59 protein-coding genes (2 of these 59 running past the window's edge) are annotated in these 55856 nt (G+C 71.2%); 25 read left to right on the top strand and 34 right to left on the bottom strand.

The genetic code is table 11. The features are described 5' to 3' along the window. On the bottom strand, nt 1-267 hold the 5' portion of the coding sequence (locus tag ACPPVT_RS20495) for a L,D-transpeptidase family protein (protein ID WP_426563556.1). Its footprint begins 246 nt before the window's first position; 267 of the gene's 513 nt are visible here — the first part of the coding sequence; it begins with the start codon at nt 265-267; the stop codon falls past the left edge of the window. A 19-nt stretch (nt 268-286) separates the two neighbouring features. Here ACPPVT_RS20495 and ACPPVT_RS20500 point away from each other — a divergent pair, with 19 nt between their 5' ends. Next, nucleotides 287-694: a hypothetical protein gene (locus ACPPVT_RS20500; RefSeq protein ID WP_426563557.1), complete on the top strand. Its 408-nt coding sequence runs from the start codon at nt 287-289 to the stop codon at nt 692-694. Here ACPPVT_RS20500 and ACPPVT_RS20505 read toward each other — a convergent pair. The 6 genes from ACPPVT_RS20505 to ACPPVT_RS20530 all read right to left on the bottom strand — a co-directional run bounded on the left by ACPPVT_RS20505 (nt 627) and on the right by ACPPVT_RS20530 (nt 5691). Further along, complete coding sequence (locus ACPPVT_RS20505; protein ID WP_426563559.1) at nt 627-1559, bottom strand: M15 family metallopeptidase; 933 nt, start codon at nt 1557-1559, stop codon at nt 627-629. The two genes, ACPPVT_RS20500 and ACPPVT_RS20505, sit on opposite strands and share 68 nt — an antisense overlap. Beyond that, nucleotides 1556-2680 (bottom strand): lysophospholipid acyltransferase family protein, encoded by a 1125-nt coding sequence (locus ACPPVT_RS20510; protein ID WP_426563561.1) that lies wholly within the window; start codon nt 2678-2680, stop codon nt 1556-1558. Before ACPPVT_RS20510 ends, ACPPVT_RS20505 begins: the two co-directional genes overlap by 4 nt. Further along, nucleotides 2677-3711 (bottom strand): NAD-dependent epimerase/dehydratase family protein, encoded by a 1035-nt coding sequence (locus ACPPVT_RS20515; RefSeq protein WP_426563563.1) that lies wholly within the window; start codon nt 3709-3711, stop codon nt 2677-2679. Before ACPPVT_RS20515 ends, ACPPVT_RS20510 begins: the two co-directional genes overlap by 4 nt. A gap of 86 nt (nt 3712-3797) precedes the next feature. Continuing rightward, nucleotides 3798-3896 carry a 30S ribosomal protein bS22 gene (locus ACPPVT_RS20520; protein WP_003792170.1) on the bottom strand — a complete coding sequence of 33 codons (99 nt, stop codon included), beginning with the start codon at nt 3894-3896 and terminating at the stop codon, nt 3798-3800. A gap of 155 nt (nt 3897-4051) precedes the next feature. Beyond that, nucleotides 4052-4273, bottom strand: coding sequence for a helix-turn-helix domain-containing protein (locus ACPPVT_RS20525; RefSeq protein WP_426563566.1), 222 nt, complete (start codon nt 4271-4273; stop codon nt 4052-4054). Nucleotides 4274-4503: 230 nt separating this feature from the next. Continuing rightward, complete coding sequence (locus tag ACPPVT_RS20530; protein WP_426563568.1) at nt 4504-5691, bottom strand: acetoin utilization protein AcuC; 1188 nt, start codon at nt 5689-5691, stop codon at nt 4504-4506. Between the two features lie 90 nt (nt 5692-5781). On the opposite strand from ACPPVT_RS20530, the gene ACPPVT_RS20535 reads away from it, so the two are divergent. Continuing rightward, a complete protein-coding gene (locus ACPPVT_RS20535; protein ID WP_426563570.1) occupies nt 5782-7206 on the top strand; it encodes a TrkH family potassium uptake protein in 1425 nt (474 codons plus the stop codon). After that, the gene (locus tag ACPPVT_RS20540) at nt 7199-7867 is read left to right on the top strand and encodes a potassium channel family protein (RefSeq protein WP_426563572.1); all 669 of its coding nucleotides are present in this window, start codon (nt 7199-7201) and stop codon (nt 7865-7867) included. The genes ACPPVT_RS20535 and ACPPVT_RS20540 overlap by 8 nt, the downstream gene beginning before the upstream one ends. Nucleotides 7868-7994: 127 nt before the next feature. Here ACPPVT_RS20540 and ACPPVT_RS20545 read toward each other — a convergent pair whose 3' ends face one another. Beyond that, a complete protein-coding gene (locus tag ACPPVT_RS20545; protein ID WP_426563574.1) occupies nt 7995-8513 on the bottom strand; it encodes a GNAT family N-acetyltransferase in 519 nt (172 codons plus the stop codon). 137 nt (nt 8514-8650) lie between these two features. Here ACPPVT_RS20545 and ACPPVT_RS20550 point away from each other — a divergent pair, with 137 nt between their 5' ends. Beyond that, the gene (locus ACPPVT_RS20550) at nt 8651-10228 is read left to right on the top strand and encodes a diguanylate cyclase (protein WP_426563576.1); all 1578 of its coding nucleotides are present in this window, start codon (nt 8651-8653) and stop codon (nt 10226-10228) included. Here the strand turns inward: ACPPVT_RS20550 and ACPPVT_RS20555 are convergent. From ACPPVT_RS20555 to ACPPVT_RS20595, 9 genes are read right to left on the bottom strand one after another with little or no spacing between them, the layout of a single operon-like run. Then, nucleotides 10225-10617, bottom strand: coding sequence for a hypothetical protein (locus tag ACPPVT_RS20555; protein ID WP_426563578.1), 393 nt, complete (start codon nt 10615-10617; stop codon nt 10225-10227). The two genes, ACPPVT_RS20550 and ACPPVT_RS20555, sit on opposite strands and share 4 nt — an antisense overlap. 38 nt (nt 10618-10655) lie before the next feature. Continuing rightward, entirely contained in the window at nt 10656-11777 is a 1122-nt protein-coding gene (locus ACPPVT_RS20560; RefSeq protein ID WP_426563580.1) for a GNAT family N-acetyltransferase, read from the bottom strand. A gap of 12 nt (nt 11778-11789) precedes the next feature. Next, complete coding sequence (proC, locus tag ACPPVT_RS20565; protein WP_426563582.1) at nt 11790-12593, bottom strand: pyrroline-5-carboxylate reductase; 804 nt, start codon at nt 12591-12593, stop codon at nt 11790-11792. Between the two features lie 8 nt (nt 12594-12601). Further along, on the bottom strand, nt 12602-13537 hold the full coding sequence (locus ACPPVT_RS20570) for a proline dehydrogenase family protein (protein ID WP_426563584.1): 936 nt from the start codon (nt 13535-13537) through the stop codon (nt 12602-12604). 22 nt (nt 13538-13559) lie between these two features. Continuing rightward, entirely contained in the window at nt 13560-14294 is a 735-nt protein-coding gene (locus tag ACPPVT_RS20575) for an ABC transporter permease (RefSeq protein ID WP_426563586.1), read from the bottom strand. Further along, a complete protein-coding gene (locus ACPPVT_RS20580) occupies nt 14291-15010 on the bottom strand; it encodes an ABC transporter ATP-binding protein (RefSeq protein ID WP_426563588.1) in 720 nt (239 codons plus the stop codon). Before ACPPVT_RS20580 ends, ACPPVT_RS20575 begins: the two co-directional genes overlap by 4 nt. 52 nt (nt 15011-15062) lie before the next feature. Continuing rightward, nucleotides 15063-15662 (bottom strand): TetR family transcriptional regulator, encoded by a 600-nt coding sequence (locus ACPPVT_RS20585; protein WP_426563590.1) that lies wholly within the window; start codon nt 15660-15662, stop codon nt 15063-15065. Next, the gene (locus ACPPVT_RS20590; RefSeq protein ID WP_426563592.1) at nt 15659-16477 is read right to left on the bottom strand and encodes a sugar phosphate isomerase/epimerase family protein; all 819 of its coding nucleotides are present in this window, start codon (nt 16475-16477) and stop codon (nt 15659-15661) included. The genes ACPPVT_RS20585 and ACPPVT_RS20590 overlap by 4 nt, the downstream gene beginning before the upstream one ends. 45 nt (nt 16478-16522) lie before the next feature. Then, the gene (locus ACPPVT_RS20595; RefSeq protein WP_426563594.1) at nt 16523-17455 is read right to left on the bottom strand and encodes a Ppx/GppA family phosphatase; all 933 of its coding nucleotides are present in this window, start codon (nt 17453-17455) and stop codon (nt 16523-16525) included. Between the two features lie 82 nt (nt 17456-17537). Here ACPPVT_RS20595 and ACPPVT_RS20600 point away from each other — a divergent pair, with 82 nt between their 5' ends. The 10 genes from ACPPVT_RS20600 to ACPPVT_RS20645 all read left to right on the top strand — a co-directional run bounded on the left by ACPPVT_RS20600 (nt 17538) and on the right by ACPPVT_RS20645 (nt 25969). After that, a complete protein-coding gene (locus ACPPVT_RS20600; protein ID WP_426563596.1) occupies nt 17538-17675 on the top strand; it encodes a hypothetical protein in 138 nt (45 codons plus the stop codon). 23 nt (nt 17676-17698) lie between these two features. Next, nucleotides 17699-18514: a hypothetical protein gene (locus tag ACPPVT_RS20605; protein WP_426563598.1), complete on the top strand. Its 816-nt coding sequence runs from the start codon at nt 17699-17701 to the stop codon at nt 18512-18514. Further along, entirely contained in the window at nt 18511-19212 is a 702-nt protein-coding gene (locus ACPPVT_RS20610; protein ID WP_426563600.1) for a class I SAM-dependent methyltransferase, read from the top strand. Before ACPPVT_RS20605 ends, ACPPVT_RS20610 begins: the two co-directional genes overlap by 4 nt. A gap of 61 nt (nt 19213-19273) precedes the next feature. Further along, entirely contained in the window at nt 19274-19624 is a 351-nt protein-coding gene (locus ACPPVT_RS20615; protein WP_426563602.1) for a hypothetical protein, read from the top strand. Nucleotides 19625-19684: 60 nt separating this feature from the next. Further along, a complete protein-coding gene (gene radA / locus ACPPVT_RS20620; RefSeq protein ID WP_426563604.1) occupies nt 19685-21082 on the top strand; it encodes a DNA repair protein RadA in 1398 nt (465 codons plus the stop codon). A 139-nt stretch (nt 21083-21221) separates the two neighbouring features. Continuing rightward, a complete protein-coding gene (gene disA / locus ACPPVT_RS20625) occupies nt 21222-22292 on the top strand; it encodes a DNA integrity scanning diadenylate cyclase DisA (protein WP_426563606.1) in 1071 nt (356 codons plus the stop codon). A gap of 194 nt (nt 22293-22486) precedes the next feature. Further along, entirely contained in the window at nt 22487-23383 is an 897-nt protein-coding gene (locus tag ACPPVT_RS20630; protein ID WP_426563608.1) for an A/G-specific adenine glycosylase, read from the top strand. A gap of 12 nt (nt 23384-23395) precedes the next feature. Beyond that, nucleotides 23396-24190 (top strand): ABC transporter permease, encoded by a 795-nt coding sequence (locus ACPPVT_RS20635; RefSeq protein ID WP_426563610.1) that lies wholly within the window; start codon nt 23396-23398, stop codon nt 24188-24190. Then, nucleotides 24183-24995 carry an ABC transporter permease gene (locus ACPPVT_RS20640; protein WP_426563612.1) on the top strand — a complete coding sequence of 271 codons (813 nt, stop codon included), beginning with the start codon at nt 24183-24185 and terminating at the stop codon, nt 24993-24995. The genes ACPPVT_RS20635 and ACPPVT_RS20640 overlap by 8 nt, the downstream gene beginning before the upstream one ends. Beyond that, nucleotides 24992-25969 (top strand): ABC transporter ATP-binding protein, encoded by a 978-nt coding sequence (locus ACPPVT_RS20645; protein WP_426563615.1) that lies wholly within the window; start codon nt 24992-24994, stop codon nt 25967-25969. The genes ACPPVT_RS20640 and ACPPVT_RS20645 overlap by 4 nt, the downstream gene beginning before the upstream one ends. Before the next feature lie 6 nt (nt 25970-25975). Here the strand turns inward: ACPPVT_RS20645 and ACPPVT_RS20650 are convergent, their stop codons facing one another. The 6 genes from ACPPVT_RS20650 to ACPPVT_RS20675 form a co-directional block, all read right to left on the bottom strand. Beyond that, the gene (locus tag ACPPVT_RS20650; RefSeq protein WP_426563617.1) at nt 25976-26779 is read right to left on the bottom strand and encodes a polysaccharide deacetylase family protein; all 804 of its coding nucleotides are present in this window, start codon (nt 26777-26779) and stop codon (nt 25976-25978) included. A 56-nt stretch (nt 26780-26835) separates the two neighbouring features. Further along, on the bottom strand, nt 26836-27378 hold the full coding sequence (locus ACPPVT_RS20655) for an amino-acid N-acetyltransferase (RefSeq protein WP_426563619.1): 543 nt from the start codon (nt 27376-27378) through the stop codon (nt 26836-26838). A gap of 79 nt (nt 27379-27457) precedes the next feature. Further along, complete coding sequence (locus ACPPVT_RS20660) at nt 27458-28225, bottom strand: hypothetical protein (protein WP_426563621.1); 768 nt, start codon at nt 28223-28225, stop codon at nt 27458-27460. 112 nt (nt 28226-28337) lie between these two features. Next, nucleotides 28338-29564 (bottom strand): ABC transporter permease, encoded by a 1227-nt coding sequence (locus tag ACPPVT_RS20665; protein ID WP_426563623.1) that lies wholly within the window; start codon nt 29562-29564, stop codon nt 28338-28340. Further along, entirely contained in the window at nt 29561-30274 is a 714-nt protein-coding gene (locus ACPPVT_RS20670; RefSeq protein ID WP_426563625.1) for an ABC transporter ATP-binding protein, read from the bottom strand. Before ACPPVT_RS20670 ends, ACPPVT_RS20665 begins: the two co-directional genes overlap by 4 nt. Further along, nucleotides 30271-31539, bottom strand: a complete 1269-nt coding sequence (locus ACPPVT_RS20675) for an efflux RND transporter periplasmic adaptor subunit (RefSeq protein WP_426563627.1) — start codon at nt 31537-31539, stop codon at nt 30271-30273. The genes ACPPVT_RS20670 and ACPPVT_RS20675 overlap by 4 nt, the downstream gene beginning before the upstream one ends. Before the next feature lie 107 nt (nt 31540-31646). Between ACPPVT_RS20675 and ACPPVT_RS20680 the strand changes: the two genes are divergently transcribed. The 5 genes from ACPPVT_RS20680 to ACPPVT_RS20700 all read left to right on the top strand — a co-directional run bounded on the left by ACPPVT_RS20680 (nt 31647) and on the right by ACPPVT_RS20700 (nt 37813). Then, complete coding sequence (locus tag ACPPVT_RS20680) at nt 31647-32678, top strand: LacI family DNA-binding transcriptional regulator (RefSeq protein WP_426563629.1); 1032 nt, start codon at nt 31647-31649, stop codon at nt 32676-32678. A gap of 338 nt (nt 32679-33016) precedes the next feature. Next, nucleotides 33017-34318 (top strand): extracellular solute-binding protein, encoded by a 1302-nt coding sequence (locus ACPPVT_RS20685; RefSeq protein ID WP_426563631.1) that lies wholly within the window; start codon nt 33017-33019, stop codon nt 34316-34318. 15 nt (nt 34319-34333) lie between these two features. Beyond that, entirely contained in the window at nt 34334-35380 is a 1047-nt protein-coding gene (locus ACPPVT_RS20690; RefSeq protein WP_426563633.1) for a carbohydrate ABC transporter permease, read from the top strand. Further along, nucleotides 35377-36273 (top strand): carbohydrate ABC transporter permease, encoded by an 897-nt coding sequence (locus ACPPVT_RS20695; protein ID WP_426563635.1) that lies wholly within the window; start codon nt 35377-35379, stop codon nt 36271-36273. The genes ACPPVT_RS20690 and ACPPVT_RS20695 overlap by 4 nt, the downstream gene beginning before the upstream one ends. A gap of 70 nt (nt 36274-36343) precedes the next feature. After that, on the top strand, nt 36344-37813 hold the full coding sequence (locus ACPPVT_RS20700; RefSeq protein WP_426563637.1) for a GH1 family beta-glucosidase: 1470 nt from the start codon (nt 36344-36346) through the stop codon (nt 37811-37813). Nucleotides 37814-37823: 10 nt separating this feature from the next. On the opposite strand, the gene ACPPVT_RS20705 is transcribed toward ACPPVT_RS20700, so the two are convergent. Next, a complete protein-coding gene (locus ACPPVT_RS20705) occupies nt 37824-39440 on the bottom strand; it encodes a GGDEF domain-containing protein (protein ID WP_426563639.1) in 1617 nt (538 codons plus the stop codon). Nucleotides 39441-39605: 165 nt separating this feature from the next. Continuing rightward, entirely contained in the window at nt 39606-42149 is a 2544-nt protein-coding gene (locus tag ACPPVT_RS20710; protein ID WP_426563641.1) for an ATP-dependent Clp protease ATP-binding subunit, read from the bottom strand. A gap of 344 nt (nt 42150-42493) precedes the next feature. Between ACPPVT_RS20710 and ACPPVT_RS20715 the strand changes: the two genes are divergently transcribed. Next, nucleotides 42494-42877, top strand: coding sequence for a hypothetical protein (locus ACPPVT_RS20715; protein ID WP_426563643.1), 384 nt, complete (start codon nt 42494-42496; stop codon nt 42875-42877). Nucleotides 42878-42896: 19 nt separating this feature from the next. Here the strand turns inward: ACPPVT_RS20715 and ACPPVT_RS20720 are convergent, their stop codons facing one another. Then, complete coding sequence (locus ACPPVT_RS20720; protein ID WP_426563645.1) at nt 42897-43886, bottom strand: Ku protein; 990 nt, start codon at nt 43884-43886, stop codon at nt 42897-42899. A 65-nt stretch (nt 43887-43951) separates the two neighbouring features. On the opposite strand from ACPPVT_RS20720, the gene ligD (ACPPVT_RS20725) reads away from it, so the two are divergent. The 4 genes from ligD (ACPPVT_RS20725) to ACPPVT_RS20740 all read left to right on the top strand — a co-directional run bounded on the left by ligD (ACPPVT_RS20725) (nt 43952) and on the right by ACPPVT_RS20740 (nt 46802). Further along, nucleotides 43952-44905, top strand: coding sequence for a non-homologous end-joining DNA ligase (ligD, locus tag ACPPVT_RS20725; RefSeq protein ID WP_426563647.1), 954 nt, complete (start codon nt 43952-43954; stop codon nt 44903-44905). Continuing rightward, the gene (gene ligD / locus ACPPVT_RS20730; RefSeq protein ID WP_426563648.1) at nt 44895-45818 is read left to right on the top strand and encodes a non-homologous end-joining DNA ligase; all 924 of its coding nucleotides are present in this window, start codon (nt 44895-44897) and stop codon (nt 45816-45818) included. The genes ligD (ACPPVT_RS20725) and ligD (ACPPVT_RS20730) overlap by 11 nt, the downstream gene beginning before the upstream one ends. A 91-nt stretch (nt 45819-45909) precedes the next feature. Continuing rightward, nucleotides 45910-46236 carry an ArsR/SmtB family transcription factor gene (locus ACPPVT_RS20735; protein WP_426563650.1) on the top strand — a complete coding sequence of 109 codons (327 nt, stop codon included), beginning with the start codon at nt 45910-45912 and terminating at the stop codon, nt 46234-46236. After that, complete coding sequence (locus tag ACPPVT_RS20740; protein WP_426563652.1) at nt 46233-46802, top strand: SRPBCC domain-containing protein; 570 nt, start codon at nt 46233-46235, stop codon at nt 46800-46802. Before ACPPVT_RS20735 ends, ACPPVT_RS20740 begins: the two co-directional genes overlap by 4 nt. Here ACPPVT_RS20740 and ACPPVT_RS20745 read toward each other — a convergent pair. After that, on the bottom strand, nt 46799-47536 hold the full coding sequence (locus tag ACPPVT_RS20745; protein ID WP_426563654.1) for an N-acetyltransferase: 738 nt from the start codon (nt 47534-47536) through the stop codon (nt 46799-46801). The two genes, ACPPVT_RS20740 and ACPPVT_RS20745, sit on opposite strands and share 4 nt — an antisense overlap. A gap of 255 nt (nt 47537-47791) precedes the next feature. Here ACPPVT_RS20745 and ACPPVT_RS20750 point away from each other — a divergent pair, with 255 nt between their 5' ends. Next, the gene (locus ACPPVT_RS20750; RefSeq protein ID WP_426563655.1) at nt 47792-49765 is read left to right on the top strand and encodes a S53 family peptidase; all 1974 of its coding nucleotides are present in this window, start codon (nt 47792-47794) and stop codon (nt 49763-49765) included. A gap of 161 nt (nt 49766-49926) precedes the next feature. Here ACPPVT_RS20750 and ACPPVT_RS20755 read toward each other — a convergent pair whose 3' ends face one another. The 7 genes from ACPPVT_RS20755 to ACPPVT_RS20785 all read right to left on the bottom strand — a co-directional run. Then, nucleotides 49927-50256, bottom strand: a complete 330-nt coding sequence (locus ACPPVT_RS20755; protein ID WP_426563657.1) for a histone-like nucleoid-structuring protein Lsr2 — start codon at nt 50254-50256, stop codon at nt 49927-49929. A gap of 157 nt (nt 50257-50413) precedes the next feature. After that, a complete protein-coding gene (locus tag ACPPVT_RS20760; protein ID WP_426563659.1) occupies nt 50414-50581 on the bottom strand; it encodes a lysyl-tRNA synthetase in 168 nt (55 codons plus the stop codon). A 21-nt stretch (nt 50582-50602) separates the two neighbouring features. Beyond that, a complete protein-coding gene (lysS, locus tag ACPPVT_RS20765) occupies nt 50603-52066 on the bottom strand; it encodes a lysine--tRNA ligase (RefSeq protein WP_426567221.1) in 1464 nt (487 codons plus the stop codon). Nucleotides 52067-52145: 79 nt separating this feature from the next. Continuing rightward, complete coding sequence (gene nadC / locus ACPPVT_RS20770; protein WP_426563661.1) at nt 52146-53093, bottom strand: carboxylating nicotinate-nucleotide diphosphorylase; 948 nt, start codon at nt 53091-53093, stop codon at nt 52146-52148. Further along, a complete protein-coding gene (locus ACPPVT_RS20775) occupies nt 53090-54766 on the bottom strand; it encodes an L-aspartate oxidase (protein ID WP_426563663.1) in 1677 nt (558 codons plus the stop codon). Before ACPPVT_RS20775 ends, nadC begins: the two co-directional genes overlap by 4 nt. Continuing rightward, nucleotides 54763-55695, bottom strand: coding sequence for a pantoate--beta-alanine ligase (panC, locus tag ACPPVT_RS20780; protein WP_426563665.1), 933 nt, complete (start codon nt 55693-55695; stop codon nt 54763-54765). Before panC ends, ACPPVT_RS20775 begins: the two co-directional genes overlap by 4 nt. After that, nucleotides 55692-55856 carry the end of a Rossmann-like and DUF2520 domain-containing protein gene (locus ACPPVT_RS20785; protein ID WP_426563667.1) on the bottom strand. Its footprint extends 759 nt past the window's final position, so only the last 165 of its 924 coding nucleotides appear in the window; its start codon lies off the right edge, out of view; it ends in the stop codon at nt 55692-55694. Before ACPPVT_RS20785 ends, panC begins: the two co-directional genes overlap by 4 nt.

Genomic DNA, 55856 nt, shown 5'->3' on the forward strand with positions numbered 1-55856 from the left:
GTAGAGCGAGGACGACGAGTCGTCGACCCAGACATCGCTGGAGTCGACCCGCAGCCATGAGCCGGTCGCCAGCCCAGGGTTGCCGTTCGCGCCGAAGCCACCGCGCAGCGGGAACGTCCCGGCCGGCGTCCGCAGGTCGCCTTCACGCTTGCTCGAGCTCACGCCGTTCTTGCCGACGTGCCCGGAGTAGGGGCCGAGCTCGAGGACGTAGTGGCTGCCGCTGCGCCGGCAGGCGCGCACGGTCGCACTGGAGCCGGACGAGGTCACCAACACCACCTGCCTGGCGGTGACGGACGACGACACCGAGCACGTGACAGCCGCCTGCTCGGTCGTCCTGGTCACTGTGGGCGTCGCCTTCTTGGTCGGCGTTGCCTTCCTGGTCGGCGTCGCCCTGCTGGTCGGCGTCGCCCTGCTGGTCGGCGTCGCCTTCCTGGCCGGCGTGGGCTTCCTGGTCGCGGTGTCGGATGGCGTGGGGGGCGTCGTGGTCGGCGGCTGCGTCGAGAACGTGGTGACCGCCGGCTGCGCCGGCCCGGCCGCGGCGTCCGACCGCTGGCCGCAGGCACTGAGCAGCGCCAGTCCCAGCAGCCCGGCCAGGGCTGCGGTGGAACCGTTGCGGCGCAGCATGATCAGCCGTCGAAGTGCTGGTAGTCGGGGTGCGACCAGCGGCCGCCCCAGGACATCCCCTGCCCGGTGAACGCGCGCACCGCCGCGCTCGAGCTGGACGAGAACACGCCCGGACGGGCGGACCGCCGGGAGGCGTAGTACGAGTCGGGGTAGATCGTCCCGTCGTCTGCGAGGTAGGGGTTCTCGAAGTCGTTGACGTCGATCGCGGTCCCGTAGGCGTGGTTGGAGTACTGCTTGCTGGACTCCTGGCCGCCGACGTACCGGCAGTTGAAGGCCGAGGTGTTGTCGGCGTCCATCGCGGCATAGTCGTTGGCCCCAGGGCCCTTCGGGTTCTTGCCCCAGGTCGAGTCCATAGGGCGTATCTGCCGGATCCGGAACTGCTGGCCGTACAACGAGGTGAACGCCCGCGCCGCCGCGGAGGCGACGGACTTGTTCACTACCAGCGCCCCGCGCGAACGCTTGCCGTCGAATCCCCAGAAGTTCACCGTGACGTAGCGCAGGCTGGAGCGGCCGACGGGGCAGCCCGAGGTCCACGAGTAGCCGACCATCCGGTTCCACACCGAGTCGGGTACCGACGACACCACGGCGTTCGCCCCATTCCCGACGGCAGGCGGGTTCTTCGGGAACCGCACGGTCGGCTGCGCCCCTGCGGCGGGGACGGCGGCCAGCGCGGTCGTCGTGGACGGCGCGGCCGAGGGTGTCGTCGTCGGGCTGGGGCTCTTCGTCGCCGTCTTGGTGGGCTTGACCGTCGTGGTGGGCTCGGGCTTGGGCGTCGGCGGCGCGGTCGTCGGCGTCGTCGGGGACGGCGCAGGGCTGACCGTCGTCGAGGTGGACGGCACCGCCGCGGCGTCGCTGGGGTCGTCGGACCCGCAGCCGCTGGCCAGCAGCGCGACCGCGGCCAGCCCGCCGAGGGCGCGGCCGGCAACCGCCCTCACGTGAAGAACACCGACCGGCGCTGCATGAGAAGGGCGTACAGGGTCTGCTGGATCGTCTCGCGCACCTGGTCGGTGATGTTGAAGACGAGCATCGGGTCGTCCGCCCCGCCCTCGAGCTCAGAGGTCTCGATCGGCGCGCCGAACTCGATGATCCACTTGCTGGGCAACGGAACCAGGCCGAGCGGACCGAGCCACGGGAAGGTCGGGGTCATCGGCAGGTAGGGCACGCCGAGCAGCCGGGCCAGGGACTTGAAGTTGCCGATGATCGGGTAGATCTCCTCGGCTCCGACGATCGAGCACGGCACGATCGGCACCCCGGCCTGCAGCGCCGCCGAGACGAAACCGCCGCGGCCGAAGCGCTGCAGCTTGTACCGCTCGCTGAACGGCTTGCCGATGCCCTTGAACCCCTCCGGCCAGACGCCGACGAGCTCGCCGGCGCGCAGCATCCGCTCGGCGTCGGACTGAGTGGCCAGCGTCGTGCCGGTCTTGCGCGCGAACGAGCCGATGAACGGGGTGGCGAAGACGAGGTCGGCGCCGAGCATTCGCAGGCTCCGCGAGGCCGGGTGCTCGTCGTGCACGGCCAGCTGCGTCATCAGCGAGTCCATCGCGATGGTGCCGGAGTGGTTGGCCACCACCAACGCGCCGCCGGTGGCCGGGATGTTCTCGATGCCACGCACCTCGACGCGGAACCAGCTGCGGTACAGCGGCCGCAGCGCCGGCAGGACGGCCTCGGTGAGGTCCGCGTCGAAGCCGAACTCGTCCACCGTGTAGTCCCCGGACAGCCTGCGGCGCAGGAACGACAGCGCCTGCGCGACGTGCCGGTCGACGTCCTTGACGCCGGCCCGGCGTCCCTCGGCGACCAGCGCCTCCACCACCGCCTCGACGGCGTACTGCACCATCGTCGCGGGGCTCAGCGAGCCGCCGTGGGTGGCCTTGTCACCCGGTGGGACGACCTCTGGCGCGGGGGGTTCGGCGGCCGGCACGAGCGGGGTGCCCCGACGACGGGCGCGCTCCCCCGACGCCCGCTGCGCACCGGCGGCGAGCACGTCGCTGCCCCGCGTGGCCCGGCTGGTCCGGCCGCGGTTCAGCGGGATCACCCGCGCCTGCGGTTCGCGGCTCATCCGACGTTCGCCTGTCGCTCGACCCAGCCCTGGGCGCTGCGGGCGGTCTCGACCAACCGAGGCATCAGCACCGGCTTCGGCCCGCGGCCGGCGTCCACGAAGGACTGGAAGGCCTGCATCGTGGTGTGCGCAGGCTCGAAGCCCAGCACCTCGCGCATCCGGCGGGTATCCAGACCACGGCCGTAGGCCAGCTGTTGCATCTGCTCGGGCGAGAAGTCGGCCAGGCGGGACCGGCGTACGACCTGGCCGACCCAGCCGCTGAGCTGCATCGGCACCGGGACCGTCATGCGCCCGGCCAGCCGGGCGGCCTGCGAGACGGTGATGACGCCGTCGCCGGCGACGTTGACCAGGCCGACGCCCTTCTCGACCACCGTGGCCGCGGCCAGGGCGTCCAACGCGTCCTCCTCGTGGACGAACTGCAGCCGTGCGTCGAAGCCGAGCATGGTGGGCACCACGGGCAGCGTGAAGTAGTCGGTCATGGTCGTCGAGATGCCAGGCCCGATGATGTTGGCGAACCGCAGCACCGAGACCTGGACGTCACCGCGTCGGCGGGAGAACCCGCGCACGTAGCCCTCGACCTCGACCGAGTCCTTGCCGAACCCCGAGCGCGGCAGCGACTTGGGGCCCATGTCCTCGCTGAACATGGCCGGGTCGCGCGGGGACGACCCGTAGACCGCTGCGCTGCTCTTGACCACCAGCCGCTGCACGCTGGGTGCCTTCTGGCAGGCAGCCAGCAGCTGCATCGTGCCGATCACGTTGATCTCTTTCATCGACACCCGCCCACCGGCGGAGGTGGGCGTCGCGATGACGTTGAGGTGCGCCACTGTGTCCACCCCGGCCTGGGCGATCACCTTGGCGATGATCGGGTTCCGGATGTCGGCTCGGACGAACTCGGCGTCCCCGATCGAGTGCGGCGGCGGGACGACGTCCACCCCGATCACCCGCTCGATGCCCGGGTGACGGGTGAGTCGGCGCGCGAAACGACCGCCCAAGTACCGGGACACCCCGGTGACCAGAACGACCTGTCCCACGTGTCACCGTCCTTGTTGGGCGCGGGGCTCGCACCCGGATCCAGTATGCGGACGGCCCCCGACCGATGGTCCGGGGGCCGCTTCGCTCACTTCTTGTTGCGACGCTGGTGACGCGTCTTGCGCAGCAGCTTGCGGTGCTTCTTCTTCGCCATCCGCTTGCGGCGCTTCTTGATGACCGAGCCCATATGTTCCCTCGTTCAGTGTCTGTCGGACGGTGCCTGGTCGCCGGAGCCACCTGGCAGCCACCGACCGAATCCCGGCCATCCTACCGCCATGAACGGGCACCCAGGGACGGCGGACGGCCGCCCCCTTCTGGGAGACGGCCGTCCGGGCCCGTGAATCAGGCGGTCTCGATGTAGGAGGTCTGGAGGTAGTCGTGCACCGCCTGCTCCGGAACGCGGAACGAACGGCCGACGCGGACGGCCGGCAGCTCCCCCGCGTGCACCAGCCGGTACACGGTCATCTTCGACACGCGCATGATCTGCGCCACCTCGGCGACGGTCAGGAACCGCACCTCGGAGAGCTTGTTGTCCTTCGGCATTGTCCACCGGTCCTCGGGCATGACACGCGGCACCGGCTTCCCCACCGGTGTCCGATCGTGTGAGACCAACTTTAGGGGCAGGAGTGACTCATGGGGAAGACCTAGATCAACATTCACCCGTCTGGTCAAGCACCGCGACCCCCGGCGTGTCGCCACGTCTCCACTTGTGATGGGTTTGGGGGGTCTCAGACGGCCCCGAGACCCCCAAAACCCATCACAAGTGGGGGACGCCTGGTGCGGGTCGGGGCGGGTCAGTCGAACCAGGCGTCCCGGCCGTGCAGCGGGAACACCGCCTTGCGGGTGGCCATGATGGCCCGGTCGACCGGGTCCTCGGGGTCGTAGCCGACCTCCCACGACCGCCACCACGGGTCCTTGCCGTCGCCCATGTGGGCCGGCCCCGGACGGCCCAGCCTCGTGCGGACGTGCTCCAGCCAGCCGGTCGGCACCTCGGTGGACGTCGGGACCGGGGTGTGCGCGGCGATGCCCACCAGGTGCGACCACGAGCGCGGGACGACGTCCACCACCTCGTACCCACCGCCGCCCAGCGCGAGCCACCGGCCACCCGAGACCGTGTGGGCCAGGTCGTGCAGGCACTGCTGCGCCAAGCGCTGGGCGTCAACCGAGACGGCGAGGTGCGCGAGGGGGTCCATGAAGTGGCTGTCGCAGCCGTGCTGGGTGACCAGGACGTCAGGCTCGAACGCCGTGACCAGCGGCGGAACCACGGCGTGCAGGGCACGCAGCCACCCGGCGTCCGACGTACCGGGCGGCAGGGCCACGTTGACCGCCGAGCCCGGCGCCCCCGGCCCGCCGACGTCGTCCGGGAAGCCTGTGCCGGGAAACAGCACCCGGCCGCTCTCGTGCAGCGAGATGGTCAACACCCGCGGGTCGTCCCAGAAGATCCGTTCGACCCCGTCGCCGTGGTGCACGTCGACGTCCACGTAGGCCACCCGCTGGGCTCCCAGGTCGAGCAGCCGCTGGATCGCCACCGCGACGTCGTTGTAGACGCAGAACCCGCTGGCCCGGTCGCGCATCGCGTGGTGCAGGCCGCCGCAGAAGTTCACGCCGTGCTCGATCTCGCCCCGCCAGATCGCCTCAGCCAGGTCGACGCTGCCCTGCACCACCCGGGCACTGGCCTCGTGCATGCCCTCGAACGCCGGGTCGTCCTCGGTGCCCAGCCCCCGCGACTGGTCCGCGGACGACGGGTCGGCGGCCGCAGCGCGCACCGCCGCGACGTAGTCCAGGTCGTGCACGGTGCCCAGCAGCGCGTCGTCCGCCGGCTGCGCACTGACCACCTCGACCCGGCGCGGGTCGTCGAACAGCCCCAGCTCACGGCAGAGTCGCGCGGTCAGGTCGAGCCGGAGCGGGTCCATCGGGTGCGCCGCGCCGAAGTCGTAGCGGGTGAACTGGTCGTCCCAGACCACCCGCAGCTGCGTCGCCATGTCGCGAACGCTACCCGGCGCGGTGTACTCGTGCCGGACGCGCCGGACCGGCACGATGTGTGCAGGCCCGTCGGCGAGGGGAGGGACGTGATGGCCACCAGGTCGACCACGTCCCCTGACCTGACCCGGGTCGGCGGTCCGGTGGGCTGGGTCCGCGCTCGCATCGACATCGCCGCGCGGCAGTCCCCGGCCCGGCTGGCGCTGAGCGTGTTCGCGCTGGTCATCGGGGTCTTCACCGCGCTGCTGTCGCTGCCTGCGGCCACCTCGTCCGGACAGCGGGCGCCGTTCGCCGACGCGCTGTTCACCGCGGCGTCCGCGGTCTGTGTGACCGGCCTGACCACGGTAGACACCGCGACCTACTGGTCGGGGCTCGGCCAGGTGCTGATCATGGTCGCGATCAAGATCGGCGGCCTGGGCATCATCACCCTGGCGTCCCTGCTCGGCCTGGCGGTGGCCCGGCGGCTCGGACTGCGCCAACGGCTGATCGCGGCGAGTGAGACCAAGGCGCTGCGGCTGGCCGACGTGCGCGGGCTGCTGCGGGCCGTGGTGATCATGTCGACGTCGCTGGAGCTGGCCATCGCGGTGGTGCTGCTGCCGAGCTTCCTGGCCGAGGGCGACGGGCTGGGCACCGCCCTTTACCACTCGTTGTTCTACGGGATCAGCTCGTTCAACAACGCCGGCTTCTCGGTCACCCAGGGCGGCGCAGAGGCTTGGTCCGGCAACCCGTTCGTGCTCGGTCCACTGGCGATCGGCGTCTTCATGGGCAGCCTGGGCTTCCCGGTCGTGCTCACCGTGGCGAACAACCTGAGGCGCAAGGACGGCGTCCGGCGGGGTCGGCGCGGCTGGAACCTGCACACCCGGCTCACCCTGGTCACCACGCTCGTCGTGCTCGTGGTGGCTATCGTCGGGTTCGCCGCGTTCGAGTGGACCAACCCGGGCACCCTCGGCTCGATGAGCTTCGGCGACCGCGTGCTGAACTCGGTCTTCGCCGGGGTGATGCCGCGTTCCGGGGGTTTCTCCGCCGTCCCGGTGAACGAGATGCACGAGACCACCTGGGCGTTCCAGGACCTGCTGATGTTCATCGGTGGCGGCAGCGCGTCCACCGCGGGCGGGATCAAGGTCACCACCCTGGCCGTGCTCGTGCTGGCCACGGTCGCCGAGGCGCGCGGTGACCGCGACGTCGAGGCGTTCGGACGCCGGATCCCGCACGGCAGCCTGCGGCTGGCCGTCACGGTGCTGCTGGCCGGCGCCACCCTGGTGCTGGTGTCGGCGCTGGCCCTGCTGGCGATCAGCGGTCGGTCGCTGGACGTCGTCCTGTTCGAGACGGTGTCGGCGTTCGGCACCTGCGGGCTGTCCACCGGGCTGAGCGCCGAGCTGCCGAGCTCGGGCAAGTACGTGCTGACCGCCCTGATGTTCGCCGGGCGTACCGGCACCATGACCCTGGCTGCGGCGCTGGCCCTGCGGGACCGTCGTCGCGTCGTCCGGCTACCGGAAGAAAGGCCCGTCGTTGGCTAGCAAGGAACCCACGGGGCAGGCGGTGCTCGTCGTCGGGCTCGGCCGGTTCGGCAGCTCGATCGCGGAGGCGCTGGACCGGATGGGCCATGAGGTGCTGGCGGTCGACAAGGACCCGGCGATCGTGCAGGAGTGGTCCGGGCGGCTCACGCACGTCGTCGAGGCCGACTCGGCGACCGAGGAGGCGCTTCGCCAGATCGGGGCGGCCGACTTCTCGATCGCGGTGGTCGGGATCGGGACGTCGATCGAGTCGTCCGTGCTGACCACGGTGACGTTGTCCGACCTGGGGATCAAGCAGATCTGGGCCAAGGCGATCACCCCGGCGCACGGCAAGATCCTCGAGCGGATCGGTGCAACCAAGGTGGTCTATCCGGAGCGGGACGCGGGCGAACGGGTCGCGCACCTGGTGTCCGGCACGCTGATGGACTTCATCGAGTTCGACGACGGGTTCGCGATCGTCAAGATGGCGCCCCCGCAGGAGACTCGCGGCTTCACGCTGGCCGAGTCGCAGGTGCGGGCCAAGTACGGCGTCACGGTAGTGGGGGTGAAGTCACCGAACCAGGACTTCACCTACGCGGTGGCGAGCACCAAGATCAGCGCGCACGACCTGCTGATCGTCAGCGGCCAGACCAGGCTGATCGAACGCTTCGCCGCCCGCCCCTGAGGCCTCCGCCCTTGCTCCACCCCGCCTGGCTTGCTCCGCCCAGCCCGCTCGAGAGCGCTCCCACGGCGGGTTGAGGTGAGCAAACCGGGCGGAATGGAGCAAGCCTTGGGGGCGGGCGGCGGGAGGGTCAGAGGGTCGTGGTGGGGACCCAGCCGGGGTCGTCGCCCAGCGGGAGAACCATCGCCAGCTCCTCGACGTCCGCGTCGTTGGTCATCGCACGGCGCTCGTCGGCCGGACGGAACCCGGCGCTGCTGAAGAACGCGACGGCGCGGCCGTTGTCGGTGGACACCCAGAGCTTGATCGCGCGCTGCCCGGTCAGGCGGGCGTGCTCGCCGGCCGCCTGGGTCAGCTGCCAGGCCACGCCCTTGCCTCGGTAGGCAGGCTCGACCCACATGCCGAACAGCTCGGCCACGTCGTGCTCACTGGCCTGACCGACCGAGACGATGGCCACGGACTCGCCGTCGACCTCGGCCACCAGTCGGGCCGAGCGACCCATCCGCAGCCGCCAGAAGGCCTCGTCATAAGCGCTCTCCTCGTCGTAGGACGAGGCGAACGCGTCGGGCGCGTCCTGCAGAGCGGCCAGCCGGAGCCGGCGGTACGTGTTCCAGCCGTCGCCGTCGAGGGCGCGCACGGTGACCTCACTCATGCACGTAGCGTGGCAGAAGCGGGCCGCGTTGCGCCGCCCGGGTGGTCCCGAATGCGCCGCCGCGTGATATTTGCAGGTCCGTACCGCCGTTGCCGATGCAACTAAGAGGAAGGTAAAGGCCAAGAGGAGCGGAAACGGTGTCGGCGGCGAAGGTGAACCACGGGGGCACGATGGTGCTGCGCCCGCAGTTCGGGCCGTACATGAGCATCGTCTTCGCCGCGCATGCCAAGTACCTGGACGGCGACTCCGAAGGCGCCCTGCGCGACGCGGGCGCCGCGATGCTCCTGGTCAAGGGAGCCGGCGACCATCTCAGCGAGCGCTTCCTGGAGTACACGCTCTGCTCGGCCCTTCGCGAGCAGGGGCGGCACGAGGAGGTGGTCGACCGTGCCACCGAGCTGCTCGACCGGATCGGGGACGACGACCCCGTGTGGCGGGCCAAGGCGCTGGCCGTCCAGGCGCACGCGCTGGCCTCGCTGAGCCGCATCGCCCAGGCCATGGACGCCGTCAGCGAGGCGGAGCACCTTCTCGCCCAGCATGGCAGCGGCACCTACAACCACCTGTCCGCCACGCTCGCGCTCGCGATCGCCCTACAGCCGCTGCGCGGCTTCGAGCTCGCGCTGAGCCAGCTCAACGCGATCCTTCCGCTGTACCCGGGGTACGGCACCTACATCGCCGGCGAGATGTCCCTGGTCGAGGCGCACTGGGCTGCCACGCTGGACCTCGCCGCACTCCACGACGAGGCCACCGGCCACTACCGCGCCTGCCAGTCCTACGCCCTGCGCACCCGGCAGGCCGCGCAGGACGAGGAGGACCCCGAGTTCGGACAGCTGCGGGCGGACGTCTACGAGGCCTTCGTGCTGGCCCGGCTCGGCGAGCACGAGCGCGCCCGCGCGATGCTGCTGCCGATCCCGGACGACGACCTGCGGGCGGACTACCCCGAGCACGACCTGGCTTACATCACGATCGGCCGGATCGCGATGGCCCAGGGGTTCCCGGACCGTGCCCGCAAGCACTTCCAGCGGGTCGTCCACACCGCCGAGCGCACCGGGCGGGACCTGTGGCGCTCCGTGGCGCTGCACGCGCTCGCCGAGGTCGAGGAGGCCGTGCACGGCGAGCACCCCGCGCACGCGTGGTGGCGCAGCCAGGTGGTGTCCCTGCACCAGCAGGCCGTGCACGAGGCCGACACCCGGGCTCGGGAGCTGCGCGAGCGTGCCCTGGTCCGCCAGCTCCGCGAGACCAGCGACGCGATGAGCCGGGCCGCCTTGCTGGACCCGCTGACCGGACTGGCCAACCGCCGGGCGCTCACGGAGTTCATGCTCGACGACGGCTCCGAGCGGGGGGCCGTCTTCGTCGACGTCGACTACTTCAAGGAGGTCAACGACCGGTTCTCCCACGAGGTCGGCGACACGGTGCTGCAGCGGGTTGCGGAGCTGCTCACCGCGTCCTGCCGCGGCGACGACCTAGTGGTCCGCTACGGCGGGGACGAGTTCCTGCTGATCTGCCCGGGCGGCGCCGCCGGGGCCAACGCCGTCGCCTACCGGGCACACGCGGCCGTCCGCCGGGAGGACTGGACGGCGGTCGCCGCCGACCTGATGGTCACGGTGTCGGTCGGCGTGGCCGTCTCGGCCGTCGGCCGCGAAGCACTCAGGATGGCCGACGCCGCGCTGTACCGGGCCAAGAGCGCCGGCCGCGACCAGGTGGCCGAGGCCGCCTAGCGCAGGACGTTCGGACGACGGCGCCACGTGTCGCGCAGCGCCTTCGGGGCGATCCCGCCACCCCAGACCACGATCCCGGTGATACCGGCGGCCGGGGCCACCAAGAGTGCCGCGACGAACGCGGCGAGGGGCAACAGCACCAGCACCGTGACGACGAGGCGGCCCACCGGGCCGAAGGTGACGTCCGTGGCCTGGAACCGGGAGGTGCGTGCAGAGCCCGGCGGCGGCTGGGTCGTGCCGGTTTGAGGCGCAGCGCCGAGGGGCGCGAAGCGGCCTGCCGCAGAGCTCGCCGCCACTGAGCTGCCAACCGGTGCGAAGCACAGGTGGCACCAGGGCGCGCCCTCCACCAGCCGGGCGCCGCAGGCACACGACGTCCTGATCTCGTCCACACTCCACCGTCGACACCGCCGGTGGCAGCCTTGAGGCGCTAGAGCACCCGGGCCAGCTCGATCTCGACCCGACCGTCGTCCTGCGGTTCGGTGCGCCCGGTGGAGGTGAACCCGCAGCGGCCGTACAGCGCCTCGGCGGCGCCGTTGCCCTGCACCACCCACAAGACCACCCGGCGTCCGTGCAGGGCGCGCCAGGTCGCGACTGCGGTCTCGATCAGCTGCGCACCGACGCCTCGCCCGCGGGCCTCCGGATCGACCCACATGCCGGTGATCTCTGCGTCGCGGGCCGTCTCCTCGTCGGCGCGCAGGGTCACCGTGCCGACCGATCGGTCGCCGAGCACCGCGTGCCAGGTGGTGGCGGTCTCCAGCCGGCTGCGCCAGCGGGCCTCGTCGAAGGCCAGCGCGTCGGCCACCGTGGAGCCGAAGGCCCGCGGGGCCTGGGCGAGTGAGGCGATCCGGACGTCGCGGGCGCGCTCCCAGTCGTCCGGGCCGAGCCGGACGACGACCGCGCGCAGCCGGGTCGGCTGGGTCTCGGCGATCCGCGAGTCCCACTGCGTCAGAAAGGAGTCCAGGTCGAGCCGCAGCACGTCGTCGTCCTCGGCCAGCTCCTCGGCCAGGCCCAGCAGCGACGGGCTGTGCGTGGCGTAGGCGCGGGTGGCCGTCGCGCCACGACCGCGGGTGCGCAGGTACCGGCTGAGGGTGAGCGCCTCGGCCACCACGGCCAGCCCGGCGCTGTCGTCGGTCAACGGGCCTACGTGCTCCGGCCAGCGCTGCGCCAGGAACGGGTGGGTGCGATGGGTGGCCCACAGACCGTGCCAGAGCGGGTCGACCGCCGCGTACTCGACCCTGGCCACCCGGCGCAAGGCGATCGCGGACGCGCACAGCGTGCAGGGTTCCAGCGACGTGCGCACCACGACGCCGGTGCGCGGCACGTCGTCCGGCAGTGCGGCGAGTGCGTTCAGCTCGGCGTGCCCGAGCGAGCTGCCATCGAGCTGGCGGAACAGCGCCTCGGTGTCACCGCCGCGGTTGCGGCCCTCGGTGAGCAGCTGCCCGTCGGCATCCAGGGTGATCGCGCCGACTCCCCAGCCACCGGTGACGTAGGACTCCCACGCGAGCTCAAACACCTTGCGCCACAACGGGTCCGGGAAGATGAGGGACATCAGACGCCTGGTTCAGCCCTGGCCCTTGGCCAGCTCTCGGCTGCGGTCACGGGCTGCCTCCATCGCGGTCAGGAAGGCTGCCCGGACCTTGTGGTCGTCCAGCTCGCGCAGCGCGGCCATCGTGGTGCCGGCCGGGCTGGACACCTGCTCGCGCAACACCGTCGGGTGCGTACCGGTCTCGCGCAACATGGTCGCCGCACCGTAGAGCGTCTGCACCACCAGCTCGGTGGACGTCGCGCGGGGCAGGCCGAGCAGCACGCCGGCCTCGATCATCGCCTCGACCACGTAGAAGATGTACGCCGGGCCCGAGCCGCTGATCGCGGTGACCGCGTCCAGGTAGTTCTCCGGCAGCCGCAGGACGCGCCCGCACGAGCGCAGCAGCTCCTCGGCCTCGGCCAGGTGCGCCTCGTCGCAGTGCTCGCCGGGACTGATCGCGGCCATGCCCTCGTCCACCAGCGCCGGCGTGTTCGGCATCACCCGGACCACCGGAGTCCCTTGCGGCAGACCGGCTTCGAGCGTCGCGGTGGTGATGCCGGCGGCCAGCGAGACCACCAGCGCGCCGGGCCGCAGCGCGTCACAGATCTCAGCGAGCGCGGTGGCCATGTCCTGCGGCTTCACCACCAGCACCACGGTCGTGGCCGCCGCGGCCGCCGCGGCGTTGTCCAGCACCTGCACTCCGTACTTCTCGGTCAGCTCGGCGGCTCGCTCGGGACGGCGCTCGCTGATCACCAGCGAGTCGATCGCGCGCCCTGAGCGCAGCAGTCCGGACAGCAGGGTCTCGCCCATCACCCCGGCGCCCAGGATGGCAACGGTCATCGCAGCACTCAGCCCTTCGTCGCCAGCGCGCGCAGGAAGAAGACGGTGTTCGCTGGGCGCTCGGCGAGCCGGCGCATGAAGTAGCCGTACCAGTCGTCGCCGTAGGGCACGTAGACGCGCATCTTCTCGCCCTGGTCGGCCAGCCGCTGCTGCTCATCGGGTCGGATGCCGTACAGCATCTGGAACTCGTAGCTGCCCTGGGCGCGGCCGGCCTGCACCGCGAGCGCCCCGCCGATGTCGACCAGCCGCGGGTCGTGGGTGGCCAGCATCGGGTAGCCCTCGCCGTTCATCAGCACCTTGGTGCAGCGCACGTAGGAGCGGTCCACCTGGTCGCGGCCGGCGAAGGCCACGGACTCGGGCTCCTTGTAGGCCCCCTTGCACAGCCGCACCCGCGAGCCGGCACCGGACAGGTCGCGACAGTCCGCCTCGGTCCGGCGCAGGTAGGCCTGCAGCACCGCGCCGACCCACGGGAAGTCGGCGCGCAGGTCGCGCAGCACGGAAAGCGTGGAGTCGGTGGTGGTGTGGTCCTCCATGTCGAGGGTCACCGTGGTGCCGGACTGCTGCGCGGCCTGGCAGATGTCCCAGGCGTGCTCCAGCGAGATCTTCTCGCCGTCCCCCTCCAGGGCCTGGCCGACGGCGGAGAGCTTGACCGACACCTCGGCCCGTCCGTCCTGGGTGAGGCCGGCTTCGGCCAGGTGGCCGATCAGGGTGATGTAGGCGTCCCGGACGCCACGGGCGTGCGCCAGGTCGAAGGTGTCCTCACCGAGGTGGTCGATGGTGACCAGCCGGCCCGAGCCGATCAGGTCGGACGACGCGTGCACGGCGTCGTCGACGTCCGCGCCGGGCACGAAACGGTGCACCACGCCGCGCGAGACCGGTGCCGTCTCGACCAGGTGGCGGACCCGGTCGCTCTTGGACATGTGCAGGAGGGCCTGACGAAGCATGGCGTCAGGCTACGGCAGGTGGTCAGGGTGTGCGGCGGCGCAGGGTTGCCGCGCCGAGCACGACCGCAGCGACGGCGAAACCGAGCACGACGGCGATGTCGGCCAGCGCCCCCGAGGTGACCTCGGGGTTGGTCGTCACGGCGGTCGCGGCGTCCACGGCGTAGGACAGCGGCAGGACGCTGGAGATCGCGTGCAGGACGTCGGGGAGCTGGTCGCGCGGCAGGAAGAGACCGCACAGCAGGAACTGCGGCAGCACCACGGCGGGCAGGAACTGGACCGCCTGGAACTCGGTCGCCGCGAAGGCGCTGACGAACAGCCCGAGCGTGCAGCCGAGGACCGCGTTGGCCACGGCGACGGCGCCGAGCAGCCAGACCGGCCCGGCGACGTCCAGACCGCACACCAGGATGGCGAAGGCGGAGGCGACGACGGCCTGGATGACGGCCATCACGCCGAACGCGACGGCGTACCCACCGACGAAGTCCCCCTTGCCCAGCGGCATGGCGAGCAGCCGCTCGAGCGTGCCGGACTGACGCTCGCGCAAGGTCGCCACGCTGGTCACCAGGAACATCACGACGAACGGGAAGATGCCCAGCAGCGGTGCACCGATCCGGTCGAACTCGTCGGTCCCGGAGAACATCCAGGCCAGCAGGCCGATCAGCCCGCAGGGCACGACGATCATCAGGCCGATGGTGCGCGGGTCGTGCCGCAGCTGGGCGACCACCCGACGGGCGGTAGCCGTGGTCAGCCGGGCGCTCATGCCGCGCTCCGCTCGACCAGGGCGAGGAAGGCAGCCTCGACGTCCGGCGTGCCAGTGCGCTCGAGCAGCTCGGCCAGGGTGGTGTCGGCCAGCACGGCGCCCTCGCGCATCAGCACCAGCCGGTCGCAGCGGGTCGCCTCGTCCATCACGTGGCTGGAGACGAAGATGGTGGTTCCGGAGGCGGCGATCCGGGCGAACAGGTCCCACAGGTCGCGGCGCAGCACCGGGTCCAGCCCCACGGTCGGCTCATCCAGTACGAGCAGCTTCGGGGTGCCGAGCAGGGCGACCGCCAGCGAGACCCGGGAGCGCTGGCCGCCGGAGAGCTGGTCGGCCCGGGACTGCGCGGCCTTGACCAGGTCGACCTCGGCGAGCACCCGGTCGACGTCCTCGCGCGGCGCGCCGACCACCGCGGCGAAGTAGCGCAGGTTCTCGCCGACCGTGAGGTCCTCGTAGACGCTGGGCGCCTGGGTGACGTAGCCGACCTGACGGCGCAGGTCGGCGTGGCCAGCCGGCAGGCCGCACACGGTCACGATGCCACCGGCAACCTGTTGCACGCCGACGATCGAGCGCATCAGAGTGGACTTGCCGCAGCCGCTGGGGCCGAGCAGTCCGACGACCTGGCCGGTCGGCACGGTGAGGTCGAGCCCGTCGATCACCTGACGACCGGCCCGGGTCACCCGCAGACCGCTGATCCGTACCGCCGCTTCATCATTCATCACACGATGAATTTAGCACGTAGCGGCGTCCGTCGCCAGAATCCGAAGCTCCTCAGTCAAGCTCGCCGGTCAGGTAGCGCTGGACCGTCGGCGCGAGCCAGCGGACGACGTCCTGCTCGCTCGCCGAGGCCAGCGGCTCGAGATGCACGACGTACCGCGCCATCGCCAGCCCGACCAGCTGGCTGGCCAGCAGCGAACCGCGCAGTTCGGGCTGGTCGCTGCCGAGCGCCTTCACCACCCGCCCGAAGATCTCGCGCGCCAGGAACTCACGCAGGGTGCGCGCGGCGTCCTCGTGCGTGCTCGCCGCGTTGATCAGCGCCCGGATCCGCGGGGTGCCCTCCTCGGTGTCCCAGGCCCCCAGGAAGACCCGCACGATGCGCTCGCCGACGGTGGCCGGGTCCCCCTCGATGGCCGCGTCGATGGCCGTGGTCGGGTTGAACGGCAGCTCCTGGCTGGCCGAGAACAGCGCCGCCTTGTCCGCGAAGTAGTGGTGGACCAGTGCCGGGTCGACCCCCGCGCGGCGAGCCACGCCACGCAGGCTGGTTGCCTCGTACCCGTGCTCGGCGAACGTCTCGCGGGCCGCGGTGACGATGTCCGCGCGGGTGTCCGAGCCGGCCGGCCGCCGTCCGCGCGGTCGCTGCGGGTCGTTCACGGCCGGTCCGGTGCGGGCGCGGCGAGGTTGAGCCGGGCGAAGGCGAGCGCCTCGGCCAGATCGACCTCGCGGTCCGCGCGGTCCCTGAGCCGGCGGGTGCTGATCTCCACGACCACGTTGCCGGTCCACTGCCGGACGGCCAGTCGCTCCAGCAGCTGGGCGCAGGGCTGGCCGCCTCGGCCGGGCACCAGGTGCTCGTCCTTGGCTGAGCCCGATCCGTCCGCCAGGTGCACGTGCACCAGCCGGTCGCCGAGCGTCTCCGCCATCGCCAGCGCGTCCGACCCGGACGTCGCGGTGTGCGAGAGGTCCAGCGTGACGTTGGCGTAGTCGTAGCCGACCGGGTCCCAGCCCGGCAGGTAGGCCAGGATCTCGCGGCTGCGCGCCCGCCAGGGGAACATGTTCTCCACGGCCAACCGCACGCCGGTGCGGTCCTCCAGCTCGCGGATGCCGGTCTCGAACGAGCGCGCGTACTCCCGCTGCCAGCGGAACGGCGGGTGGACGACGACGGTGCCCGCACCGACCGCGGTGGCGACCTCGCAGGCCCGGTCCAGCTTGGGCCACGGGTCGGTGCCCCAGACCCGTTGGGTGATCAGCAGCGTCGGCGCGTGAATGGCCACGATCGGTAGGCCGTAGTGGTCCGACAAGCCTTGCAGCGCAACGGGATCCTGGCTGACCGGATCGGTCCACACCATGATCTCGATGCCGTCGTAGCCCAGCCTGCTGGCGATCTCGAACGTCGTGGCGCAGGTCTCCGGGTACGTCGATGCCGTGGACAGGGACACCCGCGCCCCCGGAACCCGCACCGCCCCGCTCATGTCGTACACCCTAGAAGGCCGCGGGCCCTCCCGACGGCAGACGGGTCAGCCGGCTCCGATCCAGTCCAGCCGGCGCAGGATGACGCCCTCGCGCAGCGCCCAGGGGCAGATGTCGAGCGACTCGACGCCGAGCAGGTCCATCGCCGCGTCGGCCACGATGGCGCCGGCCAGCAGCTGACGGGCCCGCAACGGCGAGACCCCTGGCAGCGCGGCCCGCTGCGCCTCGGACATCAGCGCGAGCCGCTCCAGCCACCGCGCAACGTCCGCGCGCGCCAGCGACCGCGGGGTGAACGGGCCCTGCGAGGACGAAGGGGCGCCGGCGACGCGGGCCAGTGAGCGCAGGGTCTTGCTGGACCCGACGACCCTGTCGGGGCTGCCGGAGACCGTCACCGCTCGAACCACCTTCGCGACGTCCGCGCGCACCGTGCGCCGAGCCGCGCGGACGGCGTCCGGCGAGGGCGGGTCGCCCGGCAGCTGCTCACGGGTGAGCCGGCCGGCGCCCAACGGCAGGGACAGCGCGACGTCCGGCTCCTCGTCCAGGCCCGCCGCGACCTCCAGCGAGCCACCGCCGATGTCCAGCACCAGCAGCCGTCCGCTGGACCAGCCGAACCACCGCCGCACCGCGAGGAAGGTCAGCCGCGCCTCGTCCTCGCCGCTGAGCACCTGCAGGTCCGCGCCAGTGCTGTCCCGGACCTCCTCGAGCACGGCCAGCCCGTTCGGCGCCTCGCGGATGGCGCTGGTCGCGAAGCCCAGCACCTCCTCGCACCCCTGGTCCTCGGCGACCCGCAGGGCCGAGCGCACCGCCTGGCGCAGCGTGTCGTGGCCGGCGGCCGTGATCGCGCCGGCGGAGTCCAGGTGCTCCGCGAGATGCAGGTCCGCCTTGTGCGAGTAAGCGGGCAGCGGGTGCGCACCGAGGTAGGCGTCGACCACCAGCAGGTGGACGGTGTTCGACCCGACGTCCAGCACCCCGAGCCGCATGGCGCTCACGCTACCGGCCGACCCGCAACGGCGTACTGTCATGAGCGCGGAGCCATCCAGGCTTCCGAACAGGGAGCAGGCCATGGCCGACAAGTCGCCCCGACAGCACATGACCAAGAAGGCGGGCAAGTCCCTGAAGGAGAAGCGCGCCGACAAGCACGCCAAGGCGGACGCGCAGAACAACCACCACATCGAGATCGTGCAGAGCAAGAAGCGCTGAGCAGTCCCGCTTAGGCTGGGGTCGTGCCCGAGACCCCGCTCGACATCGCCCGCACCTGGGTCGAGTTCGTCGACCCCGCAAGTGCGCCCGGCGAGCAGCAGGTCTTCCGCTGCGACCTGACCTGGCTGACCTCGTCCTGGACGTGCATCTTCGGCCAGGGCTGCCAGGGCATCTACGCCGACGCGCCGGACGCCGGCTGCTGCACCCTCGGCGCGCACTTCACCGAGAAGTCGGACTACCGCCGGGTGAAGGCGGTCGTCGGCGAGCTCTCGCCCGAGGTGTGGGAGAAACGCGCTCAGGGCCTGGGCAAGAAGGGCTGGACCGAGCTCGAGGACGGCGCCCGCAAGACCCGGGTGGTGGACGGCGCCTGCATCTTCTTGAACTCGCGAGACTTCCCGGGCGGGTACGGGTGCGCGTTCCACCACGAGGCCGCCCGGCGCGGCGTCCCTTTCCACACCCTCAAGCCGGAGGTCTGCTGGCAGCTGCCGACCCGGCGCACGTACCGCACGGTCGAGCGGCCGGACGGCACGTCGTACCTGGAAGCCTCGATCGGCGAGTACGACCGCCGCGGCTGGGGCGAGGGCGGGCACGACCTCGACTGGTACTGCAGCGCCAACAGCGAGGCGCACGTGGGCACGCAGCCGGTGTTCCGGTCCAACGAGGGCGAGCTGCGCGAGCTGATGGGCGACGCGGCCTACGAGGTGCTCGCTGAGCGGTGCGAGGCGCACCTGGAGACCGTGGCCGCGGCCCGGACGACGGCCGGCGGACGACGTCTGCTGCCGCTGCTGGTGCACCCGGCCACCCTGCTCGCGGAGCAGGAGTCCGCCGCACGGGCATGACCGGGCAGCGGGTGAGGGGGGCCATCCCCAGCCCGAACATCTGGGGCGCCCCGGAGGTCTACGAGACCGAGAACCGCGCGGTCGACCCGGACGGTGTGATCGAGGCCGCGATGGCGGCGCGGCACGACTGGTCGGGGCAGCGGGTGCTGGACCTCGGCTGCGGCACCGGCTTCCACCTGCCCGGGTTCGCCGAACGCGCCGCCAGCGTCGTCGGGGTCGAGCCGCACGGGCCGTTGCTGTTGCGGGCGCAGGCGCGCGTCGCCGGGCTGGGCACCGTGCAGGTCCTGGCTGGCACGGCGCAGGCGGTCCCGCTGGCCGCCGCCTCCGTGGACGTCGCGCAGGCTCGCTGGGCGTACTTCTTCGGGCCCGGCTGCGAGCCCGGCCTGGCCGAGCTGGCCCGCGTCGTCCGGCCTGGAGGGACGGCGTTCGTGATCGACAACGACGCCAGCCGCTCCACCTTCGGCGGCTGGTTTCGGCGATCACTTCCGCGCTACGATCCCGTTGCCGTGCAACGGTTCTGGACCCGACAGGGCTGGCAGCGCGAGCCGCTGGACCTGCGCTGGTCGTTCGCCGCGCGGGCCGACCTCGAGGCGGTGGTCCGGATCGAGTTCGCGCCGGACCTGGCCGACGAGCTGCTCGCCGGGCACGCCGGCACCGAGGTCGACTACGCCGTCAACCTGTGGTGGCAGCGGTTCTGACGTCCTTCCGGTCGGCTTCTAGGGGTTTGCGGCGAGCAGTGATCGGCGGATAGTGGTTGCCATGAGCGCTCACGCGAAGAACTCCGCGCCACCAATGCGCTACACCGATCCCAACACCCACCACATGGACAAGCCGCCGGCCATCTCGCTGGTCGAGCTCGCGATGGTGGGCGTCGCCCTGCTGTTCGCCCTCGTCGCGCCCGCGCTGGTCGTGTCGCCGTCCGAGACCAGCGCACCGGGCGACCAGGTCGCCCTGGCCGCCGGACTGTCCGTCATCGGGGCCGCCGTCGCCGTTGTCATCTCGTTGCTCGCCTACCGGCGCACCAAGAACTTCTCCTGGCTGGTGATCGGGATCGTCCCGTCGATCTCGGTGATCATCGGTGCGGCCATCATGGCCGGAACCAAGGCCTGACTGAGTCCACGCGGCCAGGCGCGGGCCGCGTTGTCGGTGACCTCGCCTACAGTCGCGCTCATGTCGACGCCCACCAGCCGCAAGAGCGCCCCCAAGGCCGCTTACCGCTGCGCCGAGTGCGGTTGGACGACGACCAAGTGGGTCGGGCGCTGCGGCGAGTGCCAGGCCTGGGGCACGGTCGAGGACGCCGCAGCGGTCCCGGTGCGTACGACGGTCGCCGGTCCGGTGACCACCGCCGCCCTGCCGATCCTCGAGGTGGACGCGCAGCTCGCCCAGGCCCGGCCCACCGGGGTCAGCGAGTTCGACCGGGTGCTCGGCGGCGGGCTGGTCCCGGGCGTGGTCGTGCTGGTCGCTGGCGAGCCGGGCATCGGCAAGTCGACTCTGCTGCTGGACGTCTGCGGCCGTGAGGGGCGAGCCGGCCGGCGGGTGCTCTACGTGACCGGCGAGGAGTCGGCCGCCCAGGTGCGGCTGCGCGGCGAGCGCATCGAGGCACTCGCCCGCACCCTCTATCTTGCGGCGGAGACCGACCTGGCCGCCGTGCTCGGGCACATCGACCAGGTGCAGCCCGACCTGCTGGTGATCGACTCCGTGCAGACCATCGGTTCCGCCCAGGTCGACGGAGCGGCCGGCAACGTGGCACAGGTGCGTGAGGTGGCGGCCGCGTTGATCGCGGTGGCGAAGGCCCGCGGAATCGCCACGCTGCTGGTCGGACATGTGACCAAGGACGGCTCCATCGCCGGGCCACGCGTGCTCGAGCACCTGGTCGACGTGGTGATCCAGTTCGAGGGCGAGCGGCACAGCCGGCTGCGCCTGGTCCGCGCGGTGAAGAACCGGTACGGCCCGACGGACGAGGTCGGGTGCTTCGACCTGTCGGACGTCGGGATCACCGGCCTGGCCGACCCGTCCGGGCTGTTCCTGTCCAGCGGCGGCGCCGACGCGCACGAGCAGGTGCCCGGCACCTGCGTCACGGTCACCCTCGAAGGGCGGCGACCGTTGCTCGCCGAGGTGCAGGCCCTGGTCGCGCCGAGCGTGCTGCCGTCCCCACGGCGGGCGACCTCCGGGCTGGACGGCAGCCGGGTCTCCATGCTGATGGCTGTGCTGGAGCGCCGGGCACGAGTCACCCTGCGCAACGCAGACATCTACGTCTCCACGGTCGGCGGCGTGCGGGTGAGCGAGCCGGCCACCGACCTCGCGGTCGCTCTGGCCGTGGCCGGCGCCGCGAACGACCGGGCCCTGGTTCCGCGCACGGTCGCCTTCGGCGAGGTCGGGCTGGCCGGCGAGATCCGCCCGGTGAGCGGGGTGCCGAGGCGGCTGTCCGAAGCCGCACGGCTCGGCTTCACCGCCGCGATCGTGCCCCCGGGATCGGCCGGGAACGGGGCGCTGCCGGACGGCCTGCGGATCATCGAGGTGCCCGACCTGGCGACCGCCGTCCGGTTGGCGATGACCCGCTCGGTGTGAGCACTTCTCGGCGTGCGCCGTTGCACCGTCCGGGGCCTTGGGGAGGCTACGATTGCGCCCGTGGCGCCCGTGGCGGCGCCTTGGCCAGAGGTCGAGCTGACCGCTCGTTCGGCAGGGGAGTGGCGTGGGGCAACCAGAGATGAGCGAGGACGACCTGCTCCGGTCGACCCTTGCTGCCGCAGCGCCCGGAACGATGTTGCGGGAAGGCCTCGAGCGGATCCTGCGCGGTCGGACCGGCGCTCTGATCGTGCTGGGCACCGACAAGGTTGTGGACTCCATCGCCAGTGGCGGCTTCCCGCTCGAGGTCGATTTCTCCCCCACCCGGCTTCGCGAACTCGCCAAGATGGACGGCGCGATCGTGTGCGACCGCGAGGCCTCACGGATCCTGCGCGCCGGCACCCAGCTGCTGCCCGACCCGTCGATCGAGACCACCGAGTCCGGCACCCGGCACCGCACCGCCGAGAGGGTTGCCAAGCAGACCGGCTACCCCGTCATCGCGGTCAGCCAGTCGATGCGGATCGTCGCCCTTTACGTGGGCAACCGGCGGCACGTCCTGGAGGACTCCAGCGCGATCATGTCTCGGGCCAACCAGGCGCTGGCCACCCTCGAGCGGTACAAGCTGCGGCTCGACGAGGTCACCGGCACCCTGTCCGCCCTGGAGATCGAGGACCTGGTCACGGTGCGCGACGTGGCCGCGGTGATCCAGCGGCTCGAGATGGTGCGGCGGATCAGCGACGAGATCTCGGGGTACGTGGTCGAGCTCGGCAGCGACGGCCGACTGCTGACGCTCCAGCTCGAGGAGCTCATCGGCGGAGTCGGGCCGGACCGCGAGCTGGTGATCCGCGACTACCTGAGCCCGGCCGCCACCGAGGGTGACTTCACCGCGATGCTCGCCGGGCTGGGGGCGCTGTCGTCGACCGAGCTCCTCGACCTCAGCGCGGTGGCCCGGCTGATGGGCTACAGCATCGTCGGCGACGCGCTCGACGCAGCGGTCAGCCCGCACGGGTACCGGCTGCTGTCGAAGGTGCCGCGCCTGCCGGGTGCGATCGTGGAGCGGCTGGTCGAGCACTTCGGCAGCCTGCAGAAGCTGCTCGCCGCCGGCCTGGAGGACCTGCAGGCCGTCGAGGGTGTCGGCGAGGGCCGGGCACGCGCCGTCCGCGAGGGCCTGAGCCGCCTGGCCGAGTCGAGCATCCTCGAGCGCTACGTCTGACCCGTGTGCCGTGCGCGCCGTGCAATGTCGCGGCGCAACGCAGCTACGAACCTAGTGGAGTAGCGGACCGCAGTCCCAAATGCACCGCTGACGTCACTGCGTGCCGCTACTCCAATAGGTTCGTAGTGGCGGACCGCCGCGACAGAAACTGAGGGCCGAGGCGGGCAGGCGGGTCGGACGGAGGGCGCAGGGACGTGACGAGCACGCTGGTCGAGCCGCTGCTGGACTGGTACGACGAGCACGCCCGGGACCTGCCTTGGCGCCGACCGGACCGCACCCCCTGGGGTGTGCTGGTCAGCGAGGTGATGCTGCAGCAGACACCCGTACGGCGCGTGGAGCCGGTCTGGCGCCAGTGGATGCAGCGCTGGCCGACCCCGTCCGACCTCGCCGCAGCAACCCCGGGCGACGCCGTGCGCGCCTGGGACCGCCTGGGCTACCCCCGGCGGGCACTGCGGCTGCATGCCGCAGCGACCCAGATCCGCGAGCGCCACGAGGGGCAGGTGCCCACCGGGTACGCCGAGCTGCTGGCTCTGCACGGCATCGGCGAGTACACGGCCTCGGCGGTGGCCACGTTCGCCTTCGGCCAGCGCCATGCCGTCGTCGACACCAACGTCCGTCGGGTTTTGGCGCGCGCCGTCCAGGGCTGGCCGCTGCCCGCGCCCTCGCTGACCGCCGCCGAACGCCGGTTGGCTGAGTCGGCGTTGCCCGACGACGAGCCCACCGCCGGAGCCTGGTCCATCGCGGTGATGGAGCTCGGCGCACTGGTCTGCACGGCACGCAGCCCACGGTGCGCGAGCTGTCCGATCTCCGACCAGTGCGCCTGGCAGGCTGCCGGGTCCCCGCCGTACGACGGACCGACCCGACGCGCGCAGTCGTGGCACGGCACCGATCGGCAGGTCCGTGGCCGGCTGCTCGCGGTCCTGCGGGCGGCCACCGCCCCCGTCCCGCTCGCCGCGCTGGTCGCCGCCGTCCCGGACGCCGACCTGCGCGACCCGTGCCAGCGCGACCGCTGCGTGGTCGGCCTGCTCGAGGACGGCCTCGCCGACCTCACCGACCAGGGCGCCTACTGCCTGCCGGGCGCACCCGAGTAACGTCCTGCGACTGTGCGCGCCTACCTCGAACTGGCTCGAGCCGGTTTCGGGCGGTACTCGACGTACCGGATGGCATCGGTCGCCGGTGCGCTGACGAACACGATCTTCGGTGTAGTCAAGGCCAGCATCGTGCTCGCCGCGATCGCCTCCGCCGGCGGCGCCATCGCCGGCTACGACGCCCAGCAGGGCGCGACCTACAGCTGGCTGTGCCAGGCGCTGGTGGCCACGGTCGGCCTGTTCGGCTGGCGCGAGCTCGCGGACCGGATTCGCACCGGGGACGTCGCCGTCGACCTGGCCCGCCCCCTCGACCTGCAGCTGTCCGGGCTGGCCGCCGACCTTGGCCGCGGCGCGTACATGCTGCTGCCGCGCGGCCTGCCGCCGCTGATCGTCGGCTTCGTCTTCTTCCCGGTCGGCCTGCCGCACGAGGTGCAGCCCTACCTGCTCGCCGCGGTGAGCATCCCGCTCGCCGTCGCGGTCTCCTACGCCTGCCGGTTCATGGTCAATCTGGTCGCCTTCTGGCTGCTGGACGTCCGCGGCGCGCTGACGCTGTACGTGGTGGCCAGCAACGTGCTGTCCGGACTGATCGTGCCGGTCGCCTGGTTCCCCGGCTGGATGGGCGCGATCGCCGCCGCCACGCCGTTCCCGTCCATGCTCCAGGCTCCGGTCGACGTGCTGTCCGGTCGGGTCCGCGGCTGGGACGCGGTGGGCACAGTCGCGATCCAGGCGGCCTGGCTGGCCGGCACCCTGCTGCTCGGCCGGGTCGTGCTGGCCCGCGCCACCCGCAAGCTGGTGGTGCAGGGTGGCTGACCTGCTGCGCGACCTGCCCGCCTACCGGGTGCTGCTCGGCTCGCGGATGGCGGCCCAGACGTCGTACCGGACGAGCTTCGCGTTGGACCTGCTCGGCCAGCTCGGCCTAGCACTGCTGGAGCTCAGCGAGATCTACGTGGTCTTCCACAACGTCGACATGCTCGGCGGCCTCGACTTCGGCGCCGCGCTGCTGGTCTTCGCGCTCGCGAACGTGTCGTGGTCCGTCGCGGACACCCTGGTCGGCCACCTGGACACCCTGCCCACCTATATCCGGACCGGCACCCTGGACGCCATGCTGCTGCGCCCGCTGCCGGTGCTCGCCCAGCTGGTCACCAGCGACGTGTCGTTGCGCCGGCTGGCCCGAACCGCCATGGGTCTGGTGGTGCTCGTCGCCGCCCTGCCGCTCGCGGTCGACGACTGGACGCCGGCCCGCGTCGTCCTGCTGGTCGTCACCCCGGTCACCGGGGCAGCGATCTTCGCGGCCCTGTTCGTCTGCGCCACCGGCGCGCAGTTCTGGCTGGTGGACGGCTCGGAGATGACCAACGGGTTCACCTACGGATCGTCGTATGTGGCGAGCTACCCGACGAGCGTGCTGCACGGGGTGGCCCGGACGTTCTTCACCTTCGTGGTGCCGGCCGCGTTCGTCAGCTACCTGCCGGCCCTGGCGATCACCGGGCAAGAGGGCGCCCCTGGCCTGCCGAGCTGGCTGGGCTGGTGCACGCCGCTGATGGCGCTGTTGATCTGGGGCGCGGCGCTGCAGTGGTGGCGCTTCGGCCTGCGGCACTACACGGGAGCGGGCGGATGAGCGAGGACGTACTGCAGCTGGACCGGCTGCGCCGCGAATTCGTGGTGCGCCAGTCCGCCGGGCGGGTGCGCCGGCAGAAGCGGATCGTCACGGCGGTGGACGACGTCAGCTTCACGATCGCCGCGGGCGAGGCGGTCGGCTACATCGGCGCGAACGGCGCCGGGAAGTCCACCACGATCAAGATGCTCAGCGGCATCCTGGTGCCCACCGCGGGGACGGTCCGCACCTGCGGACTGGATCCAGTCCGGCAGCGGCGCGAGCTGGCTCGGCACATCGGCGTCGTGTTCGGCCAGCGCAGCCAGCTGTGGTGGGACCTGCCGCTCGGCGAGTCCTTCCGGGTGCTGGCGGCCATTCACGGGCTGCCGGACCGGCGCTGGCAGGCCCGGCTCAACGAGCTGGTGGAGCGCCTGGAGATGGGTGGCTTCCTGGCCCAGCCGGTGCGCCAGTTGAGCCTGGGCCAGCGGATGCGCGGCGAGGTGGCGGCCGCGCTGCTGCACTCGCCGAGGCTGATCGTGCTGGACGAGCCGACCATCGGACTGGACGTGCTGAGCAAGGAGCGCCTGCGCGTCTTCCTGCGCGAGGAGCGCGCCGAGCACGGCACCACGCTCCTGCTGACCACGCACGACATGGGCGACATCGAGCGGCTGTGCGACCGGGTGCTGGTGGTCGACCGCGGCCGGCTCGCCTACGACGGGACGCTGCCCGGGCTGGTCACCCGGGTCGGCGCGGACCGGGTGCTGGTGGTCGACCTCGCCGAGCCGTGGCCGGACCTGACCGACGTCCCGGGCACCCGGCACATCGGCTCGCAGGGCGAAGGTCTGCGCCAACGGCTCGCGTTCGCGCCCGAGACCACCACTGCCGCAACGGTTCTGTCCGCGGTCGCCGACCGGGTCGAGGTCCGCGACCTGTCGGTGGAGGAGCCGGACATCGAGGACGTCGTACGCCGGCTCTACCTGTCGGCGCCGCCACGCTAGCCGCCGCTAGCAGCCGGGGAACGAGCCGAACCGGTAGCCGCGAGCCACCAGCTGCGGGAGCACCACCTTGAGTGCGGCGAGGGTCTGGCTGCGGTCCCCGCCGCCGTCGTGCATCAGCACCGTGCGGCCCGGCTTGGCGTGCTTGAGCAGCTCCTTCTCGATCGACTTCGCACCGGGCCTGGCCCAGTCGTCGGTGTCGACGTTCCACAGCACGATGCGCAGTCCCCTGGCGGCCGCCGCCGCCCGAACGTGGGCGTCGACCACGCCGAACGGCGGCCGCAGGCAGCTGACCCCGGGCAGCCCGGCGTCCAGCTCACCGGCCAGGGTTGCGCCGCTGAGCTTGGTCAGCTTGCGGTGGTGCATGGTGTGGCTGCCCACCGCCTGCCCGGCGGCTCGCACGGCCGCCGCGGTGTGCGGGTGCCGGCGCACCTCCTGACCGATCTCGAAGAACGTGGCGCGGACGTCGTAGCGGGCCAGCAGCGCCAGGATCTGCGGCGTCCACTCCGGGTCCGGGCCGTCGTCGAAGGTCAGGTAGACGACTCGGGGGTTAATCGCGCCGGCGGGGGCGGGACCGGACGAGCGGGACTCACCCGCGGTCGGCAGCGGGCTCGCGGTGGGGCCGGGCAAGGGCGCCGGGCCGGCCGAGGTGCCGATGGCGACGGGCGAGGATGCAGGCAAGCCGGCGGCCGGCTGCGGGTCCTGCTGGGTGTGCTCGGCAACCGACACCGACGACAGGGCGTGCCCGTGGTGCAGTGCTCCCGCGGACGGCGCCGACGCCGCCAACAGCGCGAGCAGCAGGCCAACCACCACAGCGGTACGCGGACGACGCACCGCCCCCCATGACCTGCGCAAACCTGCCGCTCCTCTCACTCGTCGGCCGCCCCCCACGCGTCGGCTGACGGCGCGAGCTCGAGCAACATCCTGGTGTTGCCCAAGGTGTTCGGCTTGACCCGGTCCAGGTCGAGGAACTCGGCAACACCCTCATCGTACGAGCGCAGCAGCTCCGCGTAGACATCCTGAGTCACCGGTGTGCCCTCGATCACCCGAAAGCCGTGCCGCAGGAAGAACTGCTCCTCGAACGTCAGGCAGAACACCCGAGTGACGCCGAGCTCGCGGGCCCGCCTGACGAGCTCGGCGAGCAGCTCGGCGCCGACCCCGGTACCGCGGTGGGCGTCCGCCACGGCGAGGGTGCGCACCTCGGCCAGGTCGTCCCAGAGCACGTGCAGAGCGCCGCAGCCGGCCAGCTCGCCGTCCGGGCCGTCGACCACCACGAACTGCTGCAGCCCCTCGTAGTACGCCACGGCGTCCTTGCTGACCAACACCCGCGCGGCGGCCAGCGGCTCGATCAACGCACGGATCGCCCGGACGTCGGACGTCCGGGCGATCCGCACCGCGGGTCGAGGGGCCATGCCGGCCATTCTGCCGTGCGACGGGACGACGCTGCGGGAGGCGCCGGACGCCGTCCTGGAACTGCGCCGACGCAGCGGATCAGTTGCTGCGCTGGTTGAGCACGAACTGCTCGCCGGTGCGGACCGAGTTGGCCGCGATCAGGCCGTCGCTGCCGGTCTGGCCGGTCACGACGACCGGCTGGCCGACCTTGACGTCGTCCTTGGTGCCCTTCTGGGTGAGCGTGTACGTCGTGCTGTCACCGAGCTTGACCTTGACAGTGTTGCCGTTGGCCTGCTTGATGGTGACGGTGTCACCGTCCACCGCGGTCACCGTGCCCGCGGCCAGGCCACGGCCCGCGGGGCCGACGCCCTGACCGGGCTGCGCCTGGCCCTGCTGACCTTGACCCTGCTGCCGGTTCTGCGGAGCCTGTCCACCGCCAGGGAAGCCGTAGCCGCCGCGACCGTTCGAGAAGTTGCCCCGGGCGTTGGCCTGGGTGTCGTCGCCGCCGACGTTGTGGCCGATCAGCGCGCCGATCACGCCGCCCACCACGAGCAGCGCCACCCCGAGCATCGCCAGGGTGCTGGTCGGCAGCGACGGTCCGCTCTTGCGAGGGCTCAGCGCGGGCTGGCCCTGAACCCCGGCCGGCGGCGCCGCGAGCGGGTCGAACTGTTGGGACGGCGCGGGCTGGGAAGGCGCGGGCTGGGACGGCGTGGGCTGGGACGGCGCGGGCTGGGAAGGAGCTGGCTGCGGCGGCGCGGGCTGGGAAGGAGCGGGCGGCGCGGCTTCGGGCTGTGGCACAGTCGGCTGGGACTCTCCCAGCGGCTGGGTCTGGCCCGCCTCATCCGGTCGCTGGGGCTGGTCGGTCATCGTGACTCCTCGAACTGGTGACGGATCCCCTGCGCCGAGATGACGCGAACGGGGCACTGGGAGGGGCTGGGCTGCCCCATCTGTGACCGCTCGGCGGCGGTCGGTCGGTGGCTCATTCGTGACGCAACGCGTCGATGGGTCGCAGCCGGGCTGCGCGGCCGGCTGGGTAGCCGCCGAAGAAGACGCCGATGACGACGCACACGGCCAGCGCGAGGGCGATGGACGACGGCACCAGCACTGGCTCGATTCCCGAGATCTTGAACTGCACGGTCACTAGGGCCGCGACCACGCCGAGCAGTCCGCCGAGCAGGCTGAGCGCCGTCGCCTCGGTGAGGAACTGCCCGAGCACCGCGCCGGTCCGCGCGCCGAGGGCCTTGCGGATCCCGATCTCCCGAGTCCGCTCGGTGACTGTCACCAGCATGATGTTGGTGATCCCGATGCCGCCGACCAGCAGGCTGATCCCGGCGACGGCGGCCAGTAGGACGGTGAACGTCTTGCTGGCCTCGGTGCGGGTGCTGAGCAGCTGGGACTGGTTGAGCACCCGGTAGGTGCGGTCGTTGCTGCTGGTCACCCCGAGCTGGTGGTCCAGGATCGCGGTGACCTCGGACTCGGCCTGGTCCACCGCGGCGGCGGTGGACGCCTGGACGACGACCGAACTCAGCGCCCCGTACCCGGTCAGCTCGCGCTGCACCGTGGTGATCGGCGCGACGATGGTGTCGCCGGCGTCCTGGAACCCGGTGGATCCCTTGTCCGCCAGCACTCCTACGACGGTCAGCCGCAGGTTGCCCACGTTGACCTGGTGGCCCACCGGGTTGAGTCCGGAGAACAGGTTGTCCGCCGTGGTCGAGCCGATCACTGCGACCTTGCGGCCGTTCTCGACGTCGTCCTCGGTGAAGTACGCCCCACGGGCGACTGGGCTGTTGGTGGCCTCGAAGTACGACACCGAGGTGCCGACGATCGAGGGCACAGTGACGCTGGTGTCGCCGGCCGTCACGGTCGCGGACGTCGTCGCCTCTGGGGTCACGCTCTTCACGTCGGGCGCGAGCGAGGTGTTGGTCAGCTGGCGGGCCACGGCCATCGTGATCCCGCCGGTGCTCACCTGCTGCTGGGCGCCGCCGCGGCTGGAGAAACCGCGCCCGCCCTGGCTGCTGATGGTCAGCGTGTTGGTCCCGAGCTGCTCGATGGACTGCTCGATCGCCTTGGACGAGCCGTTGCCGACGGCCACCAGCACGATCACGGCGGCGACGCCGATCAGGATGCCGAGCGTGGTCAGCGTCGAGCGCAGCGGGTTGGACGACAGGCCGCGCAGCGCGGACCGGACCACCTCGAGCGGGCTCACGAGGCGCCCACCAGGTCGCGGGTGCGGACGTCGGAGACGACCTGCCCGTCGACCAGCCGCAGCTGCCGCGAGGCATGTGCCGCAACGTCGTCCTCGTGGGTGATCAGCACGACGGTGCGGCCGGTGGCGTTGAGCTGGTCGAGGATGCCCATCACCTCGGCGCTGGAGTGGCTGTCCAGGTTGCCGGTCGGCTCGTCGGCCAGCACGAGGGCCGGCGCCATCACCAGCGCCCGGGCGATCGCGACGCGCTGCTGCTGCCCGCCGGACAGCTGGTTGGGTCGGTGGTCGGCGCGGTCGGTCAGCCCGACCCGTTCCAGCGCAACGGCTGCACGCCGACGCCGCTCCGAGACGCGCACCCCTGCATAGGTCATCGGCAGCTCGACGTTGGCCAGCGCGGTCATCCGCGGGATCAGGTTGAACGACTGGAAGACGAAGCCGATCCGCCGTCCGCGCACCTGGGCCAGCGAGTCCTCGCTGAGGTCGCTGACATCGACACCGTCCAGCCGGTAGATGCCCGTGGTCGGCACGTCCAGGCAGCCGATCAGGTTCATCAGAGTCGACTTGCCGGACCCGGACGCACCCATGATGGCCACGTAGTCACCGGCGGCGATGTCCAGGGTCACGCCGCGCAGCGCCTCGACCGCGGCGTCGCCGCTGCCGTAGAGCTTGCGGACCCCGACCAGCTCGATGACGTTCGGGCGTTCGCTCACTTGCCGCCACCTGCTGGCCCGTTCCCGTTGGTCACCAGGCCGCCGCCGAGGCCACCGCCGGGGAAGTTCCCGCCGGGGAAGCTCCCCGAGCCGCCCGACGTCGACGTCGCGGTGGTCAGCAGCACGGTCTGGCCGGCGCTCAGGCCGCTGGTGACCTGGGTGAGCTGGTCGCCCTCGAGGCCGATCTCGATCGGGGTGCGGGTCGACTTGCCGTTGGCGACGACCGTGACCGTGTGCGTGCCGCCCGCGCTGGTGATCGCCGAGCCGGGCACGGTGAGCACGTTGCTGGCGCTGCCCGTGGTCACGGTCACCGTCGCGGTCTGCCCGGACCGCAGGCCCTTCGGCAGCGTGGGCAAGCTGATCGTGACCGCGTAGCTGACCACGTTGTTGGACGTCGTGGGGGTCGGCGCGACGGTCGTCACCTTGCCGGTCACCGGCGTCTCGGCCGCGGCGTTGAAGACCGTGGTCGCGGCCTGCCCGACCTTGAGCTGCATGGCGTCCGCCTCGGCGAACGACGCCGAGACCTGCATTCTGGCCAGGTCGGCGATGGTGAACAGCCCGCTCGAGCTGGTGTCGGTCGATCCGTTGCCGCTCGAGCCGTTGCCACCCGACGAGCCACCGACGGTCCCGTTCACGGTGAGCACCGTGCCGGCCCGCGGGCTGCGCAGCGTCGCGCCGTCCAGCGCCTGCTGGGCGGTGTCCAGGTCGTTCTGCGCCTGCAGCTGGTTGGCCCGGGCCGAGGCGAGCTGGGCCGAGGCGGACGACACGGAGCTGGCCGCGCCGTTCTGGCTGTTGCTGCTGGAACCGTTGGCAACATTGGTGTTGCTGCTGTTGCTGGTGTCACTTGAAGCCGCGTTCTCGGCTGCCACCGCGTCGTCGTAGCTCTGCACGGCCGCGGAGTACTGGTCCTGCGCGGCGTCCAGCTTGGCCTGCGCGACGTCGACCTGGGTCTGCAGCGCGTCGGCGTCCAGGGTGGCCAGCACCTGTCCCTTCTTGACCGTCGAGCCGACCGTGACCTTGATGCTGGTGATCGTCCCGGTGGAGGTGAAGGACACCTCCGAGGTGCTGGTCGGCTCGCTGGTGCCGGTGGCGCTGACCGTGGCGGTCACGTCCCCGGTGGACACGGTGGCGGTCCGTTGGCTGGAGGCCGTGGCCTCGGTCCCACCCCCGCGAAGCAGAACGAAACCGACGACGAGGGCGACGATGAGGACGGCGGCGATGGACAGGTTGATGATGGCCACCCGTCCCGGACGAGAGAGCTTCATGGCGCCAGGATGTGGTTCGATCCTGTGTAGGTGCTGTGAACGCGCCGTGTGCAGGCTGTCGGTCTGCAGTCGCGCGATCACCATGGCGTGGCCCTAAACTCCGGCACGTGCGAGATCAGAGCTCACCATCGGGTGGCCAACCGACCCTCGAGTCGGTCGCCGCGCTCGCCGGTGTGTCTCGCGCGACGGCCGGGCGGGTGCTCTCCGGATCGCCGAGGGTGAGCCCGGCGGCCAAGCAGGCGGTGCAGGACGCCGCGGCCGAGCTGTCATACGTGACGAACCGGGCGGCCAGGTCGCTGGTCACCCGACGAAGCGACTCGATCGCGTTCGTGGTGTCGGAGTCCGAGGAGCGGCTCTTCGAGGACCCGTTCTTCCCGGCCGTGCTGCGCGGAGCGCACAAGGCCGTCTCCGGGGAGAGCGTGCAGCTGGTGTTCGTCGTGCTGGCCACGCCCTCCGAGCACGAGCGGTTCTTCCGGTTCGCCGCCGGCGGCCACGTGGACGGCGCGATGTTCATCTCGCTGCACGGTGACGACCCGCTGCCGAACCGGTTGCGCCAGGTCGGCATCCCCGTCGTGCTGTCCGGGCGACCGTTCCGGCCGGACGACGACATCCCCAGCGTCGACGCCGACAACGTGACGGGCGCGCGGCTGGCGACTCGGGCCCTGCTGGACGCCGGCTGCACCCGGCTGTCCACCATCACCGGACCATTGGACATGCCGGCGGCGCAGGACCGGCTCAGGGGTTACCAGGACGAGCTCACCGACTCGCGGCGCAAGGTCGCCCGGACCCGCACGATCGAGTCCGACTTCAGCACCGACGGCGGGTTCGAGGCGATGAACCAGCTGCTGCGCAACAGGTTCGCACCAGATGGGGTCTTCGCGGCGAACGACCAGATGGCGGTCGGCGCGATGCGCGCGGTGCGCGAGGCGGGGCTGCAGGTACCCCGGGACGTGAAGGTCGTGGGGTTCGACGACAGCCCGCTGGCCACCGCCGCGCACCCTCCGCTGACGTCGGTCCGGCAGCCGATGGAGGAGCTCGGTCGCGAGATGGCGCACCTGCTGATGGCCCTGGTGAACGGTGAAGCCACGCACACCTCGGTGATGCTGCCGACCGAGCTGGTGGTCCGCGGCACCTGCTGACCCCGCCACCCGCCGTCCACCTCAGGGGCCCTCTGACGAGCGGGAACGGCCGCGCGACCCCGGAAAGGCGCACGGGATACGCCGGATCCACGGGGCGAAGCACGACAAAACCGGGCGCCGAGCCAATTTGTTGTGCGCCACACCTTGACACCCGTGGCCCGGGTCCATCAGTATCTGGCCACCAGCGTGAGAGCGCTCTCACAGAATAGCGAGAGCGCTCTCATCAGCCCAGCACCACCACACCGCCAAGCACCACCAGCTACCCACCCGCACCCGCCGCGTGCACCAGCGGCGCCACGTTCAACGACGAACGGCCTTCGGGCCAGAAGGAGCTCCGGATGCACCTGCGACGTCCTGCGACCGCTGTAGCGGCCGCGACGATCTGCGTGGCCCTCGGCGTCACCGGCTGCGGAAGCAGCAGTAGCGATGACGACGCCGCCTCGGGCTCGGGGGGCAAGACCACCCTCACCGTGAGCCTTTTCGGCACCTTCGGGTACCAGGAGGCCGGTCTGTTCGACAAGTACCACGCTGCCCACCCCAACATCACCATCAAGTACGACTCCACCGAGCAGGAGAAGAACTACTGGACGGCGCTGCAGACCAAGCTCGCCTCCGGTAGCGGCGCCTCCGACGTGCAGGCCATCGAGGTCGGCCGGATCACCGACGTCGCCCAGAACCAGGGCGACAAGTGGCTGGACCTCAAGGGCACCACCGCCGCGGCCCAGATCGCCAACTACCCGGCCTGGAAGGAGGCGGCGGCGACCACCAAGGACGGCGCCGTGCTCGGCCTCGGCACCGACATCGGGCCGACCGGCATCTGCTACCGCACCGACCTGATGAAGGCCGCCGGGATGCCTACCGACCCGGCCGAGCTGGCCAGCAAGCTCACCTCCTGGGACGACTACATCGCCATGGGCGAGCAGTTCAAGGCCAAGGCGCCCAAGGGCACGTCCTGGACCGACGCGGCCGGCGGTCTCTACAACGTCGTGGTCTCGACCGAGTCGAAGATCTACTACGACGAGAGCGGCCAGCTGATCTGGAACACCAACCCGGCCGTCAAGCACGCCTTCGACCTGTCCGCCAAGGCGGGCCAGGACGGGCTGACCGCCAAGCTCGGCCAGTTCACCCCCGAGTGGAACTCCGGCTTCAGCAAGGGCTCGTTCGCGACGATCGCCTGCCCGTCCTGGATGGTCGGCTACATCAAGGGCCAGGCCGGCGACGGCGGCAGCGGCAAGTGGAACGTCACGACGCTGCCCGGTGGCGTGGGCGGCAACTGGGGCGGCGCCTACCTGTCGATCCCGAAGCAGAGCAAGCACCAGAAGGAAGCCGCAGACCTGATCAAGTGGCTGACCGACCCTGAGCAGCAGGCCACGGTCTTCAACAAGGTCGGCAACTTCCCGTCCAACAAGGGCGCCTTCACCATGGTCGCCGACACCAAGGACGACTACTTCAGCGGTGCACCGATCGGCAAGGTCTTCGGTGACATCGCCGCCGCCGCACCGACCCAGATCCACGGCAAGGACGACGGCACGATCCAGAACCAGATCAGCACCGCCCTGCAGTCGGTCGAGACGAACCACGTCTCGCCGGACAAGGCTTGGGCGACCCTGAACGACACGCTCAAGACCCAGCTCGGCTGACCGGGCCAGTCTGACGTGTCGTCTGCAGCCGCGACGGGTGCCACCCCCGACACCGCTACGAGCACCGCCAAAACGGCCTCGAGCGGCTCGGGTGAAGGCCCGACGTCGCAGGACGCTCCCCCACCCGCAGCCGTGCGGGTGGGGGAGCGGCGGCGCCCCACCTGGCGCCAGCGAGCCTTCCGCTTCGAGTCGAAGGCAGCCCCCTACGCCTACGTGTCACCGTTCTTCCTGGTGTTCGCAGCGTTCGGGCTGTTCCCGCTGATCTACACCGCCTGGATCAGCCTGCACGACTACAAGCTCGGGTCCGACATGACGTGGATCGGGCTGGACAACTTCCGCTGGCTGTTCGCGAACTCGTTGTTCTACAACGCGTTGTGGAAGACGTTCACCATCGGCGTGCTGTCGACCGTCCCGCAGCTGATGCTGGCCCTCGGCCTGGCGCACCTGCTGAACTACTCCATGCGGGTCCGGACCTTCTTCCGAGTCTCGATGATCATGCCGTACGCCACCTCGGTCGCCGCTGCGACGCTGGTCTTCGCGCAGCTGTTCGGCCGGGACAACGGCTTCGCCAACTGGATACTGTCCTGGTTCGGCGTCGGCGCGATCGACTGGCGCAACGGCAACTGGACGGCGCAGATCGCCATCGCGATCATCGTGACCTGGCGCTGGACCGGCTACAACGCGCTGATCTACCTGGCCGGCATGCAGTCCATCTCGCAGGACCTCTACGAGGCCGCGGCGATCGACGGCGCCAGCCGCTGGCAGCAGTTCCGCTTCGTGACGCTGCCCGGCCTGCGCCCCACCATCCTGTTCACCGTCGTGGTCTCCACCATCGGTGCGACGCAGCTGTTCGGCGAGCCGCTGCTGTTCGGCAACGGCTCCGCGGACGGCGGCGCGGTCCACCAGTACCAGACCATCGGGCTGTTCATGTACCAGCAGGGCTGGCAGTACCTGCAGCTCGGCAAGGCAGCGGCGGTCGCCTGGGTGACGTTCCTGCTCATCGTCGTACTCGTGCTGGTCAACACCAGCATCGTCCGCTGGCGCACGAGGAGCGAGCGATGACCACCATGCCCATCCCGGCTGCGAGCAGCGGGGCACCGCCACTGCTGACCGTTCGGCCGCGTCGACGCCGCCGCGGTCAGCACCAAGCCGGATGGGTCAGCTACCTGCTGCTGGCGCTCACCGCGCTGATCTTCATCCTGCCCTTCTACTACATGCTGGTCGTGGCCAGCCGGACCATGGCCGAGGCGGCGCAGGTGCCGCCGCCGCTGACCCCGGGCAACAACCTGTGGCACAACATCCAGGCGGCCACCCAGCAGGTGAACATCGGCAAGGCGCTGATCAACTCGGTGATCGTGTCCGGCTGCGTCACCTTCAGCACGGTCCTGTTCTGCACGCTGGCCGGCTACGCCTTCGCCAAGCTGCGCTTCCGTGGCAGCACCGTGTTGTTCTCGCTCGCCGTCGCGACCATGATGATCCCGCCGACCCTCGGCGTCGTCCCGCTCTACCGGATCATGGCCGAGCTGCACCTGACCTCCAGGCTGTCCTCGGTGATCCTGCCGTCGCTGGTCAGCGCCTTCGGTGTCTTCTTCATGCGCCAGTTCCTCAGCCAGTCCGTGCCCGACGAGCTGCTCGAGGCGGCGCGGGTCGACGGCGCGACGTCCACCCGAACGGTGTTCTCCATCGTGCTGCCGATCGCCCGACCGGGCATGGCGGTGCTGGCGATGCTCACGTTCATGGCGTCCTGGAACGACTTCTTCTGGCCGATCATCGCGTTGAACTCGACGAACCCGACCGTCCAGGTGGCGCTGAACAACCTCGGCGGCGGCTACGTACCGGACCAGTCGATCATCCTGGCCGGCACGCTGGTCGGCACGTTGCCCGTCTTCCTGGTGTTCGCCCTGCTGGGGCGCCAGGTGGTCAGCGGCATCATCTCCGGCGCGGTCAAGGGATGAGTGGCCGCGCCACCCCCGCACAGCAGTCGTACCGTTATTCGTAGCAGTACCCGCAGAGAAGAGGGACTCCGTGGTCTTCACGTCGGTCGACGCCGTCGACACCCAGCAGCAGGACGAGCCGGGCGGGCGCCGGTTCCCAGCCAACTTCGCCTGGGGCTCAGCCACCGCCGCCTACCAGATCGAGGGAGCCGTCGCCGAGGGCGGGCGCACCCCGTCGATCTGGGACACGTTCAGCCACACCCCCGGCAAGGTGGCGGGCGGCGACACCGGCGACGTGGCCGTGGACCACTTCCACCGGTTCCGAGAGGACGTCGCGATCATGCGCGAGCTCGGGCTGACCACCTACCGGATGTCGGTCGCCTGGCCGCGGATCACCCCGGACGTCGGGCCGGACGACCTGGGCCCGGTCAACCAGCAGGGGCTGGCCTTCTACCGTGCACTGGTCGACGAGCTCGTCGCCGCCGGGATCGAACCGGCCGTCACGCTGTACCACTGGGACCTCCCGCAGGCCCTGGAGGACGCCGGCGGCTGGACCGACCGGCGTACCGCACAGCGCTTCGCCGAGTACGCGGCCGTGGTCGCGACGGCGCTCGCACCGGACGTCCAGACGTTCATCACGCTCAACGAGCCGTGGTGCTCGGCGTACCTCGGCTACGCCAGCGGCGTCCACGCTCCCGGCCGCCAGGAGCCGGCGTCCGCACTGAGCGCGGTGCACCACCTCAACCTCGCGCACGGTCTGGCCAGCTCGGCGATCCGGGCGGCGGTGCCGACCGCCAGGGTCGGGCTGACGCTGAACCTCGCCTGGGTCCACTCGCCGGCCGGCGAAACCGCGGACGACGACGCTGTGCGCCGGGTCGACGGCCTGCAGAACCGGGTGTTCCTCGACCCCGTGCTCAACGGCCGCTACCCCGCCGACGTGCTGGCCGACACCAGCGAGGTCACCGACTGGTCGTTCGTGCTGGACGGCGACCTCGAGCTGGTGCACCAGGTGCCGGACGTGCTCGGCGTCAACTACTACTCCCCCACGGTTGTCCGGCAGTGGGACGGCGACCGCCCCCGCGAGACCGCAGACGGCCACGGGGACACCTCCGCGACGCCATGGATCGGGTGCGACGGCGTGGAGTTTCCCGAGCAGCCCGGCAGGCACACCGACATGGGCTGGCCGATCGACCCCCGCGGTCTGACCGAGCTGCTGCTGCGCCTGCACCGCGAGCACCCCGGCGTGGACCTGATGGTCACCGAGAACGGCGCGGCCTTCCCCGACGTCGTCGCGGCGGACGGTCAGGTGCACGACCAGGACCGGGTCGACTACCTGCGCGACCACCTCGGCGCCGTGCTCGACGCGATCGAGGTGGGCGCGCCGGTGCGCGGCTACTTCCTGTGGTCGCTGCTGGACAACTTCGAGTGGTCCTTCGGCTACTCCAAGCGCTTCGGCATCGTGCACATCGACTACGACACCCTGGTGCGAACGCTCAAGGACAGCGCGCACTGGTACTCCGCGGTCGTCAAAGCCGGCGGCGCACTGCCGGCCGACGGTTGACCTGACGCGCTCAGGCGCCTCGGGTCCGGATGCCCTTGCTGGCGTACAGGTCGTCGTCCGCCCGGCGGTAGGTCGCGGTGCGCGCCGTCCCGGGCTCGGACGGGTCGTGCAGCTGGCCGATGCTCGAACCGCAGCTGACCCGTACCTCGAGTCCGTCGGCGATGGCGTCCCAGGGGTAGGCGCCGACCCGCTCGCGGATCCGCAGCGTCCGCTCCTCCATCGCCGCCGGGTGGACGTTCCGCGGGACCAGGACGGCGAACTCGTCGCCGCCGAGGCGCAACAGCACGTCACCTGAGTCCTCGCACTCGCGCAGCACCTCGGCCAGCGCACGCAGCACGTCGTCGCCGACGGCGTGGCCGTAGGTGTCGTTGACCCTCTTGAAGCCGTCGACGTCCACCAGCAGCAGCGCGGACGGCGAGCCCGCCGGGTCGGTGCCGGACAGCCAGTCCTCGAAGACCCGGCGGTTGCTGAGCCCGGTCAGCGGATCGGTGGACGCCGCGTGGACCAGCCGCTCCCGCTCGGCGCGGCTCCGGGCGACCCGGATCTGCGCGTGCGCTGCCGCGAGCACGGCGCGTCGGGACTCCCAGCTGGATCGGGCCAGCAGGTCGGTGTAGTCGGACTGCGCCTGGTAGGCGAGCGCCCGACGGCTGCGTCCCAGCCACGACGCGCGCGGATGCCGGCGGGTCATCGAGGTGAGCACGTTGGCCCGCACCCACGCGGGGTAGGTCGAGGACGAGGACGAAGGGGACGTCGTGACGCCGAGCTGGGCCGCGTCCCGGGCGACCGCGCGCCGCTCGGCGCGGGTGCCGGCGCGGCGGGAACGGGCGAGCAGCCAGGTCGCCTCGAGCAGCGGCAGAATCTCGCGGTCACCGTTCGCGCGCAGGCCGCTGACGTCGGCGGCCACCTTCCCGGGGTCGGCGCCGTGCACGTCGGTGAGCAGGTCGACCACCGAGGAGCAGCCCTCGGCGACCTGCATCCACAGCTGTGGCATCGGGGTGTCGCGGGCCGGGCCGAGCGCTTCGGCCGCCCGGGCGAACTCACGGCGGGCACCGTCCTCGTCACCGACCTCGACCAGCGCCAGCGCCCACTCCACCCGGATGAGCACCGGGTTGACCGCCAGGGCGGCCCGCATGACCGGCGCCGGGTCACGACGGCCGGCCTCGGCGGCCAGGTCGTACAGCTCGTCGGTCAGCTCCCACAGCCGCAGGCTGTTGTAGGCCGCGCCGAGAATCGTGTAGCCGGTGGCCCTGTCCTGGGACGGCAGCCCGTCGTCGTCCAGGATGACCATCGCGTTGGCGGCGTCCTCGAGCATCTGCCGGGTGTCACCGTGCGCGTTCTTGAGCACGCCGCGCACGCCGAGCGCGCAGGCGACGATAGCGAGCTGCGAGGTGTGCCGCGCCTGGGCGAGCAGGTCCTCGACCCGGCCGTCGGTGCGCCGGTCGGGACCGTGCACCAGGTCGTGCACGATCGCGACGAGCTGGAGCACCAGGTCGACGCGGTTCCAACCACGCTTGCGGGCCACGCGCTGGGCTGAGACGACGTCGGCGAGGGCACCGGCGGGGTCCTCCGCCTGCACACCCTCGAGCAAGTCGTACGCGCGTCGGTACGCGCGCTGCTCGTCGTCCACCGATACTCCCCTGCTGCGTGCCGACCCTGGACCCTGTCTTGGTCTTCGGCAGGGGCGGCGCCCATCTTGAAGCGCCGGGCCGCCGACTCGCTGCCAACCTGCTGGGTACGGCGAAGCGGCGCGCCCCCCGGTGGGTGCGCGCCGCTTCGAACGTGCGGTGCCGGGTCAGCCGGCCTGGTCGCCGGCCTCGCCTGAGGCCTTGGGCGGCTCCGCGCTCGCGGCCGTCGCGACACCGACCGCAGCCGGCTCGGGGATGGCGGCCTTGGGTGCACCGACGAACGTGAAGATGCGCTCCTTGCCCTCGCCCTCGACGTCCACCAGCACGATCGAGCCGGCCTTGAGCTCGCCGTACAGGATCTTCTCCGAGAGCACGTCCTCGACGTCGCGCTGGATGGTGCGGCGCAGCGGGCGGGCGCCCAGCACCGGGTCGTAGCCCTTCTCGGCGAGCAGCGTCTTGGCCGCGGGCGTGAGCTCGATGCCCATGTCCTTGTCCTTGAGCCGCGTGTCGAGCTTGGCCAGCATCAGGTCGACGATCTGGATGATCTCGTCCTGGGTCAGCTGCGGGAACACGATCGTGTCGTCCACGCGGTTGAGGAACTCGGGACGGAAGTGCTGCTTCAGCTCGTCCGTGACCTTGGCCTTCATCCGCTCGTACCCGGTGGCCGTGTCGCTACCCGACGAGAACCCGACGCCCTGCCCCTTGGAGATGTCCCGGGTGCCGAGGTTCGTGGTCATGATGATCACGGTGTTCTTGAAGTCGACCATCCGGCCCTGGGAGTCGGTCAGACGACCGTCCTCCAGGATCTGCAGCAGCGAGTTGAAGATGTCCGGGTGGGCCTTCTCGACCTCGTCGAAGAGCACGACCGAGAACGGCTTGCGGCGCACCTTCTCGGTGAGCTGGCCGCCCTCCTCGTAGCCGACGTAGCCGGGCGGGGAGCCGAACAACCGCGAGACGGTGTGCTTCTCGCTGAACTCGCTCATGTCCAGCTGGATCAACGAGTCCTCGTCGCCGAACAGGAACTCGGCCAGCGTCTTGGCGAGCTCGGTCTTACCGACACCGGTGGGGCCGGCGAAGATGAACGAACCGCCGGGGCGGCGCGGGTCCTTCAGGCCGGCGCGGGTGCGCCGGATGGCCTGGGAGAGCGCCTTGATGGCGTCGTTCATGCCGACGATCCGCTTGTGCAGCTCGTCCTCCATGCGCAGCAGCCTCGAGGACTCCTCCTCGGTGAGCTTGAAGACGGGGATGCCGGTTGCCGTGGCGAGCACCTCGGCGATCAGCTCTTCGTCGACCTCGGCGACGACGTCCATGTCGCCGGCCTTCCACTGCTTCTCGCGCTCGTTCTTCTCACCGAGCAGGCGCTTCTCGCTGTCGCGCAGCGAGGCTGCCTTCTCGAAGTCCTGCGCGTCGATCGCGGACTCCTTCTCGCGTCGGACGGCGGCGATCCGCTCGTCGAACTCACGAAGGTCCGGCGGGGCGGTCATCCGGCGGATGCGCAGTCGCGCGCCTGCCTCGTCGATCAGGTCGATCGCCTTGTCCGGCAGGAACCGGTCGTTGATGTAGCGGTCGGCCAGGGTGGCCGCGCCGACCAGCGCCGCGTCGGTGATCGAGACGCGGTGGTGCGCCTCGTAGCGGTCGCGCAGGCCCTTGAGGATCTCGATCGTGTGCGCGAGGTTCGGCTCGGCGACCTGGATCGGCTGGAAGCGACGCTCCAGAGCCGGGTCCTTCTCGATGTACTTGCGGTACTCGTCGAGCGTGGTCGCGCCGATCGTCTGCAGTTCGCCGCGGGACAGCATCGGCTTGAGGATCGACGCCGCGTCAATCGCCCCCTCGGCAGCACCCGCCCCGACGAGGGTGTGGATCTCGTCGATGAACAGGATGATGTCGCCGCGGGTGCGGATCTCCTTCAGCACCTTCTTCAGGCGCTCCTCGAAGTCACCGCGGTAGCGGCTGCCGGCCACCAGCGCGCCGAGGTCGAGGGTGTAGATCTGCTTGTCCTTGAGCGTCTCGGGCACCTCGCCCTTGACGATCCCCTGGGCCAGGCCCTCGACGACGGCGGTCTTGCCGACGCCGGGCTCGCCGATCAGGATCGGGTTGTTCTTGGTGCGGCGGGACAGCACCTGCATGACCCGCTCGATCTCTTTCTCGCGGCCGATCACCGGATCGAGCTTGCCCTCGCGGGCGCCCTGGGTGAGGTTGCGGCCGAACTGGTCGAGCACCAGCGACCCGGACGGCGTGCCCTCGGCCGGGCCGGTCGCGGCCGGCTCCTTGCCCTGGTAGCCGGACAGCAGCTGGATGACCTGCTGGCGGACCCGGTTGAGGTCGGCGCCGAGCTTGACCAGCACCTGGGCGGCGACTCCCTCGCCCTCACGGATCAGGCCGAGCAGGATGTGCTCGGTGCCGATGTAGTTGTGGCCGAGCTGCAGCGCCTCACGCAGGCTGAGCTCGAGGACCTTCTTGGCGCGGGGGGTGAACGGGATGTGACCGGACGGAGCCTGCTGGCCCTGGCCGATGATCTCCTGCACCTGCTCGCGCACGGCGTCGAGCGAGATGCCGAGGCTCTCCAACGCCTTGGCGGCCACGCCCTCGCCCTCGTGGATCAGCCCGAGCAGGATGTGCTCGGTGCCGATGTAGTTGTGGTTGAGCATGCGCGCCTCTTCTTGCGCCAGCACCACAACACGTCGGGCCCGGTCGGTGAACCTCTCGAACATCTGCATTCTCCTCGCGAGCGGTAGGCAGGAGCGGGGCTCTCCCCTCCCTCGCCACGTCGATGCTATCCCCGTGGTGGGACACCCGGCCGGATCGTCGCCCACATCGTGACCTCACGGACACCGGCGTAGACCAGTCCTTGCGTCTGATCGGCTCAACGTCGGGTAGGCCTGAGCGTGTTCCGCCGAGCACCTTGCGTTCGCCCTGCGCGGAATTGGGCCCGTGCTCCCGCGTTTGGGCGTGCGGTCGTCGGTGCGGGCGAGCACGGGGTGATCACCACAGGCTCCACCGCACTCATTGCCGCACCCACCCGCGCCGGGACCCTCGGCCCCGGCACACTGTGCCGATGGACCGGATCCTTGTGCTGCTCGACGCGCGGGTGGCCGAGGCCGCTGAGGCGTGGCTGGCCGATCCGCGGGATGCCGGGGTCTACGCCCGGCTGGTCGCCGCGATCGGCGAGCGCCGGCGCCACCTGGACGCCGCCGCCAGCCCCGCGGAGCCGGAGGTCGACCTGCCCGCGGAGCCGAGCGACGTCCCAGGGCCGCCGAGCGACGTCCAAGGCCCGGCGTCCGACGTCCAAGGCCCGGCGTCCGACGTCCAGGGCCCGGCTGCCGACGTCCAGAGCGAGCTGGACGAGAGGGCAGCGGCCAGCATCCGTCCGGTCGGCGCCGCGCTCGCGGGCGACCCGAGGGAGGCCCTGGCTCGACTGCGCCGTGGCCAGGCCCCCTGAACTCACGTGACGAGGCAGGTCAGGCGCTGCGGGCCTTTCGGGAGGCGGGCTGCTCCTCGGCCTTGGCGGCGGTCTTCTTGGCGGTCGTCTTCTTGGCGGCGGTCTTCTTCGCAGCAGTCTTCTTGGTCGCCGTCGTGCTGGCCGTCTTGGACGCCGTCTTCTTGGCGGCGGCCTTCTTCGTGGTCTTGGCTGCAGGCTCGTCGGCCGCGGCCGCCGGCTCCGGCTTGCCCTTCGCTGCGTCGACCGACCGCTGCAGAGCGGCCATCAGGTCGAGGACCTGGCCGCTGTCGACCGACGACGTGCCGGGCTCGTCCGGCACCTTGGAGCTCTCGCCCTTGTCCAGCTTGCCCTCGACGATCGCGGCCACCGCGTCGCGGTACTCGTCGTCGAACTCGTCGGGGTCGTACTCGCCGGCCATCGACTCGATCAGTGAGGACGCCATCGCGAGCTCCTGCGGGCGCAGCTCCTCGGCGTCCCCGAGGGTGTCGAAGTCGGCGGCGCGGATCTCGTCCGGCCAGAGCATCGTCTGCAGCACGATCACGTCGTCCCGCACCCGAAGGACGGCCAGCGTCGAGCGCGCCCGGATCGCCACGTGTACCAGGGCCATCCGGTCCGACGCCTTCAGGGCCTCGCGCAGCAGTGCGTACGGCTTGACGCCGGACTTCTCCGGCTCGAGGTAGTAGGACTTGTCGAGCAACATGGGGTCGAGCTGGTCGGCCGGCACGAACCGCTCGACGTCGATCTCGCGGCTGCCGCTGACCGGCAGCTCGGCGAGGTCCTCGTCGGTGAGCACCACCAGGTCACCCTCGGGCGACTCGTAGCCCTTGGCGATCTCGTCGTAGGCGACCTCCTCGCCGCACACCTGGCACACGCGGCGGTAGCGGATTCGGCCGCCGTCCTTGCGGTGCACCTGGTGGAACGCGATGTCGTGGCTCGTCGTGGCGGTGTACATCTTCACGGGGACGTTCACCAACCCGAACGAGACCGCGCCCTTCCACATCGCCCTCATGTGCCTGCTCCTCTCGGGGCCCGACAATGTCGTCCTGACAACGACGCTACAGGCAGGATGGTCCCATGCGCCCCATGCTGGCCACCGCAGCGCCTACGGGCGCAACGCCGCCGAGCGGTGACGGCTGGGCGCACGAGGTCAAGTGGGACGGCATGCGAGTGCTCGCGGACATCGTCGACCGACGCCTGCGGCTGACTTCGCGCACCGAGTCCGACGTGACCGTCTCGTTCCCCGAACTGGCCGGGCTGGCGTCCGTCGTGGCCGACGGCATGCTGGACGGCGAGGTGGTGGCGTTCGCCGGCGGCAAGCCGGACTTCGGGGTGCTGGCCGAGCGCATGCACGTGCAGGACGCGCGCCGCGCGGCCGCTCTGGCCGAACGGTTACCGGTGACGTACGTCGTGTTCGACGTGCTGCGGCTGTACGGCGTGCCGCTGCTCGGGCGGGGCTTCGACGAACGCCGGCACACGCTGCAGCGGGTCGAGCTGGGCGACCCGGGGGCCGGGCCATGGCAGGTGCCCGCCGTCTTCGACGACGGTCCAACACTGCTGGAAGCCACCCGTGCCAACGGTCTGGAGGGCATCGTCAGCAAGCGACGCGCCTCGACCTACCAGCCGGGACGACGCAGTCGCGACTGGGTCAAGCGGGCGCACCGCAGCACCCAGACGTGCGTCGTGGGTGGCTGGCGGCCGCAGACCGGGACGACGTCCGTGGTGGGCGCGCTGCTGGTCGGCCTGCCGGACGGCGCGGGCCGGCTGTCCTACCTCGGTCGGGTCGGGTCGGGGATCGGTCCGACCGCCTCCACCCGGCTGTCCGTGCTGCTGGACCCGCTGGCCAGCGACGAGTCCCCGTTCGCCGACGACGTCCCGCCGGTCGACGCACGAGGCACGAACTGGGTGCGGCCGACGGTGTGCGTCGAGGTCGAGCACCTCGGTTACGGCAGCGGCGGGCGCCTGCGCCAGCCGGCCTGGCGCGGAGTGCGGTCCGACGTCCGGGTGGAGGATCTGGTCCGTGAGCCCTGACGACGTGCACCAGGCGCAGGTCGAGATCGACGGCCGGCGGCTGCGGCTGAGCAACCTGGACAAGGTGCTGTACCCGCAGGCCGGGACCACCAAGGCCGACATCATCGACTACTACGCGCGGATCTCGGCGGTGATGCTGCCGCTGCTCGCGGACCGGCCGGTGAGCCGGTTCCGCTGGCCCAACGGGGTCGCTGCGCCGTCCTTCGTCGAGAAGGCGATGCCGATGGGATCACCGGACTGGGTCAGCCGGGTGACGCTCGACGTGCCGGGCTCGACGAAGAAGCGCGACCTGATCACCTATCCGGTGGTCGACGGGCTGCCGACGCTGGTCTGGCTGGCCAACCTCGCCGCGCTGGAGCTGCACGTGCCGCAGTGGACGGTCGGCCCGCGCGGCGGGCGGCACGACCCGGACCGGCTCGTGGTCGACCTCGACCCCGGCGCACCTGCCGGGCTGGCGGAGTGCGCCGAGGTCGCGCTGCTGGTCCGCGAGCGGCTCGCCGGCGACGGGCTCGAGTGCGTCCCGGTGACCAGCGGCAGCAAGGGGCTGCAGCTGTATGCGCCGCTGTCCGGCGAGCAGGACGCCGACGTGGTGCGCGAGTATGCCCGGCGACTCGCCGAGTCGCTGGCCGCCGAGCATCGTTCGCTGGTCGTGTCCTCGATGTCCAAGGCGCTGCGCCCGCGAAAGATCCTGTTGGACTGGAGCCAGAACCACCACGCCAAGACGACGATCTGCCCGTACTCACTGCGCGGTCGCGACCAGCCCAACGCCGCCGCCCCGCGCACCTGGGACGAGATCGAGGACGGCGGGTCCCTGAAGCAGCTCAGCTACCAGCAGGTCCTCGACCGGATGGACGACCTCGCGCCGGTCACAGCCGCTCTCCTCGACCCCGGTCCCCGCGTCCCGACGTCCTGACTGCGGGTGCAGTGGGGCTGGCTCAGCGCTCGAATCGAACCCTGACTTACGTACCTTGACGGTTACGTACCCACTTCGATACGTTAACCGGATGGAGGCAGCACTGCGGGCACTGGCGGACGAGAGCCGCCGCACGGTGCTAGAGGCTCTGGCTGACGGGGAAGCCACCGCGGGTGAGCTGGCGGCTCTGCTACCGATTGCCCGCCCGGGCGTGTCCCGGCACCTTCGCGTGCTGCGGGAGGCGGGTCTGGTCGAGGTCCGCCAGCAGGCGCAGCGGCGCATCTACAGCCTCCGCCCGCAGCCGCTCGCCGAGGTCGATGAGTGGCTGGGTCGATACCGGGCCTTGTGGGAGCAGCGGCTGGACGCCCTGCACACCGAGGTCGCCCGCGGAAAGCGCGAAAAGGGGAGCACCAGATGACGAAGAGCACGCAGGAGACGACCGACAACGCAGGTGGCCGGACGCGCGTCCTGGGCAGCCTTCGATCAGCCGATGGCGCGGGCGTCGTCCGCATCGAGGACCGCTACGACACCGACATCGACGACCTGTGGTCCGCCCTCACCGACCCGCTCCGTCTGGCCCGCTGGTACGGCGAGGTCGATGGGGACCTGCGCCGCGGCGGGCAGTTCAACCTGTACCTCGAGTCCGCCGGTTTGCGCGCGGTCGGGCAGGTAGAGGTGTGCGAGCCCCCGCGGCGGCTGCTGGTGACGACCAGGGAGACCGACGAGTCCTGGCAGCAAGGTGCCGGCGTGCCGCCGTTCGAGCAGACCGTCGAGGCAACGCTGACCGCCGACGCGGGCCAGACCCTGCTGGTCATCGAGGTCCGCGGCATGCCCGTGGACAAGATCGCCTTCTACGGGGCCGGGTGGCAGATCCACGCCGAGAATCTGGCCACCTACGTCGCTGGGCGTGAGCCCGGCAACACCGAGGCGCGGTGGGGTGAGCTCGTCCCTCTCTATCAGGAGCTGGAGACAGCCATCGGCTAGCTCCGGGTTCGATGTACGACCCACACGTTCGGCTCGACATACACGGCGACACCGTGCTCGACGTCGCAGTGCACGGGCGCCAGGGCACGGGGCACGAAGACCGGGCCGGTCTCGTCGAAGGGCAGTCCCGTCCACTCGCGCCACTCCTCGAGCGTGCCGGGGATGACCATCGAGCGCGGAGCCACACCGACGATCCGGCCGCCGGCTCGAACGTGCACCCGGAGCCAGGGATCGACCGGCAGGCCGTCCTCGCCCACCCGGAACGCGTACGTCGACATCGGCTCGTGGACGTCCGCCTTCCCGTTTGGACGGACCGGCGCGACCAGTTCGGCGAAGCCCCGCCGAGCGGCGTTGTCGCGCAGCGCGGCAAGCATCGGCCGAGAGACACCCCTGCCCTGGCGGTCGGGGCGGACGGCGATCTCCACGGCGGAGATCGCGTCGGGCTCTTGACCACGCAGGTCGGCCAGCAGCCCGTTGCGGACCACGAAGTCCCACCCGTTCTCTGGCAGGGCGTTGTCGCCGAGCACGAACGGGATGGAGTACGCACACGCGACGACCTCGCCGACGTCGTCCTGGCCGACAAGAACGAACTCTGAGAACCGCGCCTCGAGGTTGCCGTAGAACAGCCCACCGATCGGGTCATGGCGCATGAACTCCGGCCACGGGTTGGGCATCGCCCACATCGCCTCGACCAGGTCCGGCCGGTCAGCGAGAACCGAAATCGTCAGCGGCACATAGCCATCGTGCCTGGCGCCGACGCTGCGCGCCACCGACCCCAGCAGAGCAACATGGTGGCTCCGCGTGCCCGCTCGATCACAGCACGCGACCGTTTCATACCTGTTCTATGGATTGGTCCGAGAACCGTGACATCTGTCATGGCCCGGTACGGGCGGCGGAGAAATGCTCGCAGCATCCCGTCCACCACCGGAAGGACTTCAATGAATTCACGCCTTCCCATCAGGGTGACTGCCGCTACAGCGGCAGCCCTGGTGGCTCCAGCTCTCGTCGCGACGTCAGCGTTCGCGGCCACCACCTCGGCTGGCGAGTCCCGCCACGCCGTGGCCAACGCCCAGCCCGACCAGGTCAAGGGCGCCCACGCGGTCGGCACCCCGTCGTCCGCGCAGCAGGCCGAGGTGCGCGTGTTCCTCGCCGGCCGCAACAGCGCGACCCTCGCCAAGACGGTCGCGGCGATCGCCGACCCGCACAGCGCGAGCTACCAGCACTACCTCACTGCCGCCCAGGTGAAGGCGACCTACGCGCCGTCCGACGCCGCGGTGGCCCGCACCAAGAAGTTCCTGACCGGCTACGGCCTCACGGTGGACGAGGTCCCGACCAACAACGCCTACGTGAGCGCGACCGGCTCGCTCGCGCAGCTGCAGAAGGCGTTCGGCACCACCCTGCACAACTACTCGGTGCAGGGCCACACCGTGCGGGCGGCCGCGTCCGCGCCGTCCGTGCCGGCCAGCCTGTCCGCTGACGTCATCGCCGTCTCCGGTCTGGCCAGCATCAGCCAGCTGATGTCCACCGACCACGTCGGCGGACCCACGACCACGCACCGCAGCGCCAAGTCCGGCACGACCCAGGCTCCGCCGCCGGACGCCTTCGTCAACGCCACCCCCTGCTCCACGTACTACGGCCAGAAGAAGGCCACCACCGTTCCCACCGCGTACGGCAAGGTGCAGCCCTACGCTCCCTGCGGCTACGTCCCGGATCAGCTCGAGGGCGCCTACGGCCTGACGCGGTCGATCGCCAAGGGCTTCGACGGCCGCGGCGTCACGGTCGCGATCACCGACGCGTACGCCGCGCCGACGATCCTGTCCGACGCCAACACCTACGCCACGACCCACGGGCAGAACGCCTTCAAGGCCGGCCAGTTCAAGCAGGTCCCACCAGTCAAGCCGTACCGCTACGGCTACGACGACACCGTGAACGGCGACCTGTGTGGCGAGCAGGGCTGGTACGGCGAGGAGACGCTGGACGTCGAGGCCGTGCACGCCATGGCACCGGGCGCCAACGTCACCTACGTCCCGGGCCGCTCCTGCGACAACGCCGACCTGCTGACCGCGGTGAACAAGGTCGTCTCGCGGCACCTCGCCGACATCGTGACCAACTCCTGGGGCGGCACCGACGAGTCCAACGGCTCCCCCGCGCTGGACACCGCGTACCAGCAGGTCTTCTACCAGGCCGCGCTCGAGGGCATCGGCGTGTACTTCTCCTCCGGTGACTCCGGCGACGGCGCCTCCGACAACAACGGCGTGCCGACTGTGCAGTCCCCGGCGAACAGCTCGCTGGTCACCGCGGTCGGTGGCACCTCGCTGGCGGTCAGCAAGACCGACAGCCGCACCTTCGAGACCGGCTGGAGCACCTCGAAGTCCACGCTGACCGCCGGCGCCTGGGCGCCGACGCCTCCCGGCAACTTCCTGTACGGCGGCGGTGGTGGCACCAGCCAGGTGTTCTCCCAGCCCGCGTACCAGCAGGGCGTCGTCCCGGCGTCCATCGCGAAGCGCTACAGCAGGCTCGGTGGGCGAGCGGTGCCGGACGTCTCGGCGCTGGGTGACCCGAACACCGGCATGCGGGTCGGCGAGACCCAGACGTTCCCGGACGGCACGGTCATGTACTCCGAGTACCGCATCGGCGGCACCTCGCTGGCCAGCCCGCTGTTCGCCGGGATGATGGCGATCGCCGACCAGGTCTCCGGCCGGCCGCACGGCTTCGCCAACTACGCGCTGTACGACCTGTACGGCACGTCGGCCTACTACGACCCGAAGCACAAGGCCGACACCGCCGTCGTCCGGGTCGACTTCGTGAACGGGGTCGACGACTCGGACGGCCTGGCGACCTCCCTGCGCACGCTCGACGCGCGCAACGGGACGACGATCCGGACCACCGCCGGGTACGACGACATCACCGGAGTGGGCTCGCCGAACGGAGAGGCGTTCGTTGGCGGGCTCGGCGTCGGCTGAATGACGGGATCCAGCTGACGCGCGACGCCCCCGCAGCCAGACCGGCTGCGGGGGCGTTTCGCTTGCTCACCTCAACCCGCTTTGCTCAGCTCAACCCGCCGAATTTGGCTGCGAAAGCGGGTTGAGTGGAGCAATGCGGGTTGAGCGGAGCAACGAAAGGGTCAGTGCGCAGCTTCGTAGGCTTCACGAACCGCCGCGGAGATACGGCCGCGCTCGCTGACCTTGTGGCCGTGCTGCTTGGCCCACTCGCGAATGGCGGCGGTGTCGTCGGAACCACCGCGCTTGGACGCCGCTCGGGTACCACGGGCCGAACGTCCCGAGACCCGACGAGCGTTGCCGACCCACAGCGAGAGGGCGTCACGCAGCTTGGCGGCGTTCTTCTCGTTGAGGTCGATCTCGTAGGTGACGCCGTCGACCCCGAAGGTCACGGTCTCCGACGCGTCACCGCCATCGATATCGTCGATCAGGACGACTTGGACCTTCTGCGCCATTTCCGCTCGCTTTCTGCGTTGCAAATCGAAATGCCATGACGGCAACTCCGGTCAGCATTTCCTGACGCATATTGATTTGTCAAAAGTTCGCTTAATGCCGCCCGAACCGGCTCAAAGCGGTGAGGAACAGGTACGGAGGAGGAGAAGGCCGAACCGGTCAGCGTGATACACCGGGCCGCGCCGAGGCAGCCGGCGGGTGATCCTTCTCCCACTTCGCCTGGGCGGCACGCTCGCGCCTGTCTCCCTCGAGCATCGCCTTGATCGCGACGACGAACAGGAACAGCACCCCGATCGACGGGATGAGCGCGAGCAGGGCCTTCACCATGACGTCAACCGTACGCCGGACTCAGAGCGGCTTCACCAGCGGGAACAGGATCGTGTCCCGCACGCCCAGCCCGGTCAGGGCCATCAGCAGCCGGTCGATACCCATGCCCTGCCCACCGCTCGGCGGCATCGCGTACTCCATGGCACGCAGGAAGTCCTCGTCCAGCCGCATGGCGTCCTCATCGCCGAGGGCCGCGAACTTCGCCTGCTCCTCGAACCGCTGCCGCTGGATCACCGGGTCGACCAGCTCGGAGTAGCCGGTGCCCAGCTCGAAGCCGCGCACGTAGAGGTCCCACTTCTCGGTGACCCCCGGCTCGCTGCGGTGCTCGCGGGTCAGCGGTGTCGTCTCCAGCGGGAAGTCCCGGACGAACGTCGGCGAGACCAGGTGGTCGCCGACGAGGTGTTCCCAGAGCTCCTCGACCAGCTTGCCGTGCCCGTAGTGGGCCGGGTCGACGTCCAGCTCGAGCTTGTCGGCGTACTCGCGCAGCTGGCTGACCGACGTCTGCGGTGTCACCTCCTCGCCCAGCGCCTCGGACAACGAGCCGTACATCGACAGCGACGTCCAGTCCCCGCTGAAGTCGTAGCCCGTGCCGTCGTGCAGCACCGCCACCTGCGAGCCGTGCACCACCTCGCAGGCGTTCTGCACGAGTACCCGGGTCAGGTCGGCGACGGTGTTGTAGTCGCCGTACGCCTCGTAGAACTCGAGCATCGCGAACTCCGGGCTGTGCGTCGAGTCGGCGCCCTCGTTGCGGAAGTTGCGGTTGATCTCGAAGACCTTCTCCAGCCCGCCGACGGCCGCCCGCTTCAGGAAGAGCTCGGGCGCGATGCGCAGGAACAGCTCCATGTCGAAGGCGTTCATGTGCGTGCTGAACGGTCGCGCGGCGGCGCCGCCGTGCTGGGTCTGCAGCATCGGGGTCTCCACCTCGATGAAGCCGCGGTCGTGGAAGGTGTCCCGCATCGACCGGACGACGGCAGCGCGGTTGCGCACCATCTCGCGGGCCGCCGGCCGGACGATCAGGTCCGCGTAGCGCTGCCGGACCCGCACCTCCTCGTTGAGCTCGGCTCCCTCGTGCAGGTTGGGCAGCGGCCGAAGCGCCTTGGCCGCCATCCGCCACTCGTCGGCCATGATGCTGAGCTCGCCACGACGACTCGAGACCACCTTGCCGTGCACGAACACGTGGTCGCCGAGGTCGACGTCGGCCTTCCAGTCGGCCAGCCGCTCCTCGCCGACCTCGGCCAGGCTGAGCATGGCCTGCAGCCGGGTGCCGTCGCCCTCCTGAAGCGTCGCGAAGCAGAGCTTGCCGGTGTTGCGGACGAAGACGACCCGGCCGGTGACGCCCACCACGTCGTCGGTCTCGGCGCCGGCCTCGAGGTCCGGGTGGTCCTTGCGAACCTGCGCCAGCGTGTGGGTGCGCGGCACCGCGACCGGGTACGGCGCGACACCTGCCGCGAGCATCCGCTCACGCTTTGCCCGGCGCACCTGCATCTGCTCGGGGACGTCGTCCTGGGACGCCGGCAGGGCGGGCTCGTCGGTCGGCGGGGGCTGCTCGTTCACGGCGCCAACCCTACCGACCGACTCGGCCCGGTCCCTCAGCCGAGTCGAGCGCGAGGTCGAGCGCGAGGTCCAGGATCGGGCTGGAGTGGGTCAGCGCCCCGACGGACAGGTAGTCCACCCCGGTCTGGCCGTACTCGCGGGCCCGGTCCAGCGTGAGCCCGCCGGTGCCTTCGATCTCCACCCGGTCCGGGGTGGCGGCGCGCACGGCCTCGACCGTCGAGCGCAAGAGCGGCACCGACATGTTGTCGCACAACAGAAAGCGCGCACCCGCGCCGACTGCCTCCAGCGCCTCGTCGACGGTGGTCACCTCGACCTGCACCTCGACGTCCGGGTACCGCGAGCGCACCGCCTGGTAGGCCGCCTGCACCGACCCCGCCGCGACCTTGTGGTTGTCCTTCACCATTGCGACGTCGTACAGGCCCATCCGCTTGTTGGTGCCGCCGCCGCAGCGCACCGCGTACTTCTCCAACGCGCGCAGCCCCGGGGTGGTCTTGCGGGTGTCGAGCACCATCGCGCCGGTGCCCTCGAGCTCCTGCGCCCACTGCCGAGTGTGGGTGGCCACCCCCGACATGCGGCAGACCAGGTTCAGGGCCGTGCGTTCACCGACCAGCAGCACCTGGGTGGCACCGCGCACCCGCAGCAGGACGTCGCCGCGCGCCAGCGCGGACCCGTCGGCCGCCAGCACGTCGACCTCGGGGTCCGGCACGCGCAGCCGCCGTGCGACGTCCTGCCAGACCAGCCCGAACAACGCGATCCCGGCCAGCACGCCGTCCGCCCGGGCGACCGCGTGCGCGGTCGACACCTGCGCCAGCGGGATGGTCGCGGACGACGTCACGTCCACGCCGTCGGGGCCGCCCAGGTCCTCGTCCAGCGCCCGCCGGACGACGTCGCGCACCGCGTCCGGGTCGAGCCCGGCCGCAACGAGGTCGGCGTCCACGGCGCCCACATCGGCACTCACGCGCTGACCTCCTGGTGGTCCTGGATCGGCGCATACTCGGTGAGCACCAGGCCGTCGCCGTCCACCCAGCTGGTCAGGTGCCCGCGCCAACCGGTGTCGTCACGCTCGGGGTAGTCCGAGCGCAGGTGCCCGCCGCGGGTCTCCTCACGCAGCGCCGCGACGTGCGCGAGCAGCGAGCCGACGTGGTGCAGGTTGGTGGTCTCCCAGGCCGGCGCGGCGGCCTCCTCGGCCGTCGCCGAGGCCAGGGTCGCGAGCTCGGAGCCGGTGCGCTGCAACGACTCCGCGGAGCGCAGCGCGCCGGCCCCCGCTGTCATGCTGCGCTGGACGTCGAGGCGACGGTCCGGGTCCATCAGGGTACGGCGGGTGTCCGGCTCCACCGGGGTGTCGGTCGCGAGGTCGCCGTCGGCCAGCCGTGCACTGAGGTCGTCGGCGATCCGGTTCGCGAAGACCAGCCCCTCGAGCAGCGAGTTGGAGGCCAGCCGGTTGGCGCCGTGCACTCCCGAACAGGCGACCTCGCCGCAGGCGTACAGCCCGGGCAGGCTGGACCGCCCACGCAGGTCGGTGGCCACGCCACCACTGGCGTAGTGCTGGGCCGGTGCGACCGGCAGCAGCTCGGTGGCCGGGTCGAAGCCCAGCGAGCGGCAGCGCTCGACGATCGACGGGAAGCGCCCCTCGAGGAACTGCGCGCCCAGGTGCCGCGCGTCCAGGTGCACGTGGTCGGTGCCGGCCGCTCGCATCCGCTCCACGATCGCGCGGGCCACGACGTCGCGCGGGGCCAGGTCGGCCAGCGCGTGGACGCCGGCCATGAACCGCTCGCCGGTCTCGTCCACCAGCACCGCGCCCTCGCCGCGGACCGCTTCGCTGATCAGCGGCTGCTGCCCCAGCGAGCCGGCACCCAGCCAGAGCACGGTCGGGTGGAACTGGACGAACTCCAGGTCACGCACCCGCGCGCCGGCCCGCAGCGCCGCCGCAACGCCGTCCCCGGTGGCGACCGAGGGGTTGGTGGTCGAGGAGTACACCTGCCCCAGCCCGCCGGTGGCCAGCACCACGGCACGCGCGGTGGCCGCGCCGACGCCGTCCCGCTGCCCCTCGCCCAGCACGTGCAGGGTGACCCCACACACCCGACCGACCCGGTTCTGCAGCAGGTCGACCACCATCGCGTGCTCGACCACCTCGATACCCGGGTCGTGCCGGACGGCGTCCAGCGCCGCGATCAGGGCGCGGGTGATCTCCTTGCCAGTGGCGTCCCCGCCCGCGTGCGCGATCCGGTCCCGGTGGTGGCCGCCTTCACGGGTCAGCGCGATCTCGCCGTCCGGCGTCCGGTCGAACTCGGCGCCCAGCGCGACCAGCTCGCGCACCCGGCCCGGCCCCTCGGTGACCAGCGCGGTGACCGCCGCGACGTCGCAGACCCCGCCGCCGGCGACGAGCGTGTCCGCGAGGTGCTCCGCTGGCGAGTCCGCCGGGTCCAGCGCCGCCGCGATGCCGCCCTGTGCCCACCGGGTGGAGCCCTCGTCCAGCACCGTCTTGGTGACCAGCAGCACCCGGTCCACCCGCTGGCGCAGCCGCAGCGCGGCGGTCAGCCCGGCGATGCCCGAACCCACCACGATGACGTCCGCGTGCGTCGTCCAGCCCGGCTGCGGCGCGACCAGCCGGCGGGCCAGCGTCAGGCTCATGCGCCAGCCACCGGATCGATTCCCAGGTCGATTCCGGAGTCGATTCCGTTGGTGGAGAACGACTCCAGCGGACCGCCACCTGGACCCAGGCGGACCGGGAGGTTGTCGATCAGCCTGGTCGTGCCGACCCGCGCGGCCACCGCGAGCAGCGCCTCGCCGCGGTACCACTCCGGCACGTCCAGCAGGCTCTGCGGGTGCACCAGCACCAGGTAGTCGACCAGCGCGAGCGGTTCGGCGACCAGGACGGCGCGAGCCGCCCGGCGGACCGCGCTCGGCCCCTCGATCGCTGCCAGCGCACCGGCCCGCAGCGACCGGGACAACGACAGCGCCACCTCGCGGTCGCTGTCGGTCAGGTAGATGTTGCGGCTGCTCATCGCCAGGTCGTCACCTTCGCGAACGGTCGGCACGGCCACCACCTCGACCGGGAAGTCCAGGTCGCGCACCATCCGGCGGATCAGCAGCAGCTGCTGGGCGTCCTTCTGCCCGTAGTACGCCCGGTCCGGCCGGGTCAGGTGCAACAGCTTGCCGACCACCGTCAGCACGCCGTCGAAGTGTCCCCGCCGGGACTGCCCCTCCAGCACGTCACCGAGCGGCCCTGCACTGACCCGCACGCCGGGGTCACCGTCCGGGTAGATCACGTCCGGGGTGGGCATGAAGACCAGGTCGACGCCCTCGCGGGCGCAGATCTCCAGGTCGCTGTCCACCGTCCGCGGGTAGCGCGACAGGTCCTCGCGCGGCCCGAACTGCAACGGGTTCAGGAAGATCGTGACCACCACGTGCCGGGCCCGGCGGCGTGCCTCGCGGATCAGCGCGGCGTGCCCCTCGTGCAGCGCGCCCATGGTCATGACCACGGCGACCTCGCCGTCGTCCAGGACGGCGCGCGCCTTGGCGAGCTCCTCGCGGCTGTGCGCGACGACAGGCTGGTTCACGGGGTCTCCTTCGGACTGGCCAGGACGTCGAGCAGGCTCTCGGCGCCCGGCGCGCTCAACCGTCCCGAGGCGAGCGCCCGGACCGCGGTTGCCCGAGCGAGCGCGACGTAGGTGGAGCGGACGTCAGGGGTCTGGTCGGCCAGCGCTTCGAGGTGCGCCGC

The sequence above is a fragment of the Angustibacter sp. McL0619 genome, from assembly GCF_049994355.1.
Lineage (GTDB): Bacteria > Actinomycetota > Actinomycetes > Actinomycetales > Angustibacteraceae > Angustibacter.

Coding starts and splice junctions, on each gene's coding strand:
- ACPPVT_RS20510 (WP_426563561.1), bottom strand. CDS start 2,680: ATGAGCCGCGAACCGCAGGCGCGGGTGATCCCGCTGAACCGCGGCCGG.
- ACPPVT_RS20520 (WP_003792170.1), bottom strand. CDS start 3,896: ATGGGCTCGGTCATCAAGAAGCGCCGCAAGCGGATGGCGAAGAAGAAG.
- ACPPVT_RS20525 (WP_426563566.1), bottom strand. CDS start 4,273: ATGCCCGAGGACCGGTGGACAATGCCGAAGGACAACAAGCTCTCCGAG.
- ACPPVT_RS20530 (WP_426563568.1), bottom strand. CDS start 5,691: ATGGCGACGCAGCTGCGGGTGGTCTGGGACGACCAGTTCACCCGCTAC.
- ACPPVT_RS20535 (WP_426563570.1), top strand. CDS start 5,782: ATGGCCACCAGGTCGACCACGTCCCCTGACCTGACCCGGGTCGGCGGT.
- ACPPVT_RS20545 (WP_426563574.1), bottom strand. CDS start 8,513: ATGAGTGAGGTCACCGTGCGCGCCCTCGACGGCGACGGCTGGAACACG.
- ACPPVT_RS20560 (WP_426563580.1), bottom strand. CDS start 11,777: ATGTCCCTCATCTTCCCGGACCCGTTGTGGCGCAAGGTGTTTGAGCTC.
- proC (WP_426563582.1), bottom strand. CDS start 12,593: ATGACCGTTGCCATCCTGGGCGCCGGGGTGATGGGCGAGACCCTGCTG.
- ACPPVT_RS20570 (WP_426563584.1), bottom strand. CDS start 13,537: ATGCTTCGTCAGGCCCTCCTGCACATGTCCAAGAGCGACCGGGTCCGC.
- ACPPVT_RS20575 (WP_426563586.1), bottom strand. CDS start 14,294: ATGAGCGCCCGGCTGACCACGGCTACCGCCCGTCGGGTGGTCGCCCAG.
- ACPPVT_RS20580 (WP_426563588.1), bottom strand. CDS start 15,010: ATGAATGATGAAGCGGCGGTACGGATCAGCGGTCTGCGGGTGACCCGG.
- ACPPVT_RS20590 (WP_426563592.1), bottom strand. CDS start 16,477: ATGAGCGGGGCGGTGCGGGTTCCGGGGGCGCGGGTGTCCCTGTCCACG.
- ACPPVT_RS20595 (WP_426563594.1), bottom strand. CDS start 17,455: ATGCGGCTCGGGGTGCTGGACGTCGGGTCGAACACCGTCCACCTGCTG.
- ACPPVT_RS20600 (WP_426563596.1), top strand. CDS start 17,538: ATGGCCGACAAGTCGCCCCGACAGCACATGACCAAGAAGGCGGGCAAG.
- ACPPVT_RS20610 (WP_426563600.1), top strand. CDS start 18,511: ATGACCGGGCAGCGGGTGAGGGGGGCCATCCCCAGCCCGAACATCTGG.
- ACPPVT_RS20615 (WP_426563602.1), top strand. CDS start 19,274: ATGAGCGCTCACGCGAAGAACTCCGCGCCACCAATGCGCTACACCGAT.
- radA (WP_426563604.1), top strand. CDS start 19,685: ATGTCGACGCCCACCAGCCGCAAGAGCGCCCCCAAGGCCGCTTACCGC.
- disA (WP_426563606.1), top strand. CDS start 21,222: ATGAGCGAGGACGACCTGCTCCGGTCGACCCTTGCTGCCGCAGCGCCC.
- ACPPVT_RS20645 (WP_426563615.1), top strand. CDS start 24,992: ATGAGCGAGGACGTACTGCAGCTGGACCGGCTGCGCCGCGAATTCGTG.
- ACPPVT_RS20655 (WP_426563619.1), bottom strand. CDS start 27,378: ATGGCCCCTCGACCCGCGGTGCGGATCGCCCGGACGTCCGACGTCCGG.
- ACPPVT_RS20660 (WP_426563621.1), bottom strand. CDS start 28,225: ATGACCGACCAGCCCCAGCGACCGGATGAGGCGGGCCAGACCCAGCCG.
- ACPPVT_RS20675 (WP_426563627.1), bottom strand. CDS start 31,539: ATGAAGCTCTCTCGTCCGGGACGGGTGGCCATCATCAACCTGTCCATC.
- ACPPVT_RS20685 (WP_426563631.1), top strand. CDS start 33,017: ATGCACCTGCGACGTCCTGCGACCGCTGTAGCGGCCGCGACGATCTGC.
- ACPPVT_RS20695 (WP_426563635.1), top strand. CDS start 35,377: ATGACCACCATGCCCATCCCGGCTGCGAGCAGCGGGGCACCGCCACTG.
- ACPPVT_RS20710 (WP_426563641.1), bottom strand. CDS start 42,149: ATGTTCGAGAGGTTCACCGACCGGGCCCGACGTGTTGTGGTGCTGGCG.
- ACPPVT_RS20715 (WP_426563643.1), top strand. CDS start 42,494: ATGGACCGGATCCTTGTGCTGCTCGACGCGCGGGTGGCCGAGGCCGCT.
- ACPPVT_RS20720 (WP_426563645.1), bottom strand. CDS start 43,886: ATGAGGGCGATGTGGAAGGGCGCGGTCTCGTTCGGGTTGGTGAACGTC.
- ligD (WP_426563647.1), top strand. CDS start 43,952: ATGCGCCCCATGCTGGCCACCGCAGCGCCTACGGGCGCAACGCCGCCG.
- ACPPVT_RS20735 (WP_426563650.1), top strand. CDS start 45,910: ATGGAGGCAGCACTGCGGGCACTGGCGGACGAGAGCCGCCGCACGGTG.
- ACPPVT_RS20740 (WP_426563652.1), top strand. CDS start 46,233: ATGACGAAGAGCACGCAGGAGACGACCGACAACGCAGGTGGCCGGACG.
- ACPPVT_RS20755 (WP_426563657.1), bottom strand. CDS start 50,256: ATGGCGCAGAAGGTCCAAGTCGTCCTGATCGACGATATCGATGGCGGT.
- ACPPVT_RS20760 (WP_426563659.1), bottom strand. CDS start 50,581: ATGGTGAAGGCCCTGCTCGCGCTCATCCCGTCGATCGGGGTGCTGTTC.
- lysS (WP_426567221.1), bottom strand. CDS start 52,066: ATGCAGGTGCGCCGGGCAAAGCGTGAGCGGATGCTCGCGGCAGGTGTC.
- ACPPVT_RS20775 (WP_426563663.1), bottom strand. CDS start 54,766: ATGAGCCTGACGCTGGCCCGCCGGCTGGTCGCGCCGCAGCCGGGCTGG.